The 56,176-nt window shown below is 63.9% G+C and carries 52 protein-coding genes and 1 pseudogene (1 of these 53 running past the window's edge); 26 read left to right on the top strand and 27 right to left on the bottom strand.

Features of this window, described 5'->3' with window-relative positions:
• Window positions 1-334 precede the first annotated feature (334 nt).
• Entirely contained in the window at window positions 335-871 is a 537-nt protein-coding gene (locus IVB36_RS03695) for a hypothetical protein (RefSeq protein ID WP_247390698.1), read from the bottom strand.
• Window positions 872-1,500: 629 nt separating this feature from the next.
• On the opposite strand from IVB36_RS03695, the gene IVB36_RS03690 reads away from it, so the two are divergent.
• Both IVB36_RS03690 and IVB36_RS03685 read left to right on the top strand, forming a co-directional pair.
• Window positions 1,501-1,836: a hypothetical protein gene (locus tag IVB36_RS03690; protein ID WP_018457874.1), complete on the top strand. Its 336-nt coding sequence runs from the start codon at window positions 1,501-1,503 to the stop codon at window positions 1,834-1,836.
• Window positions 1,837-2,165: 329 nt separating this feature from the next.
• Entirely contained in the window at window positions 2,166-2,330 is a 165-nt protein-coding gene (locus tag IVB36_RS03685) for a hypothetical protein (RefSeq protein ID WP_247390696.1), read from the top strand.
• 201 nt (window positions 2,331-2,531) lie between these two features.
• On the opposite strand, the gene IVB36_RS03680 is transcribed toward IVB36_RS03685, so the two are convergent.
• The gene (locus IVB36_RS03680; RefSeq protein ID WP_247390694.1) at window positions 2,532-2,780 is read right to left on the bottom strand and encodes a hypothetical protein; all 249 of its coding nucleotides are present in this window, start codon (window positions 2,778-2,780) and stop codon (window positions 2,532-2,534) included.
• A 14-nt stretch (window positions 2,781-2,794) separates the two neighbouring features.
• Window positions 2,795-2,974, bottom strand: a complete 180-nt coding sequence (locus IVB36_RS03675; RefSeq protein ID WP_085385231.1) for a hypothetical protein — start codon at window positions 2,972-2,974, stop codon at window positions 2,795-2,797.
• 517 nt (window positions 2,975-3,491) lie between these two features.
• Between IVB36_RS03675 and IVB36_RS03670 the strand changes: the two genes are divergently transcribed.
• Window positions 3,492-4,235, top strand: coding sequence for a DUF2786 domain-containing protein (locus tag IVB36_RS03670; protein WP_247390691.1), 744 nt, complete (start codon window positions 3,492-3,494; stop codon window positions 4,233-4,235).
• A 41-nt stretch (window positions 4,236-4,276) separates the two neighbouring features.
• Here the strand turns inward: IVB36_RS03670 and IVB36_RS03665 are convergent, their stop codons facing one another.
• Window positions 4,277-4,483 carry a hypothetical protein gene (locus IVB36_RS03665; protein ID WP_007591053.1) on the bottom strand — a complete coding sequence of 69 codons (207 nt, stop codon included), beginning with the start codon at window positions 4,481-4,483 and terminating at the stop codon, window positions 4,277-4,279.
• 307 nt (window positions 4,484-4,790) lie between these two features.
• Here IVB36_RS03665 and IVB36_RS03660 point away from each other — a divergent pair, with 307 nt between their 5' ends.
• The 4 genes from IVB36_RS03660 to IVB36_RS03645 all read left to right on the top strand — a co-directional run bounded on the left by IVB36_RS03660 (window position 4,791) and on the right by IVB36_RS03645 (window position 8,316).
• On the top strand, window positions 4,791-5,087 hold the full coding sequence (locus IVB36_RS03660; RefSeq protein WP_247390689.1) for a hypothetical protein: 297 nt from the start codon (window positions 4,791-4,793) through the stop codon (window positions 5,085-5,087).
• Between the two features lie 185 nt (window positions 5,088-5,272).
• A complete protein-coding gene (locus tag IVB36_RS03655; RefSeq protein ID WP_247390687.1) occupies window positions 5,273-7,300 on the top strand; it encodes a VTT domain-containing protein in 2,028 nt (675 codons plus the stop codon).
• Complete coding sequence (locus tag IVB36_RS03650) at window positions 7,300-7,995, top strand: endonuclease/exonuclease/phosphatase family protein (protein ID WP_039800285.1); 696 nt, start codon at window positions 7,300-7,302, stop codon at window positions 7,993-7,995. Before IVB36_RS03655 ends, IVB36_RS03650 begins: the two co-directional genes overlap by 1 nt.
• A 129-nt stretch (window positions 7,996-8,124) precedes the next feature.
• Entirely contained in the window at window positions 8,125-8,316 is a 192-nt protein-coding gene (locus IVB36_RS03645; protein WP_247390685.1) for a hypothetical protein, read from the top strand.
• 49 nt (window positions 8,317-8,365) lie between these two features.
• On the opposite strand, the gene IVB36_RS03640 is transcribed toward IVB36_RS03645, so the two are convergent.
• Window positions 8,366-8,590 (bottom strand): hypothetical protein, encoded by a 225-nt coding sequence (locus IVB36_RS03640; RefSeq protein WP_247390683.1) that lies wholly within the window; start codon window positions 8,588-8,590, stop codon window positions 8,366-8,368.
• Between the two features lie 236 nt (window positions 8,591-8,826).
• Between IVB36_RS03640 and IVB36_RS03635 the strand changes: the two genes are divergently transcribed.
• The 3 genes from IVB36_RS03635 (at window position 8,827) to IVB36_RS03625 (ending at window position 11,108) form a co-directional block, all read left to right on the top strand.
• Window positions 8,827-9,144, top strand: a complete 318-nt coding sequence (locus IVB36_RS03635; RefSeq protein WP_247390681.1) for a DUF1476 domain-containing protein — start codon at window positions 8,827-8,829, stop codon at window positions 9,142-9,144.
• A 41-nt stretch (window positions 9,145-9,185) separates the two neighbouring features.
• Window positions 9,186-9,500 carry a hypothetical protein gene (locus IVB36_RS03630; protein ID WP_018457862.1) on the top strand — a complete coding sequence of 105 codons (315 nt, stop codon included), beginning with the start codon at window positions 9,186-9,188 and terminating at the stop codon, window positions 9,498-9,500.
• Between the two features lie 672 nt (window positions 9,501-10,172).
• Window positions 10,173-11,108: a septal ring lytic transglycosylase RlpA family protein gene (locus IVB36_RS03625; RefSeq protein ID WP_247390679.1), complete on the top strand. Its 936-nt coding sequence runs from the start codon at window positions 10,173-10,175 to the stop codon at window positions 11,106-11,108.
• Here the strand turns inward: IVB36_RS03625 and IVB36_RS03620 are convergent.
• On the bottom strand, window positions 11,102-12,058 hold the full coding sequence (locus IVB36_RS03620) for an alpha/beta hydrolase (RefSeq protein WP_247390677.1): 957 nt from the start codon (window positions 12,056-12,058) through the stop codon (window positions 11,102-11,104). The genes IVB36_RS03625 and IVB36_RS03620 overlap by 7 nt on opposite strands.
• A 151-nt stretch (window positions 12,059-12,209) precedes the next feature.
• On the opposite strand from IVB36_RS03620, the gene IVB36_RS03615 reads away from it, so the two are divergent.
• The 9 genes from IVB36_RS03615 (at window position 12,210) to IVB36_RS03575 (ending at window position 22,028) form a co-directional block, all read left to right on the top strand.
• Complete coding sequence (locus IVB36_RS03615; protein ID WP_204511195.1) at window positions 12,210-13,472, top strand: D-alanyl-D-alanine carboxypeptidase family protein; 1,263 nt, start codon at window positions 12,210-12,212, stop codon at window positions 13,470-13,472.
• A gap of 2 nt (window positions 13,473-13,474) precedes the next feature.
• On the top strand, window positions 13,475-14,161 hold the full coding sequence (gene tmk, locus IVB36_RS03610; protein WP_247390674.1) for a dTMP kinase: 687 nt from the start codon (window positions 13,475-13,477) through the stop codon (window positions 14,159-14,161).
• Window positions 14,158-15,204: a DNA polymerase III subunit delta' gene (locus IVB36_RS03605; RefSeq protein ID WP_247390672.1), complete on the top strand. Its 1,047-nt coding sequence runs from the start codon at window positions 14,158-14,160 to the stop codon at window positions 15,202-15,204. The genes tmk and IVB36_RS03605 overlap by 4 nt, the downstream gene beginning before the upstream one ends.
• Before the next feature lie 110 nt (window positions 15,205-15,314).
• Entirely contained in the window at window positions 15,315-17,336 is a 2,022-nt protein-coding gene (metG, locus tag IVB36_RS03600) for a methionine--tRNA ligase (protein ID WP_247390669.1), read from the top strand.
• Between the two features lie 13 nt (window positions 17,337-17,349).
• Complete coding sequence (locus IVB36_RS03595) at window positions 17,350-18,126, top strand: TatD family hydrolase (RefSeq protein WP_247338006.1); 777 nt, start codon at window positions 17,350-17,352, stop codon at window positions 18,124-18,126.
• 13 nt (window positions 18,127-18,139) lie between these two features.
• Entirely contained in the window at window positions 18,140-18,937 is a 798-nt protein-coding gene (locus tag IVB36_RS03590) for an MBL fold metallo-hydrolase (RefSeq protein WP_247296751.1), read from the top strand.
• Window positions 18,938-19,102: 165 nt separating this feature from the next.
• Window positions 19,103-19,696, top strand: coding sequence for a TRAP transporter small permease (locus tag IVB36_RS03585; protein WP_018457852.1), 594 nt, complete (start codon window positions 19,103-19,105; stop codon window positions 19,694-19,696).
• A gap of 2 nt (window positions 19,697-19,698) precedes the next feature.
• On the top strand, window positions 19,699-21,012 hold the full coding sequence (locus IVB36_RS03580) for a TRAP transporter large permease subunit (protein WP_247338007.1): 1,314 nt from the start codon (window positions 19,699-19,701) through the stop codon (window positions 21,010-21,012).
• A 38-nt stretch (window positions 21,013-21,050) separates the two neighbouring features.
• Complete coding sequence (locus tag IVB36_RS03575) at window positions 21,051-22,028, top strand: TRAP transporter substrate-binding protein (RefSeq protein WP_018457850.1); 978 nt, start codon at window positions 21,051-21,053, stop codon at window positions 22,026-22,028.
• 92 nt (window positions 22,029-22,120) lie between these two features.
• On the opposite strand, the gene IVB36_RS03570 is transcribed toward IVB36_RS03575, so the two are convergent.
• From IVB36_RS03570 to IVB36_RS03560, 3 genes are read right to left on the bottom strand one after another with little or no spacing between them, the layout of a single operon-like run.
• The gene (locus tag IVB36_RS03570) at window positions 22,121-23,770 is read right to left on the bottom strand and encodes an acyl-CoA synthetase (RefSeq protein ID WP_247338009.1); all 1,650 of its coding nucleotides are present in this window, start codon (window positions 23,768-23,770) and stop codon (window positions 22,121-22,123) included.
• A gap of 23 nt (window positions 23,771-23,793) precedes the next feature.
• Window positions 23,794-25,683, bottom strand: coding sequence for a TRAP transporter large permease subunit (locus IVB36_RS03565; protein ID WP_247296759.1), 1,890 nt, complete (start codon window positions 25,681-25,683; stop codon window positions 23,794-23,796).
• 15 nt (window positions 25,684-25,698) lie between these two features.
• On the bottom strand, window positions 25,699-26,718 hold the full coding sequence (locus tag IVB36_RS03560; RefSeq protein WP_018457847.1) for a TRAP transporter substrate-binding protein: 1,020 nt from the start codon (window positions 26,716-26,718) through the stop codon (window positions 25,699-25,701).
• 456 nt (window positions 26,719-27,174) lie between these two features.
• Here IVB36_RS03560 and IVB36_RS03555 point away from each other — a divergent pair, with 456 nt between their 5' ends.
• Window positions 27,175-28,371 (top strand): Xaa-Pro peptidase family protein, encoded by a 1,197-nt coding sequence (locus tag IVB36_RS03555; protein WP_247390668.1) that lies wholly within the window; start codon window positions 27,175-27,177, stop codon window positions 28,369-28,371.
• A gap of 83 nt (window positions 28,372-28,454) precedes the next feature.
• On the opposite strand, the gene mdoH is transcribed toward IVB36_RS03555, so the two are convergent.
• From mdoH to IVB36_RS03505, 10 genes and pseudogenes are all read right to left on the bottom strand, one after another.
• Window positions 28,455-30,599: a glucans biosynthesis glucosyltransferase MdoH gene (mdoH, locus tag IVB36_RS03550; RefSeq protein ID WP_247390666.1), complete on the bottom strand. Its 2,145-nt coding sequence runs from the start codon at window positions 30,597-30,599 to the stop codon at window positions 28,455-28,457.
• A complete protein-coding gene (locus tag IVB36_RS03545) occupies window positions 30,587-32,095 on the bottom strand; it encodes a glucan biosynthesis protein G (protein WP_247371160.1) in 1,509 nt (502 codons plus the stop codon). The genes mdoH and IVB36_RS03545 overlap by 13 nt, the downstream gene beginning before the upstream one ends.
• A 234-nt stretch (window positions 32,096-32,329) precedes the next feature.
• A complete protein-coding gene (locus IVB36_RS03540; RefSeq protein WP_085349810.1) occupies window positions 32,330-33,157 on the bottom strand; it encodes a hypothetical protein in 828 nt (275 codons plus the stop codon).
• 83 nt (window positions 33,158-33,240) lie between these two features.
• Window positions 33,241-34,533, bottom strand: a complete 1,293-nt coding sequence (fsrB, locus tag IVB36_RS03535) for a siderophore utilization protein FsrB (RefSeq protein ID WP_247390664.1) — start codon at window positions 34,531-34,533, stop codon at window positions 33,241-33,243.
• A gap of 55 nt (window positions 34,534-34,588) precedes the next feature.
• On the bottom strand, window positions 34,589-36,577 hold the full coding sequence (locus IVB36_RS03530; RefSeq protein WP_247390654.1) for a TonB-dependent siderophore receptor: 1,989 nt from the start codon (window positions 36,575-36,577) through the stop codon (window positions 34,589-34,591).
• Between the two features lie 518 nt (window positions 36,578-37,095).
• Entirely contained in the window at window positions 37,096-37,761 is a 666-nt protein-coding gene (locus IVB36_RS03525) for a methionine ABC transporter permease (RefSeq protein ID WP_247390653.1), read from the bottom strand.
• Window positions 37,751-38,917 carry a methionine ABC transporter ATP-binding protein gene (locus IVB36_RS03520; protein ID WP_247390652.1) on the bottom strand — a complete coding sequence of 389 codons (1,167 nt, stop codon included), beginning with the start codon at window positions 38,915-38,917 and terminating at the stop codon, window positions 37,751-37,753. Before IVB36_RS03520 ends, IVB36_RS03525 begins: the two co-directional genes overlap by 11 nt.
• Window positions 38,918-39,145: 228 nt before the next feature.
• On the bottom strand, window positions 39,146-40,618 hold the full coding sequence (locus tag IVB36_RS03515; protein WP_247390647.1) for a DASS family sodium-coupled anion symporter: 1,473 nt from the start codon (window positions 40,616-40,618) through the stop codon (window positions 39,146-39,148).
• A gap of 112 nt (window positions 40,619-40,730) precedes the next feature.
• Window positions 40,731-41,535: pseudogene (locus IVB36_RS03510) on the bottom strand (enoyl-CoA hydratase/isomerase family protein).
• Between the two features lie 33 nt (window positions 41,536-41,568).
• Window positions 41,569-42,327 carry a hypothetical protein gene (locus IVB36_RS03505; protein ID WP_247390645.1) on the bottom strand — a complete coding sequence of 253 codons (759 nt, stop codon included), beginning with the start codon at window positions 42,325-42,327 and terminating at the stop codon, window positions 41,569-41,571.
• Window positions 42,328-42,389: 62 nt separating this feature from the next.
• Here IVB36_RS03505 and nthA point away from each other — a divergent pair, with 62 nt between their 5' ends.
• The 3 genes from nthA to IVB36_RS03490 are packed head-to-tail and all read left to right on the top strand — an operon-like array spanning window position 42,390 to window position 44,049.
• Window positions 42,390-43,013, top strand: coding sequence for a nitrile hydratase subunit alpha (gene nthA / locus IVB36_RS03500; RefSeq protein ID WP_085349816.1), 624 nt, complete (start codon window positions 42,390-42,392; stop codon window positions 43,011-43,013).
• Window positions 43,010-43,669: a nitrile hydratase subunit beta gene (gene nthB, locus IVB36_RS03495; RefSeq protein WP_018457833.1), complete on the top strand. Its 660-nt coding sequence runs from the start codon at window positions 43,010-43,012 to the stop codon at window positions 43,667-43,669. Before nthA ends, nthB begins: the two co-directional genes overlap by 4 nt.
• Window positions 43,669-44,049, top strand: a complete 381-nt coding sequence (locus tag IVB36_RS03490; RefSeq protein WP_247390643.1) for a nitrile hydratase accessory protein — start codon at window positions 43,669-43,671, stop codon at window positions 44,047-44,049. Before nthB ends, IVB36_RS03490 begins: the two co-directional genes overlap by 1 nt.
• Window positions 44,050-44,207: 158 nt before the next feature.
• Here the strand turns inward: IVB36_RS03490 and queC are convergent, their stop codons facing one another.
• Window positions 44,208-44,921 (bottom strand): 7-cyano-7-deazaguanine synthase QueC, encoded by a 714-nt coding sequence (queC, locus tag IVB36_RS03485; protein WP_247390636.1) that lies wholly within the window; start codon window positions 44,919-44,921, stop codon window positions 44,208-44,210.
• A gap of 139 nt (window positions 44,922-45,060) precedes the next feature.
• Here queC and mazG point away from each other — a divergent pair, with 139 nt between their 5' ends.
• Window positions 45,061-45,915 (top strand): nucleoside triphosphate pyrophosphohydrolase, encoded by an 855-nt coding sequence (gene mazG / locus IVB36_RS03480; protein WP_247390634.1) that lies wholly within the window; start codon window positions 45,061-45,063, stop codon window positions 45,913-45,915.
• 20 nt (window positions 45,916-45,935) lie between these two features.
• Here mazG and hflX read toward each other — a convergent pair whose 3' ends face one another.
• The 4 genes from hflX to IVB36_RS03460 form a co-directional block, all read right to left on the bottom strand.
• On the bottom strand, window positions 45,936-47,318 hold the full coding sequence (hflX, locus tag IVB36_RS03475) for a GTPase HflX (RefSeq protein WP_247390631.1): 1,383 nt from the start codon (window positions 47,316-47,318) through the stop codon (window positions 45,936-45,938).
• Between the two features lie 11 nt (window positions 47,319-47,329).
• On the bottom strand, window positions 47,330-47,578 hold the full coding sequence (gene hfq / locus IVB36_RS03470) for an RNA chaperone Hfq (RefSeq protein WP_007591126.1): 249 nt from the start codon (window positions 47,576-47,578) through the stop codon (window positions 47,330-47,332).
• A 237-nt stretch (window positions 47,579-47,815) separates the two neighbouring features.
• Window positions 47,816-49,186, bottom strand: a complete 1,371-nt coding sequence (locus IVB36_RS03465; RefSeq protein WP_007591127.1) for a sigma-54 dependent transcriptional regulator — start codon at window positions 49,184-49,186, stop codon at window positions 47,816-47,818.
• A 15-nt stretch (window positions 49,187-49,201) separates the two neighbouring features.
• Window positions 49,202-51,595: a PAS domain-containing sensor histidine kinase gene (locus IVB36_RS03460; RefSeq protein ID WP_247390628.1), complete on the bottom strand. Its 2,394-nt coding sequence runs from the start codon at window positions 51,593-51,595 to the stop codon at window positions 49,202-49,204.
• A gap of 173 nt (window positions 51,596-51,768) precedes the next feature.
• On the opposite strand from IVB36_RS03460, the gene IVB36_RS03455 reads away from it, so the two are divergent.
• Window positions 51,769-51,915: a hypothetical protein gene (locus tag IVB36_RS03455; RefSeq protein ID WP_018457826.1), complete on the top strand. Its 147-nt coding sequence runs from the start codon at window positions 51,769-51,771 to the stop codon at window positions 51,913-51,915.
• 166 nt (window positions 51,916-52,081) lie between these two features.
• Here the strand turns inward: IVB36_RS03455 and ntrC are convergent, their stop codons facing one another.
• Genes ntrC through dusB form a run of 3 tightly spaced genes read right to left on the bottom strand, consistent with a single transcriptional unit; the run spans window position 52,082 to window position 55,707 of the window.
• Window positions 52,082-53,524, bottom strand: coding sequence for a nitrogen regulation protein NR(I) (ntrC, locus tag IVB36_RS03450; RefSeq protein WP_007610301.1), 1,443 nt, complete (start codon window positions 53,522-53,524; stop codon window positions 52,082-52,084).
• A 9-nt stretch (window positions 53,525-53,533) separates the two neighbouring features.
• The gene (locus IVB36_RS03445; RefSeq protein WP_026233448.1) at window positions 53,534-54,709 is read right to left on the bottom strand and encodes a nitrogen regulation protein NR(II); all 1,176 of its coding nucleotides are present in this window, start codon (window positions 54,707-54,709) and stop codon (window positions 53,534-53,536) included.
• Window positions 54,706-55,707 carry a tRNA dihydrouridine synthase DusB gene (dusB, locus tag IVB36_RS03440; protein ID WP_247390741.1) on the bottom strand — a complete coding sequence of 334 codons (1,002 nt, stop codon included), beginning with the start codon at window positions 55,705-55,707 and terminating at the stop codon, window positions 54,706-54,708. Before dusB ends, IVB36_RS03445 begins: the two co-directional genes overlap by 4 nt.
• Before the next feature lie 282 nt (window positions 55,708-55,989).
• Between dusB and IVB36_RS03435 the strand changes: the two genes are divergently transcribed.
• Window positions 55,990-56,176: the 5' end (the start) of a bifunctional 2-C-methyl-D-erythritol 4-phosphate cytidylyltransferase/2-C-methyl-D-erythritol 2,4-cyclodiphosphate synthase gene (locus IVB36_RS03435; protein WP_247390625.1), read on the top strand. Its footprint extends 995 nt past the window's final position; the window shows 187 of its 1,182 coding nt (coding positions 1-187); its start codon is at window positions 55,990-55,992; its stop codon lies off the right edge, out of view.

Here is a 56,176-nt window from a genome sequence, read left to right as displayed (position 1 = left end):
TAACTCAAATGGCGAGCGCCGCTCGAACCCGGGCCGAAGCAACGCCTCCGGGGCCAAAGCGGGAAGCTCTTTTGAAGGCCGCGCAGCTCAGTGAGAACGCGCTGCATATTCAGCAATGGCTGAGCTCCACGAGCTTGCGAAAGCCAACGTAACGATGGGTTCGCAAAGGCCCGCCAGCGTGAACCGGCGCATACGGCCGCCAACTAAGGCAACGTACTTCTACGTGTTCCGCTTATAAATACACGCGCAAGGAACAAACGAAGATTTATTATTAGCGCAATCTGTTCTCGCCCGGAGAACAACGGGCCCGCCGTGAACCGGCGGGCCTGGAGGCTCAGGCTTCGCCCTTCGTCGGGGCAGCCATTGCGGCCAGATCCATCGCGACGGAAACTGAAATCACCGGATCGACATGGCGTAGGTGCGGCTGCCTGACGTCCTCAAAGACATAGATCATGCAAGCTTTGAGGCACAATTCGGCAAGGTCGCGGACCTTGACGTTCGCCAAGGCAAGTTGTGCGGCCTTGAAGGCGTCGCGCGCCTTCTGATGCGCATCGAAGACCGCATCATAGTTGATCTCGTCCATGTGCTTATCGTAGCGCCGGCAATACTTCTTGTGAGCGCGGTGGGCGCCCGGCTGCGGATTGGCTTTTTGCCATTCGCCGCAAGCCTTCCATACCCTTTGGAAGTCCGCAGCCGTCAGCTTCAAGGCCTCGTTCGCTTCATCGAGCTTGTAATAGGCCTCGCGCATTGCGTCGCCGCATTGGGAGCCATCGAAGGCAAGCTTTGGCACGCTGGCTGGAAGCGACGAGGCCAGCGCTTCTAGAGGCATGCTGGCTACGGAGGCTGCTGCTGCGCCGACGAATACGTTCATGATTGATCGCCCGCATGGGGCGAGATCAGCACGACACCGACGAACTCCCGGCAATGGAGCGACTGTGCCGCGACCTGGTGGAGGAGAGCAGGGTGACAGGCGAGGCCGGCGCGCTGCTTAAGATGGCCGAAAACTTCGGCCGTGAGGTTGCGAGACTAACCGTGGATAGGACCGTAGATTGTTCTCGGCGCAGGTGGAAAAGACGAGCGATTCAGCGAGGTTGAGCGGGCACCCCTTCCGCCACCTCCTAGTCCAATAGTGCCCAATCCGTCTTTCTGTTTCGAAGAAGCGCTTGATCTAAAACGGTTGGGTTCGTTGCTTGGGTTTGGTGGCAGCGCGGGCTCCAGCAGCGTGCCCACGTGGTCTGGTGCCGCTCTCGGCGCCGGAGCGGGCGGCCTCTCCATTCCCATGTTCGCAAGCGGCACCAGTTCGGCCCCGGGTGTACTCGCCATGGTGGGCGAGAAAGGTCCCGAGCTGGTCAACCTTCCGCGCGGCGCGCAGGTTTTCAAGCCGTCAAGCGCGGAGAATGCTGGAGGATCAGAGCGGCCCTGCTGTGGTCATGCAGGAGGGTGTGCTGGGAGTAGCTGCCGAACTTGTGGACTGGCCGCTCCGCCGCTACGATTTGCGGCATGGGACAGACCAAAAAGCTGATCGATTGCCACGACTGTGACCACCCGGTTTCACCGAGTGCGTCGGCCTGTCCAAATTGCGGCTCGAAGGTGCCGTTCGGTCCTCCCGTTCTTCACCGCAAAAGGCCCCCGGTCTATAACATCGAGGCGCGCAACGACCGCAACATGGTCGTCTTTGCCGTGACGCTGGGAGGCTTAGGCGCAGCTTACGGATTTGCGACAAGCGCAGGGCCGCTTAGCGCTGCGCTGCTGGTCACATCGTACGGCATGCTGGGTGTGTTGGTAGGCGTCCCGCTTGCGGCGTTGTTCAACGTCACGCGCCGGCTGTGGCGGTAGCGACCTCCGGAATCTGGGAAGTCTACGTACCAGCCCAGCGTCGCTCCCGGCGCTCTCATCCGCAATGAGCATGGGCCCTAGTAAGGAAGCGGTGCCATTTCCAAACCCGAGTGACAATCCGGGCCACCCCGAATTCCGGTAGTCTTACGGAATCCTTTTTCGGAACACGGTGTTCTACTGTGAGAACACCGGCGAGATTTAAGTACCAGTTTCTAATTTGCCCGGGATGGCCGCAGTGGGGGCTGGAACCACCCTGCGGCCTTCGCTTTAGCGAAACCCATTTCTAAGTTGAGCCGTACCGTCTCGGAGGCGAAGTCGGCGGAGAATTCGTGAGCATTCAAATCATTATAGCCGCCATGTTGGAGCGCGAGCTAGCGGCGCGCGGCGTGCAATCGTTGGGACCTTCCGATTGCATGGAGATCGTCGAGGACCTGCTTGAGCGCTTGAAAGATCTGGATCGGGAGTTAGCTGCGCGAGGCGCAACGCGGCGGTAGGCTGATGGACAGACGGCCCCGGGGTCGGAAGGGCCGGGGACTGGTTAGACCGAGGCCGCTACGCGGGAGCTTTGGCATTCTCTTGTTCACGATGCAGGTCCGCAGGAGTCGCAATCGATCGCGGATCGACATTTGCGATTGCGGTCTGGCAGGCGAGCAATCCGGTCATCGGGACGCGTCGCGCCGTGAGCACGATGAGTTTTAGATCGTCTTCCGGTGTCCAATGGTCAGTGCGTATTTGTCCGCTCCAGGCTCAAGATGCTGAGGCCAGTCAATTGCCGTGCAGAACAAGCCGCGTCGCTCGATTTCCCGTGCAAGAGCTTCCGCGCGCAGCCTCGCTGGCAATCCGACAAAACGCGCGCTGGCTAGCCTATCTGCTTGAACCTCTTGGCGAATGAACTCGTGCATCCGCAGAATGAAGTGGTCAGAGAGGCCTTCGAATTCGCTCATGCCAGCCAATCGCGTCAGTCAAAGATATAGGCAACCAGAAAGGTGGATGGCTGCCAAGCGATGAACCCAATCGCCTCCAGCGAAACAGCTGTGGCCAGGAGGGCTACAGCGCTGAAGGTGAGGGGAATGACGAGATCAAAAAAGTTGTGGGGCTCGTCTGCATCTGCAGTTTGAAATGCGGTTCTATTGGACATTCGAATATTCCTCTATTCGAGGTCATATCGAGTTCGACGCTCTCAGCCAAACGTTCGCTGGGGTTAACCTGACCGCTAAACCTTAACAGCGGGTCCAGTCCCTATGTGTCGCGGCACAAAACCGATCGACGGCCTTGATCAGTGCGTCCTTCAATCCACCACTCTGCTGCGGCTAACCTCAACAAGCGCAGGGATCAAAGCCGGCTGGCTGCAAGCTCGAAATACTGTGAACACGACGCCGCCGCCAAAGCCAAGGCGCTCACGCAACCCCGTTCGGCTTGTGGTGGTCTGCTCCCGACAGTGATTTGTCAGTTGCGGTGGAAATCGAGCGAGAGCGCGATTGTAGTGAAGCCTCGTCTCTGCATTCTATGGTCAGTGCCGCGAGGTCGTGCACCGCACGTAGAAGAAGTGAGGTCCGTTCGAAAAAAGTCGAAGATCAATACAGTTGACAAGAGACCCCTTCCGCCGGTCTATCCGACCGGGTTCTATCCGTCGGGTTTACCCGGACAGGTGATCGGTGAATCAGACATCCAATCCAGCTGCACTCGACAAGCTGAAGCTCCGCATTCAGGCGTTGCGTTCCAAGACCATCGCCAATGGCTGCACCGAGGACGAGGCGCTGTCTGCGGCCGCCAAGGTCGCCGAACTGCTGGATCGCCACGATTTGTCGCTGTCCGACGTCGAACTGCGGGCGTCGCCGTGCGAGCGGAAGGTCTACGAGACTTTTCGCAAGAAGCGAATTCCCCTGGACGACTGCATCGGGGCGATCGCTCGTTTCTGCGATTGTCGGGTCTGGCGCGAGAAGAACACGGCCGGCGAGAGCAGCTATGTGTTCTTCGGCCTCGGCGCGGACATCGAGGTCGCGCATTATCTGGCCGAATTGATCGACGGCGCCGTCCGCGCCGAGCTCGGCCGCTTCAAGACCTCGGTCGACTACAGCAGGTTCCGGCACCAGGAGCGGCATCTGGCCAATGCCTCCTTCGCGCTCGGGATGGTGGCGTCCATCGCGGACAGGCTGGTGGCGATCAAGGCCAGTCGCGATCAGATCAACGAAAGCACCGGCCGCGGGCTGGTGGTTCTCAAGACGTCGGTGGTCGATGCGGAGTTCGACAAGCTCGACCTGAAGATGCGGACCCAGCGCAGCAGCAGCCGGATGGTGTCGATGACGGCCTATGAAGCCGGCGGCGCCGCCGGCGCGTCGCTGGCCATCAATCCCGGGCTTGCAGGGTCGCAGTCAAGGACCGCTCCCAAAGGGAGCTGAGCGCGTCGGGGGAGGGCGTGCAGCGTCACCGTCATTGCAGTTCAGTCGATGGACTTCTCGAGCTTCTGGGCTGCCCGGAAGTCGTCCATATGCTGCAGGTTCGGCCCGTACGCGGCCTCCTTGGTCAGCAGGTGGTAGATCCGGGCCACGACGGTTTGCAGATGTTTCATTCGTCCGCGCGGCATCGCCCGGGCCTTGCAAAGGGCTCGGACCGCGTGCGCTCGGAAATAATCAAAAGCGTCTGACATCGCGGACTCAACGTCCCGCGAAACGATTGGTTCTTGGATTGGTCCTCGTTCGCGCGCCCCAAAGCGCCTCCAGGAACGCTGTCGAATGGGAGAACTTAGCTCGTCACGAAGCTATGGGATGGGCGAGGTATGTTCTTCTTTTTCTCGAACCGGCTGGGATGTCTCGGCTCGCTGCTGGTCTCCGGGTTGATCACTCTCGCGCTGCTTGTTCTGTTCGGGATCGTTCGGTTCTAACCGCCCGCGGGTTCAGGAACCTGGCCCTCGCTGACCCGTTGTTGGCACTCTCGTCCAGCCATGGAGGGCGCCCTTGGAAAGTACGATCATCGGAGAATTCGACACGCGCCGCGGCGCCGAGCTTGCGGTTGAGCATGTGGTGCAGGAATGCGGCGTGCCGCGAAGCGACGTCTTCGTCCAGCCCGTCGGTGGCGCGAACACGTCGGGGACACGCCCGGCCGGTCCTGACGCCAAGGCCGCGCCTGCGCCGGAGGGACACCAGAAGCTGGAAGGCCGGATCGAGGTCTCCGTGGATTTTCACGGCGATGCGCCTGAGAAGATCGCGGACGCCTTGAAAAGCGCAGGTGCGAAGACTGTCCGAACCAAGTAGCGGCAATGGGCGACTGTGGCGCCGGAATCCGCGCACGCTGAACGGCCACTCTGGTTCTGAGTCGGGGAACCCTTGCGCGGTCAGTGCGTTTCAACGCGAACGCAGATTGCGAGGTCTCCCTGCTTCAGAGCTCATCGACCCTGATCCCCGGCGACACCGTCTGGCGGCGGTGCGAGGCGCGGCGTGTGGCGGTTCTGAACGATGCTGCCGCTTATTTCGCGGCCCTGCGGCAGACCCTGCTGCAGGCGCAGGACCTCGTCTATATCGTCGGGTGGGATATCCATAGTGAGACCAGGCTGGTCGGCGAGTCCGGGCGAGCGGATGATGGCTTGCCGGAGCAACTCGGCCCATTCTTGCGCGCGCTGGTCCACCGCCGTCCCACCTTGCACATCAACATTCTCGTCTGGGACTTCGTCTCGTTCTACGCCTCCGAGAGGGAATGGAATTCCGCGGCCCAATTTACCGCCGACACAGATGGCCGCGTCCGGTTTCACCTGGATGCCACGCTTCCCTTTGGGTCGGCCCAACACCAGAAGATCGTCTGTGTCGATGGTTCACTGGCGTTCGTCGGCGGGCTCGATCTGACGATCAGGCGTTGGGACACCAGTGATCATCGCGCCGATCACGCATCGCGCTGTGATCCCCAGGGCAAGCCATACCTGCCGTTTCATGATGTTCAATGCGTGGTCGATGGGGATGCGGCGGCGCAGTTGTTTGACCTCGTGGAGCAACGCTGGCGCGCGGCGGGCCAACAGATTGATGATCGGCGCCCGCTGAAAAGCTTGCGCTGGCCGGCGATTGTGCCGGTCGAGGCTGAACATATTCCGGTGGGTATCGCCAGGACCGAGGTGGTTTGTCCGGCAGGTTCGACGCTCCGGGAGGTCGAACGCTCGCTGATTGCAGCGATGCGGTCCGCGACGAAATTCGTGTACATCGAGAACCAGTTCACCAGCGCCACCAAGATCGCGCGCGAATTGGCGGAGCAGATGCTGCGCGTGCCTTCGCTTCGGGTTCTGATCGTCACCCCAAAACTGCACTCCTCATGGCTGGAATCCCAAGCGATGCAGAACGGCCGGGGCGCTTTCATCGATTGCTTCAGTTCGGCCGGCGTCGCCGATCGCATCCGCTTCGTCTATCCGGTCTCGGGGAACGGGGATACGGAAGCGGCCGTGATGGTGCACAGCAAGCTCATGATCGTCGACGATCGGATCTTGAGGATCGGTTCGGCCAATTTGAACAATCGGTCGATGGGTGCCGATAGCGAATGTGACCTGATCTTCGAAGCCGCATCAGACGAGCATCGGGAGTTCATCGCCTCGGTCCGCCGTTGCCTGATCGCCCATTTCTGCGGTCTCGATGAACAGACCGTCGCGCAAAACGAAGATCGTCTTTTTGCGCTCCTGGACGACGTCGCAAGCGGGACGAAGGCGCTGCGGGACGTTGAATCCTCGGTCCTGACCAGCGCTCTGGCCACGATGGTTCAGCCGGTGGCGGACCCTGAGGCGCCTCTTCATCTGGAGCGGGCGGCATCGCGGATGTGGAGCACGAAGACGATCATCGGGATGGTCTCGATCGCCGTGGCGCTTTTTGGACTGGCGATGGCCTGGTCCTACACGTCGTTGAGCGATTTCGCCGACGCGGGCCGGATGTCGACGCTTCTGTCTGCCTATTCGCAGTCCGTTTGGGGTCCGCCATTCGCGATTGCAGCTTTCGTCGTCGGCGGGTTGGTCGTGTTTCCGGTTCTCGTGCTCATTGCGGCGACTGCTGCCGCACTGGGACCATGGCTAGGCTTCGTCACCGCCATGACGGGGGTCGTGCTCAGCGCCTTTATCCTGTTTGCGATCGGACGGGCACTCGGGCGCGAACGCCTCCAGCGTTTGCTCGGACGACGTACCGCGCGCATCCAGGAACGTGTTGTCGGCAAGGGCATTCTGGCTGTCGTCGTCATCCGGATGATCCCGATCGCGCCGTTCTCAGTGGTGAATGTCGTGGCTGGCGCGAGCACGCTGCCTCTGCGTGACTTCCTGGTCGGAACGCTGCTCGGCATGACGCCCGGCATTCTCGCCATGGCAGTTTTGGGGGCTCAGATCGCTGATCTCGCCAGGAACGCGTCCTGGGTCAACATGTTGCTGCTCGCACTGGCGTTCCTGGGCTGGCTCGCGATCTGCGCCGGCGCGCAATTCGTCGCGACGTGGCTCGCCGGGAGGCGCTGATGCGCTTCATGACGTGGAATGTGCATGGCACCTTCAATCTCAATCCGAAGTTCGATCTGGAAGGGATCTGTTCCATCATTCGCAAATGGGCTCCCGATGTCGTCGCGCTTCAGGAGGTGGATTCGCGATCGCGATCGGACGATCCGTTTGCGAAGCTGGCGAGCGTCGTCGGCGATCACGGTGTTCACGCCAAGTCGATCGTCACGGCCGATGGCGACTACGGCCAGACGCTCCTGAGCCGCTTTCCATTCTCCGGCCCGCCCGAGATCGTCGACGTGTCGTATCGTGAGCGGGAGCCGCGCCGAGCGATCGCCGCGGGACTGCTGACACCGGTTGGCGATGTTCGCGTGGTGGCCACGCATCTCGGCCTGAGCATCCACGAGCGCCACGCGCAGGCTCAGGCGCTGGTGAGCCTGGTGAAACCTGGAAGGACCGTCGTCCTCGGGGATTTCAACGACTGGTTCTGGATCAAATCGGTGCGGCGCGTGCTCGCGCAGGTCTGCCCAAACCGTACGCGGCTGCGAACTTTCCCGTCGCATTTGCCCCTGCTGCGGCTTGACCGGATCTATGCGACGTCCGACAGCCCGATCGGGAAGGTTTGGACCGACGAAGGCGCGAGGGCCTATTCAGACCATTTGCCTGTTATTGCAGACATCGAGATCCCTGCGGGGTCAAACGCATCGAAAGTGCGATAAAAAAAGTGCTGTCTGCAGAAGGACTTGGCTACTGTGCATGGGGTTGTTTTCGCACATTATGCAGTCGGCCCGCAGTGCCGCTCAGCGGGACCACGAGGAACTCTTTCCTCACCTCAGCATTATCTGGCCATGACGGAAGACATTTCCTACCGGCGCAAGCCCTTGACTCCCGAGCAGCGGCAGGCGCGCGATGCGACGCGCCGTGTCGAAGCCGAAAAAGCCATGCGCGATCATGAAGCTGCGCAGAAGGCGTTTTATGCCAACAAGGAACGGCTGAGGGCCGAACGGTTGGCACGTGAACGGACGGAGGCGAAGGGCTGACCGTACGCGGTCGCCCCGTCAAGGATGTCCTTGCCCGCGAGCGCCGGTCTCAGTGCCGGTCAGGGATGCGGGTCACGCTCAACGCCTGCTTCAGCGCCTGAACGGCACTTGCGAAAGGTCTGCGAGGCGATTGCGCCTCGATCGCTTCCGCTGCGACGCGACAATCGTCAGCGACCTTGAGCAACCCGCTTCGCGCGAGGTCCATGGTGGAGAGGGCTGCCTGCTCCAGGCAGACCCGTTCAAGCCGTCGAAACTCCCGCAGTTCTTTGTTCATGCGTCAGCTCTCGATGTCCCCGGCCATGCGGCGCTGAGTCTGCTTAATGAACAGTAAACATCTCTGCCTAGCCGGGTTTGGCTGGCGTAGAGCTGGTGGGTGCCTTGGGTACGCCCAGCGGGCTTGACGGCGTTTGGCTTCCGCCGGAAGCTTCCAACGACCCTGAATTGAACCACGGAGACGTTCGCTTCCAGCCAGTCCGATCCCGATCAGCGCAAACGACAATGGAGCTGACCATGACCACGTTCGACAAGCGCGAGCAGGGCTTTGAGGCCAAATTCGTCCACGACGAGGAGCTCATGTTCAAGGCCACGGCCCGGTCCAACAAGCTGCTCGGGCTCTGGGCCGCAACCCAGCTCGGCCTCAGCGGCGATGCCGCGGCCGGCTACGCGACCGCGTTGGTGACGGACCATCTGGAGAGCCAGTCGATGGATGAGATCCTCGACAAGGTGGCAGGCGATCTTGCCGCCAAAGGCGTCGCACGCGAACAGGTCGCAGCCAGGCTTCAGGAATGCTTGCACCAGGCGTTGTTGCAACTCGAAGCGGACAAGTGAAAGCAAGCCGGCCCTCGACGGCTGGGATCGGGAGGCGGGCGGTGACTTGCGGAATATCTTGCGGAGTATCTTGCAGCAGCCTCGGCAAATGGGCCGGCGCGATCGCACTCGCTGCTGCGATCCTGGTCGGCTGCAGCGGCGCTGAGGTATCGGCCACGCCGCTGACGCCATTTCGCTACGAGGCGCAGGCGCAGCGTCATTGCCCGCACGACCGGGTTGTCTGGCTCGATTTCAGCAAAGGTGTCTATTACGGCAAAGGCCAGAAGCGGTACGGCCAGGGTTTTGACGGCAGCTTCGTCTGCCTGAGCGAAGCCCGTGACAGTCTTTATCGGCGTTCGCTGCTTGGACTGCGGTAAGCGTATTGTTCGGGAAGTGCTGGGTGCTCAGGCGAAGGCCAATGCCACGAGGCTGGAGCACAGCAGGACCAGACCACCGGCGGTCAATGCCAGGAAGCCATCGGATACGAGGTCATGGTTGCGCATGGGACACCTGCCGCTCTCGTCTGCGATGCTCGATCGGATCGATTAAAAATGTCCGAACGCGCCGTCTTGAAAGGGTGATGCTTGCCGTCCGCGCGAGTGCCTCAGGCCCTCGTGCGGTAACCTTCAAACGCATGGGCCAGGAAGATCCCCGCGCTTACCAAACCCATCAGTGCCGAAACCGTCTCGATCATCGTCTCATTCCATTCCGCCCTGCACGCGAGAAAACGCGGGCGGCCTTGCACAGTCAAAAGAATTCCAGTGAGCGGCGCGACAATGGGGGTGGAGTGAGGATTTGGCGCAACAGAATGTCCAGGCGTGGCACAGAGCAGGGCACCGGCGCCCCGTAGTTCAACGGGGCGAGCGCATACCCCCTGTTTACCATCCCGGCGTGAACGCCGTGCGCTCCCCATTTCCGCCGTGTTCGGGTTGCGTTATCGTTACCACTTCCGACGCGGTGGTGGGCCGCCTCGGAGCAAAGGACCGGACAGCGCTACCCGTAGCCAAAGCGGGTTAGGTACGCCTCCGGCAAAGTGGTATTTGGGGCGAATGGGGATCCGACGGTCAGATTCGGTTTTGCGGGCCGCGCGCGCTGCTGCGATGGCCGCGACCTGCCTTGCGCTCGCCAATTGCGCCTCCTCCAACAAATTCGCCAGCCGGGTCGATCCGAAATACGGCGTGTCCTCGAGCCCCCGGGTCGTGGCTTTGGGCGATCCGGTCCCGAAGGGCGGCGGCGCCTATCGCGTCGGCAAGCCCTATGTGGTGGGTGGCCGGACCTATGTGCCCGAAGAGGACGTCAACTACCGCGCCGAGGGCATGGCGTCCTGGTACGGCGACGATTTCCACGGCCGCCTGACCGCCAATGGCGAGGTGTTCGACATGGGCTCGCTGACCGCGGCGCATCCGACCCTGCCGATGCCGTCCTATGCGCGGGTCACCAACGTCTCGAACGGCAAGTCGCTGATCGTCCGCGTCAATGACCGCGGGCCCTATCACGGCAACCGGCTCATCGACGTCTCGAACAAGGCCGCCGAACTGCTTGAATTCAAAGGCAATGGGATCGCCAAGGTCCGTGTCGAGTATGTTGGCCGGGCGCCGCTGGAAGGCTCCGACGACCGCCAGCTGATGGCCACCTTGCGCACCGGGACCCCGGCGCCATCGCCGTCGATGGTCCGGGTCGCCTCCGCGAGACCCTTCGTGCCGGACCTGCCATCGTCGAACCGCGGCGCCATGCGCGGCGAAGTTCCGACGCCGGAGGGACGGCCCTACAATCTCGGCAACACCTCCGCCGACATGGCTTCACTCAGTGCGACCTCGGAAATGTCGGCCTCGAGCCGCAACCGGGGCCGGGCGCTCCAGAACGCGCGCGCCGTGTCCTATGACGGGGACGGCCGCTATGCGACCGAGAGCGCTCCGTCCGGCGCCTACGCCTCGGACGGCGCTGCCGAGGCCCGCGGCATCCTGAGCGGCCGCGGCCTCTACTGAGCCGCGCTTTCCTTCAGGAAACTCATCAGCGCCGCATTCACCTCGTCGGGCCGCTCCTGCTGGACCCAATGGCCGGCGCCCTCGATGATCAGCTTTCGCTTCAGATTGGGCAGCACGCGCTCGAGTTCGTTGACGCGCTTGGCTCCGATCAGGCCGGTGATGACGGCGTCTTTCGAACCGGCAATGAAGAGCGACGGCTGATGGATTTGCGCGTCCTGCCAGGGCGCCGTCAGCTCCCAATTGCGATCGAGGTTGCGATACCAGTTCAGCCCGCCGCGGAAGCCGGACTTGCGGAAGGTTTCGGTGAAATAGGCAAGGTCAGTCTCGGTGAGCCAGGCCGGCAGAGGCTCCTCCGGGTTGCCGTGGCCGAGGAATCCCTTGCCCTCCAGCACGAACATGGCTGCGGAGGGATCGGCAAGGCCGCGCCCGCCGAGCACGATGCGCATGGTGCGCGCGACGTCGCGCTCGAACTCGGCTTCGGCAACGCCGGGCGCCTGGAAATACTGCCAATAGAAATTGGTGATGCCGCCCTGGCGCAGGAGATCGAGCGGCTTGCCGCGGCCGCGGAACGGCGGCGGCACGCTCAGCCCGGCGACCGCCGTGAAGATGTCGGGCCGGAACAGCGCCGCGTGCCAAGCCACCGGTGCACCCCAGTCGTGGCCGACCACCATGGCCTTGCTCTCGCCAAGCGCCTGCACGAGGCCGACGATATCGCCGACCGTGTCGAAGATCGAATAGGCCGTCGCCTCGGGCGGCGCTGAGCTCTGGCCATAGCCGCGCATGTCGGGGGCGACGACGCGAAACCCGGCCTGCGCCAGCGCCGGGATCTGGTGGCGCCAGGAGTAGGAGAGTTCCGGCCAGCCGTGGCACAGCACCACCAGCGGCCCCTGACCGGCTTCGCGGATGAACAGGTCGATCCCGTTGGCCTTGATCACGCGGGTGGATGACATCGCTTTTCCGCCTTGTTTCAGGGGTTTGGTCAGAAAATCTGAGGTGCCACGATAGGGGCGGGACGAGAATCGTGCAATCTCGGGACAAGCGGCCACCCCGTGTTGTTTGCACCGGCTCCAACTGTTAGAACGCCGCTCTCAGGGCTTGGCCATGGAATTTCATCTTTCCTCGTTTAGGCGCACCCGGTTTACCGCCGGAGCGCTGGCGCGCGGGCTGATCGCGACGGCTCTGGTGGCGGCCATTGGCTGGAGCGGGGCGCTCTACGCCGCCAACCAGAGCGTCCAGGGCGCCAAGAAAACAGATGATTCCGGCTTCGACGGCGACGCCCCGACCGCGATCCTGATCGAGGCCTCCAGCGGCAGTGTGCTGTTCGAGAAGAACGCCGACGAGCTCCGCGCGCCCTCGAGCATGATGAAGCTGATGACCGCCGAGGTCGTCTTCAACGCCATCAAGAAGGGCGACATCAAGCTGACCGACGAATACCGGATCAGCGAGAACGCCTGGCGCAAGGGCGGCGCACCCTCCGGCGGCTCGACCATGTTCGCCGCCATCAACAGCAAGGTCACGGTCGACGATCTCCTGCACGGGGCGATCATCCAGAGCGGCAACGACGCCTGCATTGCGCTGGCCGAGGCCATGGCGGGCAGCGAGCGGATTTTCGCCGCCGACTTCATGACCAAGCGAGCTCGCGAGCTTGGCCTCACGAAATCGACCTTCGGCAATTCCAACGGCCTGCCGGACCCCGCCAACAAGATGACGGTGCGCGAGCTCGGCATTCTCGCCCGGCACATCATTCTCGACTTCCCCGAATTCTACAAACTGTTCGGCGAGAAGGAATACACCTGGAACAAGATCCGCCAGCCCAACCGCAATCCGCTGCTCAATTCGATGGAAGGCGCCGACGGTCTGAAGACCGGCTACACCAAAGAAGGCGGCTACGGCATGGTCGGCTCGGCGGTGCAGAACGGCACGCGGCTGATCGTCGTCATTAACGGGCTGGAAGACCCCGACGATCGCGCGACCGAAGCCAAGAAGATGCTTGAATGGGGTTTTCGCAATTTCGAGACCCGCACCCTGATCGCGGCCGATCAGCCGGTCGGCTACGCCAAGGTGTTCGGCGGCGAGAGCCGCTCGGTCAAACTGGTCGCCAAGACGCCCGTGAAGGTGATGGTGCACAAGAACGGCAGCGACAAGCTGATCGCGCGCGTCGTCTATAACGGCCCGGTGCGCGCGCCGGTCGAGGCCGGGCAGAAGGTCGGGCTGGTCAGGGTCTGGCGCAGCGGCAACATCGCAGTGGAGACGCCGGTCTATGCCGCTGACGCGATCGGCACCGGCTCGACCGTGCGCCGCGCGATCGACGGCGCCAGCGAGCTGGTGATCGGCATGTTCCGTGCGGGCGCCGAGAAGCTCTGATCATGAGTGAAAGCGCGGTAAAGTGGCCGTCCGGACGCGGGCGTTTCGTCACCTTTGAAGGCGGCGAGGGGACGGGCAAGTCGACCCAGATCAAGAAGCTCGCCGACCGTCTCAAGGCCGCCAGGATGCGTATCCTCGTCACGCGCGAGCCGGGCGGCTCGCCGGGCGCCGAGATCATGCGCCATCTGGTGCTGTCAGGCATGGGCAAGCTGCTCGGACCCGAAGCCGAGACGCTGCTGTTCGCGGCCGCCCGCGACGATCATGTCCACACCGTGATCCAGCCAGCGCTCAACCAGGGCACGTGGGTGCTGTGCGACCGCTTCGCCGACTCGACGCGGGCCTATCAGGGCAGCCTCGGCCGCGTGCCGGCCGCGCTGATCAACGCGATGGAGCGGGTCACGATCGGCGATCTCAAGCCGGACCTCACCATCATCCTCGACCTGCCGGTCGAGATCGGCCTGCAGCGCGCGGCCGCGCGCCGCGGCAGCGGCACGCCGGACAGGTTCGAGGCCGAGAAGCTCGGTTTCCATCAGGGCCTGCGCGAAGCCTATCGCAAGATCGCGTCGGACGATCCCGCGCGCTGCGTGCTGATCGACGCCAATTCCGATCCCGACACGGTTGCCGGACGCATCTGGATCGCGATGCGTGATCGCCTGCTCCCGACGCCGGCAACGGTGGTGTCCATATGAGCCCGCGTCAGACCGAGCGCGAAACTGCCATGTCTCATCCGCGCGAGACGAGCGTTCTGTTCGGCCATCGCGAGGCCGAGACCGCGCTGCTCGCCGCCTATGGCAGCGGGCGCATCCCGCACGCCTGGCTGATCGGCGGGCCGCAAGGCATCGGCAAGGCGACGCTGGCGTATCGGATGGCGCGCTTCGTGCTCGCTCACGGCCAGCCGCTGGCGCCTTCCGTGCAGCGCGCCGAAGACCTCGCCATCAATCCCGATCACGCCGTGGCACGGCAGGTTGCTGCGAGTTCGCACGGTGGCCTGCTGACGCTGGAGCGCACCGCCAACGACCGCGGCGTAATGCGCACCGTGATCACCGTGGACGAAACGCGCGAGACGATCGGTTTCTTCGGCTCGACCGCGACAGCCGAAGGCTGGCGCGTCTGCATCGTCGACACCGTCGACGAGCTCAATCCGAATGCCGCCAACGCGCTGCTGAAAATTCTCGAGGAGCCGCCGCAGCAATCGCTGTTCCTGCTGGTGAGCCACGCGCCGGCGCGCGTGCTCGCCACGATCCAATCGCGCTGCCGCAAGCTGCGTCTCCGCGCGCTCGCAACCGACGACGTGATTGCTGCAGCCGCAACCGCTGCCGATCTCGACCCGAACGATCCGGCGTTGCGCGAGGCGGCGGAGGCGTCCGAGGGCAGCGTCGCGCGGGCGCTGACGCTGCTCGGCGGTGACGCCCTGAAGCTTCAGCAGCGCACGGCCGCGCTGCTGGCGCGACTGCCGCAGGTCGATCCGCGCGAATTGCATACGCTCGGCGAATCGCTCGGCACCAGCGACCGCGTTGCGCTTGCCGCCTTCATCGACGGCATCGATCGCTGGATCGCGGAACGCCTGCACGCCGACGAGGCCAATGCCAACCAGAACCTGCCGCGCCTTGCGCGCCTAGCTGAGGTATGGGAAAAGATCGTCCGCGCCGCGCGCGACACCGAAACCTATAATCTGGAGCGAAAGCCCTTAGTCTTCTCGGTGTTCGGCTGGCTGGCGGACGCAACGCGCTAGAGCATGATCCGGAAAAGTGTGCAGCGGTTTTTCCGATAGGATCGTGCTCAAGACAATAAACTAACGCAGGTTCGTTTCCCAATTTCGAGAAGCCGGTAAAGGAATTCGTCGTGGCAGCGCGAGCTAAGAAAATCGCTAAAGGCAAGAGCAGCAAGAAGAAGGCTGCCACCAAGGCCGTCAAGAAAGGCGCGAAGAAGGCCGTGAACGCGCGCGCGCGCAAAGCTGCCAAGAACGTCAAGAAAGCCACGAAGACCAAAAAGACGGCCGCCAAAAAAACCGGGAAGAAGAGCGCCGCGAAGACGGCAAAGAAGGCAGCGAAGAAGCAGATCGTCGCCAAGAAGACGGTGAAGACAGGAACCAAAAAGCCAACCAAGGCTTCGGCAAAAAACAAAGCCTCGGCGAAAAACAAGGCCCCGGCGAAGAAGATAGCCAAGACGGCGAGGGTGGCTGCGCCTGCCGTGACCACCACACTAGCTCCTGTCGCCACGCCGTCGAAGGCGGTGAAGGCCATTGCATCGAAGCCCAAGGCCCCGCGCGCGCCGAAGTCCGTCGCAGCGCCGCAGGCCACCACGCCTGTGGCCGTCCCCGCGCGCGACAACGTCTTCTACATCACGACTGCGATCGCCTATCCCAATGGCAGCCCGCATATCGGCCACGCCTATGAGGCAATCGCGACCGATACGTTGGCGCGCTTCGCCCGGCTCGACGGCAAGGATGTGTTCTTCCTGACCGGCACCGACGAGCACGGCCAGAAGATGGTTCAGACCGCGGCCAGCGAAAAAATGTCCGTCTCGGAGCTCGCCGCCCGCAATGCCGGCCGTTTCAAGCAAATGGACGAGCGCCTGAACGTGTCGTTCGACCGTTTCATCCGCACCACCGAGGAGCAGCATCATCGCTCCAGCCAGGAGATCTGGCGGCGCATGGAAGCGAACGGGGATATCTATGCCGACATCTATGCCGGCTGGTATTCCGTGCGCGACGAAGCCTATTACGCGGAGGACGAGACCCGCCTGAACGAGGACGGCGTGCGGCTCGGGCCGCAGGGCACGCCGGTCGAATGGGTCGAGGAGAAGAGCTACTTCTTCCGCCTGTCGGCCTATCAGGACAAGCTGCTCAAGCTGTACGAGACGCAGCCCGATTTCATTGGGCCCGACTCCCGCAAGAACGAGGTGGTGAGCTTCGTCAAGGGTGGCCTGCGCGACCTCTCGATCTCGCGCACGACGTTCGACTGGGGTGTCAAGGTGCCCGGCGACGAAGAGCACGTGATGTATGTCTGGGTCGACGCGCTCACCAACTACATCACCGGCGTCGGCTTCCCCGACGAGAGCGACAACAACTGGCGTTATTGGCCTGCCGACGTGCACATCATTGGCAAGGACATTATCCGCTTCCATGCGGTGTACTGGCCGGCTTTCCTGCTGTCGGCCAGGATCCCGCTCCCGAAGCGGGTCTATGCCCATGGCTTGCTGTTCAGCAGGGGCGAGAAGATGTCGAAGTCGGTCGGCAACGTGGTCGATCCCTTTAACCTCGCCGACCAGTACGGCGTCGACCAGATGCGCTATTTCTTTCTGCGCGAGGTGCCGTTCGGCCAGGACGGCAACTACAATCACGAGGCCATCGTCGCGCGTATCAATGCCGATCTCGCCAACGATCTCGGCAACCTCGCGCAGCGCTCGCTGTCGATGATCGCGAAGCAGCTCGGCGGCGTGCTCCCGGAGCCCGGCGAATTCAGCGACAACGACAAGGCGATCCTGTCACAGGCTGATGGCATGCTCGCGGCGTCCCGCGAAGCGATGGCGACGCAGCAAATCCATCACTGGCTCAATGCCGTGTGGGCCGTGGTCGCGGAGGCCAACCGCTATTTCGCGGGCGAAGCGCCGTGGGCGCTCGCCAAGACCGATCCTGTCAGGCAGAGGACGGTGCTCTACGTCACCGCCGAAGTCGTGCGCCAGATCGCAATCCTGGCCCAGCCGGCGATGCCGACGGCCTCGGGATTGCTGCTGAACAGCCTCGGTATCCCCGAAGCGGAGCGCAACTTCGCCGCGCTTGGTGGCGCAACGCGCATCGCGCCCGGTACGACGCTGCCCGCGCCGACGCCGGCCTTCCCCCGCTATATCGAGCCGGCAGCCTAAGGGCGCTCGCACCATGCTGGTCGACAGCCACTGCCATTTGGATTTTCCGGATTTTGCGGAGGATCTCGACGGGATCGTGTCGCGGGCGCGAGCGGCCGGCATCGGCCGCATGGTCACGATCTCGACGCGGGTGAGAAAGCTGAACCAGCTTTTGGCCATCGCCGAGCGCTATGACGACGTCTATTGCTCGGTCGGCACCCATCCGCATAACGCTGATGAAGAAGACGGCATCGCGCCGGACGAGCTGATCGCTTTGACGCAGCATCCCAAGGTCGTCGCGCTCGGCGAAGCCGGGCTCGACTATTTCTACGACAACGGCTCGCCGGAGGCGCAGGCGAGGGGCTTTCGTGCCCACATCGCCGCCGCCCGCGCCACCGGCCTGCCGCTGGTGATCCACACCCGCGAGGCTGACCAGGATTGCGGCCGTATCCTTGAAGAGGAGACGGCAAAAGGATCGTTTCGCGCGGTGTTGCATTGTTACACCGGCGGGCGCGAGCTGGCGCTGAAGGCGGTCTCGCTCGGGCTCTATATCGGCTTCACGGGCATCCTGACCTTCAAGAAGTCCGAGGCCTTGCGCGCGCTTGCGGCCGAACTGCCGTCCGACCGTATTCTGGTTGAAACAGACTCGCCCTACCTTGCGCCGGGCAAGTTCCGGGGCAAGCGCAACGAACCGGCCTATGTGGTCGAGGTCGCAAAAGTGCTCGCCGAAACACGCGGCGTGTCGTTTGACGAGATCTCGCGCCAGACAAGCGAAAACTTCTTTCGTCTGTTCTCCAGGGTGAAACCTTAGAACTGGGAGCCGCATGACGCTGACGCTGACGATCCTGGGCTGCGGCTCCTCCGCCGGCGTGCCGCGTCCGGCACTCGGCTGGGGTGCCTGCGATCCCAACAATCCCAAGAACCGCCGTCGCCGCTGTTCGCTGCTGGTCGAGCAGACATCGGGCGAGGGCACCACGCGTATCGTGATCGACACCTCGCCTGACCTGCGCGAGCAATTGCTCTCAACCAATGTCGACCACATCGATGCCGTGTTCCTGACCCACGAGCACGCCGATCAGACCCACGGCATGGACGACCTGCGTTCGGTCGTGATGCACATGCGCCGGCGGATTCCGACCTATCTCAATCAGACGACTGCGAACGACATCATGTCGCGGTTCTCCTATTGCTTCGTCTCACCGGCGGGCAGCGACTATCCGCCGATCCTGACGGCGCAGTCGATCGAGGCCGGTGACAGCCAGACCATCCAGGGGAAGGGCGGCCCGGTGACGATGACGGCGTTCCTGGTGCAGCACGGCAACATTCCCGCGCTGGGCTATCGCATCGGCGATGCCGCCTACACGCCCGATCTCAACGACATCCCACGCGAGAGCTGGAGCGCGCTGGAAAATCTGGATCTCTGGATCGTCGATGGCCTGCGCTACACCAGCCATGTCAGCCATTTCAGCATCAACGACGCGTTGTCCTGGATCGAGCGCTTCAAGCCGAAGCGCGCCGTCATCACCAACATGACGGCCGACGTCGATTATGAGGTGATCCGGCAGTCGCTGCCGGCGGGAGTGGTGCCCGCGTATGACGGGCTGCGGCTGGAGACCCGCTGAACCTGCGGGGGAAATTCCGGCGAGAGCCGGCATACTCCTTGCTTGCGCTAGCCCCATCATGTTGATCTAACGTCTGAAAGACAGGCGCTGGGCAGGGGCGATATTCATGCAGGACCGGCGCGCGACGTGCGATCGCCGGGACCTTCTGAATCGCTTCGTATGAGGATGGGGATCGCGTTGGCAGGGGACGATGTCACGAGCCGGGGGCCGGTGCGACGCGCGCTAGATCTCCTTTATCTCGGTGCGGGCTACGCCGCCGGCGCCTTCATGGTTGCGATCTTTGCAATCATGATGATCATGTCGATCGGGCGCCAGTTTGCGGTCAACATTCCCGCCGGCGATGATTTCGCCTCATGGTGCATGGCCGCGATGGCATTCCTCGGCCTCGCTCACACCTTCAAGCGCGGAGAGATGATCCGGGTCGGCCTGTTGCTGGAGCGTCTGCATGGGCGCTCCAAACAGGTGGCGGAGGTCGTGGCCCTTGGTATTGCCGCCGCTTTCATCCTCTATTTCACCCGGCATGCCGTGCAGATGACCTACGATTCCTGGCGCTTCAACGACGTGGCGCAGGGCGTCGTCGCGCTTCCGCTCTGGATTCCGCAGCTCGGGTTTTCCGGCGGACTCGTGATCCTCTCGATCGCGCTCATTGATGAAATGGTCAGTGTCATCAGCGGCAACCGGCCGAGCTACGAGAAGGGCTCGCCGGACGAGACTCCGGACGAATTCATCGAGCGGATATCGCAGGGCGGCGGAGGTTGACGATGGCCAATCTCGGCATGATCGAACTATCGTTCATTCTGCTCGGCGTCATGATCGTGCTGCTGGGAAGTGGCATCTGGATCGCGGTTTCGCTGGGGCTCGTCGGCTTCGTGGCGATGGCGCTGACCACGAGCTTGCCGCTCGGCTCCGTGCTTGCGACCACGACATGGAGCGCAAGCTCGTCATGGACGCTGGCTGCGCTGCCGTTGTTCATCTGGATGGGCGAGATCCTCTTCCGCACCAAATTATCCGAGGAAATGTTCCGGGGCCTGTCGCCCTGGGTGCAGTGGCTGCCGGGGCGTCTGACCCATGTCAACGTGATCGGTTGCGGCATCTTCGCGGCAGTGTCGGGCTCGTCGGCGGCGACCTGTGCGACCATCGGCAAGATCGCGCTGCCCGAACTGGACAAGCGTGGTTACGATAAGGGCTTGAGTCTAGGCTCGCTCGCGGGCTCCGGCACGCTCGGCCTGCTGATCCCGCCGTCGATCCCGATGGTGGTCTATGCGGTCACGGCGAATGTCTCCGTGCTTCAGGTGTTCCTCGGCGGCTTCCTGCCCGGCGTGCTCGTGATGGTGCTCTATTCCGGCTACATCATCGTCTGGTCGCTGCTGAACCCCAGCAAGATTCCGCCGCGTGACCATCCGATGTCGTTTCGGCGGAAGCTCCAGGAGTCGGCCAAGCTCGTTCCGTGCCTGCTGCTGATCCTGGCCGTCTTCCTCTCGCTCGTGCTGGGGTTTGCGACCGCGACCGAGTGTGCGGCCTGGGGTGTCAGCGGCGCTTTGCTGCTGGCGTGGTGGAGCCGCACGCTCACGCGCAAGAACTTCCTCGAGAGCATCATGAGCGCGACGCGCCTGACCTGCATGATCATGCTGATTCTGGCAGGCGCTGCCTACACGACCGCAGCGATGGCCTATACGGGCATTCCGGCGGCGCTCGCCACCTGGGTCCAGGGCCAGCAGCTGACGCCGGGCATGCTCGCGCTGTATCTGAGCATCATGTACATCATCCTGGGATGCCTGATCGACGGCATCTCGATGATCGTTCTGACCGCCGTGATCGTGCTGCCGATGGTCAAGCAGGCCGGTCTCGACCTGGTCTGGTTCGGCGTCTATCTCATCATCCACGTGGAGATGGCGCAGATCACGCCGCCGGTCGGTTTCAATCTGTTCGTGCTCCAGAACATGAGCGGGCGTGATACCTTGACCGTCGCGCGGGCGGCGTTCCCGTTCTTCGTCCTGTTGCTCGCCGCCGTGTTCATCATCACGGAATATCCGCAGATCGTGATGTTCCTGCCCAAGCTTGCTTTCCCAGACTGAGCGTACCGGTTTTGAAATTGACTGTGAGGAGAAGCCCGATGATGTCTCGTTTATTCCGCGCATCCTTGATCGCCAGCGCCGTGCTGGCTGCGACACCCGCTTTGGCTCAGACCAAATGGAATCTGCCGGCGGCATATCCGGCCGACAATCCGCACTCCGAGAATCTCGTCGCGTTCGCCAAGGACGTCGAAGCCGGCACGTCCGGCAAGCTCCAGATCACGGTTCATCCGGGCGCCTCACTGTTCAAGGCGCCCGACATCAAGCGCGCGGTGATGACCGGGCAGGCGCAGATGGGCGAAGTCTTGCTGTCGATCCACGAGAACGAGGATCCGGTATTCGGCGTCGACGTCGTGCCGTTTCTGGCGACCAGCTTCCCGGATGCCATGAAGCTGTACCAGGCGTCGAAGCCGCTGATTACGAAGAAGCTGGAGGCGCAGGGGCTCAAGCTGCTGTTCGTCGTGCCGTGGGCGCCGCAGGGCGTCTATGTCAGCAAGCCGCTTGCGACCATCGAAGACATGAAGGGCCTTAAATGGCGGGCCTACAACGTTGGGACCGCGCGCATCGGCGAACTGGTTGGCGCGCAGTCGGTCACCATTCAAGCCGCCGAGCTGCCGCAGGCACTTGCGACCGGCGTCGTGAACTCCTTCATGTCGTCAGGCGGCACGGGCTACGATGCGAAGGCATGGGAGTCGCTGAAGTACTTCTATGACGTGCAAGCCTGGATCCCGAAGGACTACACCTTCGTCAACAAGGCTGCGTTCGAGGCGCTCGACAAGCCGACCCAGGAGGCCATCCTCAAGGCCGCCGCGACCGCGGAAACCCGCGGCTGGAAGGCCTGGCAGGACAAGAGCACCTGGTACATCGATCAGCTCAAGGCCAAGGGCATGACGGTCGAGCCGCCGAGCCCGGCCCTGAAGGCTGGCTTCCAGAGGATCGGCGAACAGCTCACCGCCGACTGGCTCAAGAAGGCGGGAGCCGACGGCCAGGCCCTGGTTGACGCCTATAAGAAGATGTGAGGTCGAGGGGGCCCGGCGAATCCGACTAGTCGAAACTGCGCAACGACTTCGCGGCGACACCCAACCGCCGCGGAGGTCGAGACAAGCGGCTCTCAGCTCGAGATTGCCTTCGCCGATCCCGCTTCGTTGCGCAGCAGGAATTTCTGGATCTTTCCCGTCGACGTTTTCGGGATGGGCCCGAACACCACGGCCTTCGGCGTCTTGAAGCCGCTCATATGCGAGCGGCAGAAGGCGATGATATCGGCTTCGCTCGCGCTTGCGCCGTCCTTCAGCTCGACGAAGGCGCAGGGCACTTCGCCCCATTTCGGATCGGGCTTTGCGACCACGGCGGCAAACAGCACGGCGGGGTGCTTGTAGAGGATGTCCTCGACCTCGACGGAGGAAATGTTCTCGCCGCCGGAGATGATGATGTCCTTGGAGCGATCCTTGATGATGACGTAACCGTGCGCGTCGAGCACGCCGAGATCGCCGGTGTGAAACCAGCCGCCCTCGAAGGCTTCCTGCGTCGCCTTGTCGTTCTTGAGGTAGCCCTTCATCACGATGTTGCCGCGGAACATGACCTCGCCGATGGTCTCGCCGTCGCGCGGTACTTGCCTCATGGTCTGCGGATCGATGACGGTGACGGCTTCCTCGAGCGGGTAGGGCACGCCCTGCCGCCGCTTCAGGCTGGCGCGCTCGGCTGCGGGCAGATCATCCCAGCCAGGCTGCTCGGCGCAGACGGAAGCGGGGCCGTAGACCTCGGTCAGGCCATAGACGTGCGTCAGCTTGATGCCGATGCTCTCGGCGCCCTCGAGCACCGCGACCGGCGGCGCGGCACCGGCGATCAGGCCGACGACGCGGCGCGCGGCATCGCCCTTCGGTGCATCGGGCGCGTTGATCAGCGTGTTGTAGACGATCGGCGCGCCGCACATATGGGTGACGCCGTGCTGCTTGATCAGCTCGAAGATTTTCGTCGGCTCGACCTTGCGCAGGCAGACGTTGATGCCGGCGGCGGCTGCGATGGTCCAGGGGAAGCACCAGCCGTTGCAGTGGAACATCGGCAGCGTCCAGAGGTACACCGGATGCTGGCCGAGTTGGCCCGCGAGAATATTGCTGACGGCGTTCAGATAGGCGCCGCGGTGATGGGTGACGACCCCCTTGGGATTTCCCGTGGTGCCCGAGGTGTAGCTCAGCGCGATCGCATCCCATTCATCGCCCGGCAGGATCGCCGCGAAGTCAGGATCGCCTTGCGCGAGCGCGGCCTCGTACTCGATCTCGCCGATGCGCCCGCCGCCTTTGAAGGCGGCGTCGTCGACGTCGATCACGAACGGTTTTGGGCCACTCATCTGTGACAGCGCATCGGTGATCACGCCGGAAAATTCGGGGTCGACCAGAATGATCCTGGCGCCGCCATGGTCGAGCTGAAATGCGATCGAAGGTGCATCCAGCCGGATGTTCAGCGCATTGAGCACCGCACCCGTCATGGGGACGGCGAAATGCACCTCGTTCATCGCCGGAATGTTCGGCAGCATCGCCGCGACGGTGTCGCCGACGCCGATGCCCTTGCCGGCAAGGTACGAAGCAAAGCGCTTGCAACGCTCATGCGTCTCGCGCCAGGTGAAGCTGCGCCCCTCGTAGACCGTGCTGACGTGATCGGGATAGACCGCGGCGCTGCGTGTGAGAAAGCTCAACGGGCTCAGCGGCACGTAGTTGGCGGGCGTCTTGTCGAGGCCGATATTGTACTGGTTCTGCCGCTCGCTCATCGACACCTCCCTTACGCGCCGGCCTACAGGAATCCGATGGAGATCCACGGAAAGACGGCGACCACGATCAATCCTACCAGCAGCGCCAGCAGATAGCCCCAGATCGGCCTGATGCCTTCGGCCGGATCGACGCGTCCGATGGCGCAGGCGGCATAATAACCGACCCCGAAGGGCGGGGCGAATAGCCCGATACCCATGGCGAGAATGATGACCATGGCATAGTGCACCTCGTGGACGCCGACGGCGCGCGCAATCGGAAACAACAGCGGCCCGAACAGCACGATCGCCGGGATGCCCTCCAGCACGCTGCCGAGGATGGTGAAGGCCAGGATCGAGACGGCGATGAAGGTCGCCGCGCCGCCCGGCAATCCGGTCATGGCGGATGCCAGCGCCCGCGAGAAGCCTGATTGCGTCAGGCCCCAGGCCATGCCGGTCGCCGTGCCGATGATCAGCAGGATCGCGCCCGACAGCGCCGCGGTTTCGACCAGCATCGGAAACAGCCGCCGCCAGTCGAAGCGGCGGTAGACGAGGAGGCCGACCAGGGCGCCATAGACGATGCCGATCGTGGACACTTCGGTGGCGGTGGCGATGCCTTCGACCACGGCGTAGCGGATCACGAAGGGCAGCGCGAGCGCGGGCAGGGCGATGACGAAGGTCTTGCCGATCTCGCCGCCTGTGGCGCGGCGGACATGGCTCATGTCCTCGTGGCGATAGCGCCACCACACCAGCATGCACAGCGTTATGGCCAGCACCACGCCGGGCAACAGGCCGCCGGTGAACAGCGCGGCGATCGAGACGCCGGTGACCGATCCGATCGTGATCAGCACGAGACTCGGCGGAATGGTTTCGGTCTGCGCGCCGGTGGCCGCAAGAAGCGCGACGAGATCGCCGGGCTTGGCGCCGCGCTGTTTCATCTCCGGGAACAGCACGGGCGCGACCGCGGCCATGTCCGCGGCCTTGGCACCTGAGATGCCGGAGACCAGGTACATCGCGCCGACAAGCACGTAATGCAGCCCACCGCGGACATGGCCGAGCAGGCTGGCCAGGAACGCCACCATGGCCCGTGCCATGCCGGTCATTTCAATCAGGAGCCCCAAAAATACGAACAGCGGCACCGAGAGCAAAATGAGGTGGCTCATGCCCTCGTCCATCCGCCCGACCAGTACCATGACCGGCGTGCGCGTGGTCAGTGCCAGATAGCCGAAGATCGCGAGCCCGAAGCCGAACGCGATGGGAACGCCGGCAAAGACGCAGAAGCCGGCGACGCCGACGAAGAAGATGACGAGGTTGAGATTGCCGAGCGGCCGCAGATATGGCTGCGCCAGCCAGAACAAGCCGACGACGACGGCAACGGCGACCGCGGCCGTCAGCACCATGCGGTAATCGACTGCGCGCAGCAGCCGCAACAGCGCGAACGCCGCCATCAGGCAGATGCCGGCCGGCAATGCCGCGGCGCGCCACATATTGGAGATCTGCAGCGCCGGCGTGGTGATGAAGCTTTCCTCGTAGGCGTAGTCCCAGGACGGCCAGACGATCAGCGCCAGGAAGGCCAGCGCCGCGCAGGTCGCGACCAGATCGAGCCAGGCCCGCGTGGCCGGCCTGGTGCTGGCGACGACCGCGGTCATGCGCATGTGCTCGGAACGGCGGAACGCCACCGCCGCGCCCAGCATGGCGAGCCACAGGAACAGGATCGAGGCCAGCTCGTCCGACCAGATCAGCGGCCGGTGCAGGCCGTAGCGCGCGACCACGCCGGCAAACAGGATTGCGATCTCGGCGACGACTAGGATCGCCGCCGGAATTTCGACGAGGAGACCGAGTGCGCGCTCCGTCGAGGCCAGCAAGGAAGGCCGGCGAGGGGACCGAACAGCCGCCTCGCCCGCCACTCCGCTCACTTCGACCTCAAGATGAGCCATGACGGCCCCAACGCGTTACGACAGCTTGCCGACGGCTTTTTCCAGCAGGTCCCAGGCCTGGTCGCCATATTTGCCCTTCCACTCGGCATAGAAGCCGGCGGACCGCAGCTTGTCGCGGAATGGCGCGACCGCGGGCTGATTGAAGGTCAGGCCCTTGCCCGCGAGCTCCTGCTGGAGGTTGGCATTGAGCTTGGCGGTATCCTCACGCTCCTTGAGCGCTGCGGCATTGATGTTCTTGGCGACGATGGTGCGCACATCCTCGGGCAGGCTGCTCCACGCCTTGCGATTGGCCAGGAACCAGAAGCCGTCCCACATGTGGTTGGTCAGCGAGCAGTATTTCTGCACCTCGTAGAGCTTGGCGGTCGAGATGATCGCCAGCGGGTTCTCCTGGCCCTCGACGATCCTGGTCTGCAGCGCGGAATAGACCTCGGCGAAATTGATCGAGGCGGGCGCCGCATCGAATGCCTTGAACATTGAGGTCCATAGCGGCGACACCGGCACGCGGATCTTGAAGCCCTTGAGATCGTCCGGATGGGTGATCGGCTTGCTCGACGACGTGGTCTGGCGGAAGCCGTTGTCCCAAATCTTGTCCATGACTTCGAGCCCGGCCTTCTTGATCTCGCCGCGGACAAAGGCGCCGAGATCGCCGTCCATCGCCTTCCAGACCGTGCCGTAGTCCGGGAACGCGAAGCCGATGCCGTTGATGGACGCCGCCGGTACCAGGGTCGACAGGATCAGCCCCGACAGCGTGAAGAACTCGACGCCGCCGGACCGGATCTGGCTCAGCATGTCGGTGTCAGACCCGAGCTGGTTGTTCGGGAAGATCTGGAGGTCGAACTTGCCGCCTGTCTCGGCCTTGATCGCCGCGGCCATCTCCTTGGCGCGCACGTTCAGCGGATGCGTGTCCGGCAGGTTATTGGCGTATTTGTAGGTGAACTCGGCGCTCTGGGCGCGGGCCACATGGGGCGCACTGAGGCCGCCCAGGACCGCGGTCGCGGCGGAGGCCTTGAGAAGCGTGCGGCGGGAAAAGCTCATGGGTCTGCTTCCTCGGAAAGTTTGTTGTTGTTCTGAGATGCAAACCTATACGGACGGAAGGTCAGAAGGTCATCTGCGATCTCGCGAAGCCTCGCTTATTGCAGCCGGACATCCTCACGGCAATATCGGCTTTCGGCGGCATCGGTCCGATTCAAAAACCGAAAAACAACCCCATGCACAGTAGCCGTCAAAAGTCGGGACCACGTCCGACGGCCAGCCTGGAAAAGGACCGGGAACGAAGGTGCGATGAGAGGAATTCCAGCTAAATAACTGATCTGATTTGATATAATGATATTCCATAATATACCTTATGCGAATCGTAGATATGGCTGTGCAGGTCAGGCCAGATCATTCCGCAGCTACCCAGAACCCCTCTTTCGGATCAAACTTGTGCCAACAAATCCCCGGGCAAACCGACGCAGCGGTTGTCGCCACGGCAGCATTGGGAGGTTCGTCATGCAGGAGAACGTCGCCCGCGCAGACCGCTCGCGCGCCATTCCATTCGACGCCGCCAAGCTCGACCGCCTGATGGAGGCCGCCGGCCTCGACGTCGTGGTCGCGACCTCCAAGCACAATGTGCAGTACCTGCTGGGTGCCGAGCGCGCGATCTTTTTCGACTACATGGATGCGCTCGGCGTCAGCCGCTATCTGCCGGTGCTGGTCTATCCCAAGGGCGCACCCAACAAGGCAGTTTATGTCGGCCACCGTCTGGAAACCCATCAGCGCGCCGTGGCGCCGCCATGGGTGGCGCAGCTCCGGACCGAGTCCAACGGCTCGGTTGATGCCGTCACACGGGCTGTCAGCCTGATCCGCGATGCGGGCGTGCCCCTGAAGCGGGTCGGGGTCGAGATGGCGTTCCTGCCGATGGATGCGGGCCGGGCGCTCAGTGATGCCCTGCTCGGCGCCGAGCTCAAGGACGCGCTGCTGGTGTTGGAGCGGCTGCGGGCGGTGAAGTCGGCGGACGAGCTTGCGAAGCTCAAGACGGCGTCCGAACTGGTGATCGCCTCGATGCTGGCGGTGATCGCCGGGCACGGGCCGGGCACGACCAAGCAGCAATTGTCGGTCGCCTTGCGGCTCGCCGAAGCCAATCGCGGGCTGACCTTCGAATACTGCTTGCTCGCCTGCGGCAACAGCCACAACCGGGCGCCCTCGGCGCAGCGCTGGGAGCAAGGTGACGTGCTGTCGCTCGATTCCGGCGGCAATTATCACGGCTATATCGGCGACCTCGCGCGCATGGCCGTGCTCGGCGATCCCGATGCCGAGCTGAAGGACTGTCTGGCCGAGATCGAGGCGGTCCAGCGCGCCGCCTTCGCGGCGGTCAGGCCGGGCGCCATGGGCGGCGACATCTACGTCGCGGCCGAGCGGCAGCTCGCGAAGATCACCCAGCGCGACTGCACGGAGTTTTTGGCCCACGGCATGGGCCTCGTCAGCCACGAGGCCCCTCGCCTGACGGCCAAAGGTCCGATCCCCTACGACGACACGGATGCGCGGCTGCCGCTCGAAACTGGCATGGTGGTGTCGATCGAGACCACGATGAAGCATCCGAAGCGCGGGTTCATCAAGCTCGAGGACACGGTTGCGGTGACGGCGACGGGTTACGAGATCTTTGGCGAGGGTGGTCGCGGCTGGAATTTGGGTGGCAGTTCGCTGTAGGCTGGGACCGCGCGCACAGCAGACATCTCGCTCTCGGCCCAAGCCCAGCCGGGTCGTCAACCCCTGTCCTACACCGCCATGACCTAGACTTCCGCGGAAGCGGTAGCTCGCGGCATGCGCATGACCTGCTCGAGGGCGTGTGGGTGCTTCAGCACGGCAAGCGTCTCGCGTGCGCTGAGGCTGCTGACGACTTCCTCGAAATCGTCGCTCTGCTCAATCTTGGCCCGGCCGATCGCGAGATCTATGTCGATTTGGCCCGATTTGCGCGGCGGCGTTTCGAGGGACTGCATGTGCGGTCCCAGCAACGCGGGATTCTGTCTAAGTTCGATCAGGGCCCCGTGTGGCTCGATTCGATCCAGGCTGGCAAGCTCTCTCGCCCTCTGCAGCAGCGCCGGCACGCGATTGTCCTCCGGGGTTGCAAACAGGCGCGCCATTCGCGGTGCCGTCGAGGTGACGAGACCGATCGGAATGGCGCAAACCAGGCCGATGATCACCGGTGACATCCAGAGCAGCAGCGGAAGCGACACGGCGTAGGCGCTTGCCGCCATGGCCAGACCGCATAGGGTCGGCACCGTGAACTTGCGATAGACTTCGTCGCGCGTGATCCTGCCATCGCTTCGCCGTTGCACTTGCCAGCCCGCGTCACGGCCCAGCAGGATCTCCGCCACGGCGGTGGATTGAAAGATCATCATGGAGGGGGCGATCAAGGCGGCAAGCAGGCTCTCGGCGACCACCGCCAGCAGCACGCGAAATCCGCCGCCGAATGCCTGCCGTTCCGCACGCTTGGTGAGCAAAACGAGGTAGGCCAGCAATTTGGGCACGATGAGCAGCCCCATTGTCGCGGCAAAGACCCAGGCGGCGAGCACGGGATCCTGTGCGGGCCACGTTGGAAACAACGAGAAGCCCTTGGGAAAGTACTCCGGCTTGACGAAATAGGCCTGCAAGGAGGTCAGGATTCCGAGCAATAGAAACAGCAGCCACAGCGGCGCGGTGAGGTAGGATCCGATCCCGGTCAACAGGTGAAGCCTGGAGACCCAGTGCAGGCCTCGAGCCGGTAGAACGGCAAGATGCTGGAGATTGCCCTGACACCAGCGGCGGTCGCGCGCCGCGAAATCCAGAAGCGACGGGGGCACCTCCTCGAAACTCCCGCCGAGACCTGGAGCCATGAAAATTCCCCATCCCGCTCGTCGCATTAGTGCGGCTTCGACAAAATCGTGGCTGAGGATATGGCCGCCGAAAGGCTTCCTCCCGCGCAACTCGGGCAGGCCCGCCTCTTGCGCAAAAGCCTGCACCCGGATGATGGCGTTATGTCCCCAGTAGTTGCCCTCTGAGGCGTGCCACCAGGTGTTCCCGGCCGCGATCAGCGGGCCGTACAAACGACCCGAGAACTGCTGAAGCCGGCTAATCAGGGTTCGCGCATTGACGACGATCGGAAGCGTTTGAATCAGCGCGGCTTGCGAGTTCGATTCCATCGCGCCCGCCAGCCGCACGATGGTCTCTCCGCTCATCAGACTGTCCGCGTCGAGAATGATCATGTAGTCGTAGGCGCCACCGAACCGCCTCACCCATTCGGCGATGTTGCCGGACTTTCGGGCGGTGTTGTCGGATCGGTGACGATAGTAGAGATGGCCCGAACCGCAGTTGCGCTGCAGTTCCAGAAACGCAAGCTCCTCGGCAATCCAGATGTCCGGATCTGTCGTGTCACTGAGCAGAAACCAGTCGAACAACGGGTCCTGTCCGGTTTCGCCGACCGACTCGTACATGGCGCGGAGTCGCGCCATGAGATGGTGCTGATCCTCGTTATAGGTCGGCAACAGCATCGCCGTTCGGCCGGTGATCGTGGGCAGCGGACCCTGGCTGTCAATTGGCAGCACATCCGGTCGCCCCCGCAGGAGCACAAAAAAACCGGCGACTGAAGACACGAACGAAAACGCGATCCAGGCGAGCAGCACGAGAAACAGCCCGAACACCATGCCTTCGAGGACCGTGACGCCACCAACCTTGAGAACATCGTACATCTCAACAGCGCCCGCAGCGGTAATCGCGACCGTTCCGCCAAGAATGAACAGGCGTCGCGCTGCAACGGCAGGGGCGGTCCGCAGTCGCCCCGGATCGGCACGGTTAGTCCGGTCCAATCGGCAAGGCTGCATGGGGAGAGGCGTTTCGTCGGGAAGATACCGAATGCCAAGCTCAAGCGAGAGCGCGGGCGAGGTCGTCAGGGCGCCCATCGGTAAACCCAGACTTCAGAGATCGGCTGTTCGCCCTGCATCAAGATCGCCCTCAACTCGACCGGCGCGTCCTTCACGGCGCACTGGAAACTCAGGCGCCAGCCGCCGGTTTCCGGGTTTGGCTGTGTGACGACGTTCTTGATCTCGGATTTGTCGGCGCTGACGGCACCCCTTACCTTGTTGGGATCGACCGCCTTCAGTCCGTCGCCGACGAGTTCGAGCACGAACAATTTGCTGTCGTCGCCCCGCGCGCCAACGCCTGTGCGGGTGAACCGGGCCAGGGAATTGGGCTTCGGCGCGTCCGGACCCCAGTGCAGACGGTAGGTGTAGTTGTTTTCGCTCTTGGCCTGGAGAGCTGTTTTCGGGCGCCAGAAGGCGGCGATGTTGTCGTGAACTTCCTCCTTGGTCGGGATCTCAAAGAGGACCACACTGCCCTCTCCCCAATCTCCGATCGGTTCGACCCAGAGGCTTGGGCGACGCTCAAAGCGCGATTCGATGTCCTCGTAGGCAAAGAAGTTTCGTTCCCGCTGCATCAGGCCGAAGCCGCGAGGATTGAGATCATTGAATGTGCTGGCTTGCAGATCGCGCGGATTGTTGAGAGGACGCCAGAGTTGCTCGCCCTTTCCGTTGAACACGGCGAGCCCATCGGAGTCGTGCACGGCAGGGCGGAAATCGTCGACATCGTGTCGGTCGTTCGGACCGAAAAAGAACATGCTTGTCATGGGCGCCAGGCCGGCATGCTGCAGCTCGATCCGCGGATAGAGCGACATCTCCACGTCGAAGACCGTCGGAGCGCCCGGCCTGATCGTGAAGCGATAGCTTGCCGTAGCGCTCTTGCTGTCAAGCAGCGCATGGACCACCACAGATGTGGCACCCGGCGCGGGCTTCTCCAGCCAGAACGCCTTGAAGAAGGGAAATTCCTCCCCCTTGCTCTCGCCGGTATCGATCGACAGACCGCGCGCGGACAGGCCATAGGTCTCGCCTTTGGCAACGGCACGGAAGTAGCTGGCGCCGAGAAACGCGCAAACCTCGTCGTAATAGTCGGGGCGATTGATCGGGGCGTGAATGCGAAACCCGGCAAACCCGAGATCGGCCTCCGGTACCTGGCCGATATTGTCGCCGAATGCAAAATCGTCGCGCCGGTACCTGATCGGTACGGCTCGTCCGCCGGCGACCTCGTAAATGTCGACCCTGTTCTTATAGAAAAAGCCGCGGTGGAAAAACTGGACCTCGAAGGGCAGCTTCTCGCTGCGCCAAGCCGCGCGCTCCGGCAGAAAGCGAATTGACCGGTACTGATCGTAGGTGAGATCCTTGAGCGCGTCCGGGACCTTTTCCTCTGGTGGCGCAAAGGGCTTACTCGCCAAATTGCGGGCAAGGTCGCGGACATAAGAGGGACCAAACGGCAACTCCGCCGCCGATGCCGCAGAGACTGCGCCAGGTAGTAATGTCGCCAATGGCGTCAATGCCGAGGCTTCCAGGAATTGCCGGCGATTCAACTGTGCTACCCGTTCGGTTCCAACCGCAGTGCAACCCCCTCGTCGCGACCGAGTTCCACGGACGTCGCCGAATCCGGGCGGAGTGTGGCCGACGACCTCGTCGAGCGGGCTTGGGCGATTTCGCGCTGCTTGGCCTTGGTTGCGCCTGCAGGACAAGCTGCAATTTCCGATTGCGCATTCTTGAGCCAGGGCGGCGCGCAACGTTGTAGCCCCGAAGGTAACTGGATGATCGCTCTAGCGCACGAGCAGCAACTCCAGCTGGCTCTGCGCTTTCTTGACCGCCGTCGCATACCAGCTCTGGCTTGGTGCCTCCTTGGCGAAGCACGCCGTGTACGCGGTCATCGCGTTGTCTTCGCGGGTGATGTCGCCGCGGGGGTCTTTCTTGTCGATGGGTTTGGCCATCATCTGCTTCCAGACCTTTTCGCAGGCCGGGATCTCAGCCGTCTTCACCGCGTCGCTTGCGGCGAGAAAGAAGACCTTGTCGCCCTGGATCGCGACGACGTCGATTTCATGCGGCGGTCCCTTCAAATCGCCATTGCCGCGCACGCCCAGTACGGCGACCGCAGCGCTCGCTCCCGCGGGCTTCGTGATCGGCAGCTCGGCATATTTGGCGAAGGCGGAGTCCTGGATCGCCTGATAGTAGAAGCGGTCCGATTTGAACGCCGCGCCGATCTCCTGCGGCATGCCGTCCTCGCGGTGCTCGCGAAGCCAGTGCCTGAGCAAGCCGGTCGTGGTCGCCACCGCTTGCATCTTGTCGCCTTCGGAGGCGAAGCCGAGCCCGTCGAGATGGCCAAAGCCGGAGTCGCCCTTGAAGAGCGTGTCCGCATTCGTCTTGCCGTCGGCCGGCAGTCCCTTGATCGCGACGGGACCCACCAGGCTGCGCAGGACGCCCGTCAACTCGTTGAGCGCCGCATCGTGCTGCTTATAGGTCTCGTCGTTTTCCGCAGCTTTCGAGAACTTTGCGATGTAGCGATCGCGCAGGTCGAGATAATGCTGCTCGGGCGTGGCCGCATCGGCGGGCGTAGCAAAGACGAGCAGGCAGAGCAAGGCAAGCGATCTCATGCGATTTCCGGAAAGGCGGGGAGTGATCTCCAGTCTTTGTGCCGGTGCCGGGCCGTAAGGTTCATCCGCGCCGGACGAACGCCCTACTCCGCCGGCGTCAGTTGCTGCCGGCTTGGGCGCATCGCAGCCGTCGCCCGCACGCGGACACGGGCGCGGCGCTTGCGCCACCAGATCACGATTCCGGTGACCGAGAGCGCCGCCACCACCAGCCCCATGACCGAGATCAGAATGCGGCCGAACAGCCCGACGATGCGGCCCGAATGCAGCGGGAATTGCGCCTGTACGAAGATGTCGGCGGCGGTGCCGACCCAGGGCAGCCGTTCGCCGATCGGACGACCGTCCTCGCTGTCGTAATAGAGCTGCGCCGGGCCGACGCCGCCGGCGCCGTGATCGTCGCCGGGGTGGAAGAAGGCCGCGGCATAGACGCCGTGGGCCGGGCCGTAATTGACCGAGCCGACCGGGATGGTCCACCCTCGCCCCTTGCCGTCGACCGCCGCGCGCGCGGCGATGTCGGCGAAGCTGACCTTGGGCTCGATGGGGTCGTCGAGATCGCGATACGGCCGCTGCTCATAGGGCGTCGGCGTGTAGTTCGACACCATTTTCATCAGCGGCGAGAACACCTCGAAATAGAGGTTCAGCGAGAACGCCGTGAAGGCGATGATGAAGAGCACGCCCCAGGTCCACAGGCTGAAAGCGCGGTGGATGTCGACATTGATCCGGTAGGCGCTGCCCGACGTCTTGATGGTCCACGCCGGCGCCCAGCGCGCCCAGAAGCCGCGTTCGAGCTGGCGCGTGACCTGTGGTGCCCGCGCCGCCCGGGCGCGCCGGCGCGAGGGCAGCGTCAGGTAGAAGCCGACGAAGCAATCGATGGTCCAGATGATGGCGATCACGCCGAGCAGGCGCATGCCCCAGCGGTCGCTGCCCCAGAATTCCGGGATGTGCATGGTGTAGTGCAGCTTGTACAGGAACGAGACGAAGTTTTCGCGCGTCACCGGCCACACCGCGCCCCAATAGCGCCGGCCGAGCTCCGCGCCGGTGTTGGGATCGAGGAAGATCTGATTGTAGTCGAGCGCGTAGCGCTTGCCGGTCGCGGGATCAATCCGCGGCATGACGAAGAACCACAGCGAGTGGCCCTTCTCCGGCGTCATGAACAGGTAGACAACGCGCGCACGGGGATCACGCTGCTCGATCATCTTCGCGAGATCGATCGAGGGAATCGCCGGGCCCTTGCTGCTGACGTCGAACAGATGGCTGTTCAGGACCTCGTCGATCTCGTGATCCCAGGAGATGATCGCCCCGGTGATGCCGGAGAAGAACAGGAATCCGGCCGTGAGCAGTCCCGCCCAGCGATGCAGCTTGCCGAATATCGCTCTCATCGTCTTCTCTCATCAAGCGGGCCCGGCCGCCATCACGGCCTGTCCTCATTCGAACTCACCACCGATATGTCAGCTTGCCGATGGCCTTGCGTCCCTCCGCGTAGAAGCAGCCCGACAGGCTGTAGCAGGCGGCGACATAGCGGGTGTCGGCGAGGTTGGTGATGTTCAGCGACAGGTGCCAATTGTCCCTTGTGTAGGCGAGTAGCGCGTCCAGCACGGTCGCGGATCCGACCTTGAATGTATTGGCGTCATCGCCCCAGGTCGCGCCGACATAGCGGACGCCGCCGCCGAACTGCAGGCCCGCGAGCGGCCCGGTCTGAAGCGTATAGTCGTTCCACAGCGAGGCGCGGTTGAGCGGCACGGTGACCGGCGCCTTGCCGACATTCACCGGATCCTGCGTGACGATTGCATCGACATAGGCATAGGCCGCGCGCAGGTTCCAGCCGTCGGCGAGCGACATCGTGCCTTCGAGCTCGAGGCCGCGCGATTTCACTTGACCGGTCTGCTCGGCAATGTTGAGCGGAGGCGCAAAGGTGACGACGTTGTCGCGCGTCAGGTCGAAGGCGGCGAAGGTGAACAGCGCGTTCCATCCGAGCGGCTGGTACTTGACGCCCACCTCGTACTGCACGCCGGTCTCGGGATTGAGCAGCTGTCCGCTCGGGCCGGTCGCGAGCACCGGCAGGAACGATTCCGAGTAGCTGAAATAGGGCGCGATGCCGTTGTCGAAATTGTACATCATTGCGGCGCGGCCGGTGAAGGCCGACGCATCCTTCGCGACCGACGTATTGAAGATGCCGCTGTCGACCTGCGTCGTTACAAAATCCTGGCGGCCACCGAGCTGGAACGAGAGCCGGCCGAGCTTGATCTGGTCCTGCGCGTAGAGGCCGACCTGCGACTGCTTGACCCCGGTGTCGTCGCTCATGGCGCCCATGGTCCAGTCGTAGCTGTAGACCGGGCTGAAGACGTTGATCTCGGGCGCGGACGTCGCGACGCCAAAGGCGGTGTCGCGGAATCTGGTGTTGCGATAGTCGATTCCGACCAGCGTGGTGTGGCTGAGGAAGCCGGTGGTGAACTTGCCCTGGAGCTGGTTGTCCACCGCGAAGGAGTTGATGTAGGAGTTGCTGTAGCTACCGAAACGGGCGAGCTGTCCCGCGGCCTCGTCGGTATAGCCTCCGCCGAAAAACACCTTCTCCTCGTTGTGCTGGTAGGCGTAGCGCAAATTCTGCCGGAATGTGATGTTGTCGGTGAAATTGTGCGAGAGCTGGTAGCCGGCGGTCGCGATCTCGGTGTTGAACGCGTTGAAGCTCGGCACGCCCGCGAAGAACGAGACCGGGATGGTGCGGCCGTTGTTTGGCCACACCGTGCCCGAGGCCGGCAAGAACTGGAGGCCCCACCCTGCCCGGTCGCGCTGGTAGTTGGCGAGGATCGTGATGGTGGTGTCATCGTTCGGCTTGAACGTGACGGCGGGCGCGATGAAGACGCGGTTGTCCTTGGTGAAGTCGACCTGGGTTTCGCCGTGGCGCACCACGCCGGTCAGGCGCCACAGCACGGTGCCGTCCTTGTTGGCGGGACCGCCCATGTCGAACTGGCCCTGATAGCGGTTGAAGCTGCCGCCCGAGATCGAGACCTCGCCGAACTGCTGGGCCGTCGGCAGCTTGGTCACGTAGTTGAGGATGCCGCCGGTGCCGCTGCCGCCATACATCGCCGAGGATGGGCCCTTGAGAACCTCGAGACGCTCGGCGCCGTAGGGATCGAGGCCGTTGAAGTGCACGTAATTGCTGGAGGGAATCCGCAAACCGTCGACATAGAGGCCCGACATGGTGGTGTCGAAGCCGCGGATCTGGAGGGCGCCGAAGCGGGTATCGGAGCCGCCGTTGACGTCGCCGCTGACGCCGGCGGTGTAGCGTAGCGCCTCGCCGATCGAGACCGCGCCCTGGTTCCTGACCTGGTCGGTCGTGACGACGGAGACGGACTGCGGGGTTTCGATCAGCGGTGTATCCGTCTTGGTCGCGGTGCCGCTGCGCGTCGCAACGAAACCGCGCACCGGACCATTGGCGCGTTCTCCGGTGGCGCCGTTCGATGATGCCGACTGGGTTGGCGCAGCTTGCTGCGATGGAGAGCGACGATTGGCGCGCGCGGTGCGTGTCGCCGCTGACTGTCGCGTTGAGGCGACCGCTGCAGGCCGGGCGCGCTGAGCCGGGGCTTCGACGGTGACGGCGGGGATCTGCGTCTGCGCCTCCACCGCACCGAAGGGGACGACAAGAGCAAATGTGCTGGCCGCTCCGAGGAAGAGAGTCTGTATCTGTCGACGACGCGTGTCGGCACGGGAAGCAAGTTGGAAATCGGTCACGTTTGTCGAGGCCCCACGCACTGCCGGCTTCGCCGGTATCGTTTTTGATGCCTCGCCCTAACGCAGGCCATTTCGGAGTGCGATAGGAACTGCGTTAGAATTTCTCCAGACGCGTGCGCAACGCGTGCGACGAATGCACTCAGTCGTGTCTCGAAGTTTGGAATGCTTCCAGACCGACAAGAACCTGCTTGTTCGAAATGTCTAAAACGGCGTCAGCGATGTCGCAGCCGGCGATTGACCCGGCGCGCGAGATAATCGCCGGCGCTCTGCACGAGCTGCACCAGCGCGATCAGCACCACGACGACGGCCAGCATCATCTCCGGCATGAAGCGCTGATAGCCGTAGCGGATGCCGAGATCGCCCAGGCCTCCGCCTCCGACGGCGCCGACCATGGCGGAATAGCCGAGCAGGCTGACAACCGCGAGCGTCAGCGCCAGCAGAAGACCCGGCAGCGCTTCGGGGATCAGCACCTTGAGCACGATCTGCATCGGCGAGGCCCCGAACGAGGACGCCGTCTCGATCAGGCCGCCATCGACTTCGCGGATCGCGGCCTCGACCAGGCGCGCGATGAACGGCGCCGATGCGATCGTCAACGGTACGATCGCGGCCGTCGATCCGATCGAGGTGCCGGCCACCAACCGCGTGAACGGGATAATGGCGACGACCAGGATGATGAAAGGCGTGGACCGCGTCGCGTTGACGACGATGCCGAGCACGCGGTTGACGACGGGCGCCGCGAACAGCTCGCCTTTCCGGCTGGTCGCGAGAAAGACGCCGAGCGGCAGGCCGAAGACGGTGCCGATCAGCGCGGCGAGCCCGACCATGTACAGGCTCTCGCCGGTCGCCTGGACGATCAGGTTGATAAGTTCAGGCGACATAGCCGAGACGCTCCGCGGGGAATTGATGTTGTGAGAGCCAGGCCAGCGCGCGCGTCGTCGCGTCCTCGCCGCCGGACATGCCGAGAGGGATACCAAGCGTCAGCGAGCCCACATGCTGGCCGCCGATCTCGTCGATGCGAGCCGACAGCAGCGACACGTCGAGGCCGAGCTCGCGCGCCAGCCGCGCCACCAGCGTGTCGCCGGTCCCTGCCCCGCGCACCTGGACGCGGATCACGGCCTGTCCATCCGCAGGCAGCTCCGAAACGATACGGCTCGCCAGCGACACCGGCAGGCTGTCTCCGATCACTTCGGCCAGAAAGGATTGCGTGATCGGATGCTTTGGGTGGGTGAAGATGTCGGCGACATGGCCGCTCTCGACGACGTGGCCGGCATCGAGCACCACGACGTCTCTCGCGAGCTGGCGCACCACGGACATCTCATGGGTGATCAGTACGATGGTCACGCCCAGCTCGCGGTTGATGTTCGCGAGCAGATCGAGGATCGCCCGCGTGGTCTGCGGATCGAGCGCCGAGGTCGCCTCATCCGACAGCAGCACGCTCGGCCGCGTCGCGAGCGCACGGGCAATGCCGACGCGCTGCTTCTGGCCGCCGGAGAGTTCTGACGGGTAGCGATCGTGCTTGTCTGCGATGCCCACCAGCGCAAGCAGCTCGGCCACGCGCGCGCGGATATCGGCCTTGGCCCAGCCGGCGATCTCCAGCGGCAGCGCGATGTTGGCGGCAGCGGTGCGGGAGGACAGCAGATTGAAGTGCTGGAAGATCATGCCGATCGAGCGCTGCGCCAGCCGCAAGTCGCGGCCCGAGAGCGCCGAGATATCTCTGTTATCGACGACGACGCGGCCCGTGGTCGGCCTCTCCAGGCCGTTGATGAGCCGGACCAGGCTCGATTTGCCGGCGCCGGAGCGGCCGATGATTCCGGTGATCGAACCGCGCGGGATGGCGAAGTCGATGTTTTGCAGGGCATTGACGCCGGGCTTGCCGTGATAGGCCGGATAGGTTTTCGAGATGCCTTCGAAGCGGACCATCGCGTCGGACGCAGTCGCGGCAGGTGAGATCGCGTGAGCTGAGATCGCGTCAAACTTTTCGATCGGCTGTCCGATCGCGAGCGACGGGTGGACGTTCATGGAGGCGGCCTTCATGCACAATAGTTCCCTTGCCCCTGGGCATCCGGGAACGGTCGCATCAAGCGACGGAGAGTGAAACCGCGATGAGGACTCGGCTGGAGCGCGCTGCACCGCAGCACGCACAATCGCCCTTTCGGGTCGCTCTGGCAATGTCAGATATTTGCGGGGAGTTGGACGAAGTTTTCCAAATGTCTCCCAGCTGAAGAAAATTCATCTGCCGCCGTATGGGCCTCCCGCCCCGGCTCAGTGGACCTGCAACCAGGGCCAAAGGATCAGCAGCAGCCCCGCGAAATAGATTACCCCGAAGATCAGCCCAAAACCCCAGAACTGACCCTTGCCGATATAGCCGCTCCCGAAATACATCGGCGCCGGCCCGGTCGCGTAAGGCGAGATCACCCCCATCAGGCCGAGCGAATACATGCAGAGCATGGCGAGCGTCGTGACTGGTAGGTCGGGGATGCCGGATCCGACCGCGAGCACCACGGGCAGCACGGCGGCGGCATGCGAGGTGATGCTCGAGAAGAAATAGTGGATCCAGAAGAACAGCGCGACCAGCAGGAGCATTGCGGTCGACGGCGACAGCCCGGCGAGCGGCTTTGCGTATTCGGTCGCGAACCATTTGATGAAGCCGATCTCGTTGAGGCCCGAGGCCAGCGTCAGCAGCGAGGTGAAATAGAAGAACACCTCCCAGGCGCCCTTCTCGGCGACGATGTCGGCAAACTCGATCACGCCCGTCACCAGCATCAGCGAGATCACGATGAACACGACGGTGGTGGCGTTGACGAAATTCGAGCCCAGAAGCGGCACGCGGATGTCCGGGCTCGAGCCCGCGATCCACAGGAACATCGCGAGCAAGATCAGCGCCAGCATGATCCATTCATTGCGCGACATCGGGCCCATCTCCGCGAGCTCCTTCGATGCCCATTCGGAAATTTCCGGGCTGCTCTTCACCTCGGGGCGGCAGACCGCGTAGCTGAGCAGCGGGACCAGCACCATCAGGAGCAGGCCGAGCGGCGCAAAGCCGATGAACCACTGCGCCCAGCTGACGTCTATTCCGACGGTCTTCTTGGCGATGGCCAGCGCCGCCGCATTGGGCGCCAGCGCGGTGAAGAACAATGAGCTGGTGACGGCGGTCGACGCGAACGCGGTCCACATCACGTAGGTGCCGATCTTGCCGGCGGTCGGTCCTGGCTCGGAGCCGTAGATGCGCGGGATGTTGCTGATGATGGGATAGACGATGCCGCCGCTGCGCGCGGTGTTGGACGGTGTCGCCGGCGCCAGCAAGAAGTCCGACATCGCCACCGCATAGCCGAGACCGAGCGTGTTGGTGCCGAGCTTTTGCACCAGCACGAGCGCAATACGCCGGCCCAGGTGGCTCTTGCGGTACCCGATCGAGAACACGAAGGCGCCGACGATCAGCCAGACCGTGCTCTCGGCAAAGCCCGCCAGCATCCAGCGCAGCGACTTGGTCGGATCGGGATCGATATAACCGCCGACGCCAGCAACCGTCAGCCCGATCAGGCCGACCGCGCCCACCGGCATCGATTCCAGGATGAGCCCGGTGATGACAGCCGCGAAGATCGCAAAATAGTGCCACTGATTGGCGTTGAGCCCTGCGGGCACCGGCCACAGATAGATCAGCAGCCATACCGCGAGCGGCGCGATCAGCTTCCAGCGAAACCCTTTCGCCTCGGGTGCCTGCGTGCCAGTGGTCATGGGCCCTCCCCCTCGATCGTCATTGTCGTCTGCCGGCCCGTTGATCGGGCCTATTTTGTCCCAGCGCCGCGTATACGGATAGTCGGCGGCGCAATCAATGCCTGGCCGGCTTCTACCGCCCTCTGAACTTCAGTTTGCGTCGCGTCAGGAACGCCTCGACGCCCTCCTTATGGTCCTCGCTAAGGCTTGCCAGGGCGAACTGGTCGACGTCCATGTGGCTGGCGAGATTATCCAGCGCATGCGCCAGCCGGTTGACCGTGAGTTTCGTCATGGCAACGGAGAGCGGCGGCTGCGCTGCCACCTTGCGCGCAAGCTCCATCGCGGCATCGAACGTATGGCCGGGATCGACCACCTGCTCGACCAGGCCCCACTCATAGGCCTCATCCGCGCTGATGCGCTGATCGGCCAGGACCACCGCCTGCTTGGTGCGCGCCGGGCCGATCAGATGCAGCATGCGCGGAATGCTCTGCCAGCTCATGTTCATGCCGAGGCCGATCTCGGGCACGCGCAGATGGGCATCGCGTCCCATGACGCGGAAGTCGAGCGCGACGGCCAGCGCCACGCCGCCGCCGACGCAAAACCCCTCGATGGCGGCGATCGTGATTTGCTCCATCTCCTGCCAGGCGTGGGTCAGGCGCGGTCCGAGCTTGAGATGCCGCCGCAGCGTGCCGAGGTCCATGTCCTTGCGCGCGCGGTTCGGCATCCTTGAGGTCGAAGCCGGCGCTGAACGCAGCCGCGCTGCCTGTCAGCACCACGGCAGAGGTTGCGGCGTCATCCTCAAAACTGCGCGCGGCCGCGGTGAGCTGGCGTAAAGCCTCTGGCGATAGCGCATTGATGCCGTCGCCGCGGTCGAACCGCACCACCGCAATCCGTCCCTCCGGCCCGAGGCCCTTCTCGATCTTGACATAGTCAGGCAACGCAAACTCCCCTGGTCTTGGTCTTCCTGGCGCTCACAGATGCCCGGTGCGCCGATGTTCGGGTTCGCTTCCATGGACCGGAAACCGGATCGTGGTCCCGATGGTGATCCAGTTGGCATTTTCGCCGGTGATGTTGCGGCCGTAGATCAGATCGACGGAGAATATCTCGTTCGGTCGGTAGCGGACACCGGTCTGGAAACGCGGCTGCACGATGCTTGCGACCTCGGCGGCGCCGGCCTGCCCGTACGCCTCGATCGTCCATTGCAGCGTGTCGGTGAATTTCCAATCGAAGCCGATGCCGTAGGTCAGGTAATGGCGATCCACCGTCCGATCCCAGAGCCAGCCGCCGTTGACGTTGATGCGCATGGTCTCCGACAGGCGGAAGGTCGCGGGGATGACGGCAAAGGCGGATAGCGCCTCGCCGGTCGCCGCGTCGAACGATCCTCCGCCATAGGCCGACAATCCCCACCGGCCGATTCCGGTCGGGACGAAATTCGTCTTGGCTTTTGGCGCGATTGTCGTGCTCCAGTCGCCGCCGCTCCGGGCTCGGATGGTCTGCAGGCTCAGCTCGATCGGCCTGAAGGGATCGACGACACACGAGGGATTGGCGACCGCCGAAAAATCCGTGTTGGAAGCCGCCGACAGCCAACTTTCCACCTTGCAGGAGCCCACATCGGAAATGTCGGCGGCATCGACCGCATAGGCGCCATTCGCGGCGCGCGCATCCTGCGCCGCGAATGCGCCAAGAGCCGCGATTGCGACGGTTATTCCGGTTCTTGCAGCCCAGCCCATGGTGCGATGTTAGCAGAGTCTTCGCCTCGACAACGCCCGGATTCTGGGACTATCTTCGCCCCATGAGCGACCATCATCACCACGATCACGACCATTCCGAACTGTCGGAGACCGAGCTGCGCGTGCGCGCGCTCGAGACGATCCTGACCGAAAAAGGCTATGTCGAGCCGGCCGCGCTCGACGCCATCATCCAGGCCTATGAGACCCGGATCGGCCCCCATAACGGCGCGCGCGTTGTCGCCAAGGCCTGGAGCGATCCGGCGTTCAAGAAGGCACTGCTGGAGGACGGCTCGAAGGCGATCGGCACGCTCGGCCATGTCAGCCGCGTCGGCGACCACCTCGTCGTGGTCGAGAACACGCCGCAACGTCACAACATGGTCGTGTGCACGCTGTGCTCCTGCTACCCCTGGGAAATGCTGGGGCTGCCGCCGGTCTGGTACAAGGCCGCGCCCTATCGCTCCCGCGCGGTGAAGGACCCGCGCGGCGTGCTCGCCGATTTCGGCGTGCAAGTCGCCAAGGACGTTGAAATCCGGGTATGGGATTCGACCGCCGAAACGCGCTTTCTGGTGCTGCCGATGCGCCCCGCAGGGACCGAAGGCTGGAGCGAGGAGCAGCTCGCCGAGCTGGTCACGCGCGATTCCATGATCGGCACCGGCTTTCCCAAGGCGCCGGGGGCGCCGTCATGAACGGCGTGCACGACATGGGCGGCATGGACGGGTTCGGCAAGGTCGAGCCCGAACCGAACGAGCCGGTGTTCCACGAGGAATGGGAGTCGCGTGTTCTCGCCATGGTACGCGCGATGGGCGCGGCCGGCGCCTTCAACATCGACACCTCGCGCTTCTATCGCGAGACGATCCCGCCGCATATCTATCTCTCGAGCTCCTACTACAAGAAATGGTTTCTCGGGCTCGAGGAGATGCTGATCGAGAAGGGCTACCTCACTCGGGAGGAAGTCGCCGCCGGCCACGCGATGCAGCCGGCCAAGGCGCTCAAGCACGGCAAGTTCGATCTCGGCCAGGTCGAGCGCATCATGGTGCGCGGCAAGTTCGCCCGCCCTGCCCCGGCGCCGGCGAAATTCAAGATCGGTGACAAGGTCCGCGCGAAGAACATTCACCCGGCGACCCACACCCGCCTGCCGCGCTACGTGCGTGGTCATGTCGGAATCGTCGAGCTGAACCATGGCTGCCACGTGTTTCCGGACTCGGCGGCGATGGAGCTCGGCGAGAATCCGCAATGGCTCTACACTGTCGTGTTCGAGGGCCGCGATCTCTGGGGCGCGGACGGCGATCCGACCTCGAAAGTCTCGATCGATGCGTTCGAGCCGTATCTGGACCCGGCGTGATGAGCAGCACGGCTGCTGCTGCCGCGACGGCAGCGATCCCGAGCATTCCGCGCGACGATGACGGCCCGGTGTTCGGCGCGCCCTGGGAGGCGCACGCCTTCGCGATGGCGCTGACGCTGCACGAGCGCGGCGTGTTCACCTGGCCCGAATGGGCGGCAGCCCTGGCCTCCGAGATCAAGCGCGCGCAGGCGGCCGGCGATCCCGATACGGGCGAGACCTACTATCTCCATTGGCTCGCCACTCTGGAGGGGCTGGTCGCGCGCAAGGGCGTTGCGTCTGCGGAGACGTTGCATCGCTACCGCGACGCCTGGGACCACGCGGCGGATCGCACCCCGCACGGCAAGCTGATTGAGCTGAAGGCGGAGGATTTTGCGCCGTAGTCGCTTTGCGCGTTGCTTGGGTACACTCTAACCCCAACCAACACTGTCATTCCCCGCGAAGGCGGGGAATCCAGTACGCCGCGGCCTGTCGATTATCGCTACCTTCTCGGAGTACTGGATCGCCCGCTTTCGCGGGTAATGACACCGAGTCTATGGTATCACCGTCCCGCCACGTACTCCCGCCACCCCTTCGCCCGCAGGCTGCACGCCGGGCATTCTCCGCAGCCGTATCCCCAATCATGCTGCGCGCCGCGTTCGCCGAGGTAGCAGGTGTGCGACTGCTCGCGGATGAGGTCGACCAGCCCGTCGCCGCCGAGGTCCTGGGCGAGCTTCCACGTCGCGGCCTTGTCGATCCACATCAGCGGGGTATGCAGCTCGAACTTGCGGGCCATGCCGAGCGACAGCGCGGCCTGCATCGCGCGGATGGTGTCGTCGCGGCAATCGGGATAACCGGAATAGTCGGTCTCGCACATGCCGCCGACGATGTGACTGATGCCGCGCCGGTAGGCCAGCGCCGCGGCAAAAGTCAAGAACACCAGATTGCGGCCGGGCACGAACGTGTTCGGCAGGCCGTCGGCGCCCATCGCAATCGCGACGTCGCGCGTCAGCGCCGTCTCGGACACGGCCGCCAGCGTCGGGATCGACAGCGTGTGGCTCTCCCCGAGCCTGGAAGCCCAGTCCGTGCGCAGGCCCCTGATGCCGTCGAACAGCCGGTCGCGGCAGGCCAGCTCGATGGCGTGGCGCTGGCCGTAATCGAAGCCCAGCGTCTCCACGCGCGCAAAGCGATTCAGCGCCCAGGCGAGGCAGGTGGTGGAATCCTGGCCGCCGGAGAACAGCACCAGCGCGGTTTCGGATGAAGATGCGTCAGTCATGGCCCGCGCTTTAGCACTGCGCACGCGGCTCGCCAATCTGGCCCGCCAACCGGTGGAAATCACCCTGTTCCGCCGCGCTGCGCTGGGAACGGGGGCTCGCTTTTGGCATAAGGCATGGGAGCCAGGAGACTGCCCCGCAATGACCCCTTCCCGCGACATTTCCCGCCTGATCGAAATTATGGCGGCGCTGCGCACGCCGGTGACCGGCTGCCCCTGGGACCTCGAGCAGAATTTTGCGACCATCGCGCCCTATACGATCGAGGAAGCCTATGAGGTGGTCGACGCCATCAGCCGCGGCGATCTCGACGACCTCTGCGAGGAGCTCGGCGACCTCCTGCTGCAGGTGGTGTTCCATGCTCAGATGGCCGAGGAGCAGAACGCCTTTGCCTTCGGCGATGTCGTCGAGGCCATCACCCGCAAGATGATCCGCCGCCATCCGCACGTCTTCGCCGACAAGGACGGCGATCTCGCCTCCTCCCACGTCAAGGAAGTCTGGGACCGCATCAAGGCCGAAGAGAAAGCCGAGCGCGCCGCGCGCCGGCCACCCCAGGAAGCGCCGTCCCACAAATCGCTGCTGTCAGGCGTGAAGGCCGGCCAGCCCGCCCTGACGCGCGCCATGGAGCTGCAGCGCAAGGCCTCCACTGTCGGCTTCGACTGGAACGATCCACGCGCGGTGCTGGCAAAAATCCGCGAAGAAGCCGACGAGATCGAGGCCGCACTCGATCGCAACGACAGCGAGGGGTTGGCGGAAGAGACCGGCGACCTGATGTTCGCGGTGGTCAACCTCGCCCGCCATGTCGATGCCGATCCGGAAGCCGCGCTGCGGGCGACCAACACGAAGTTCGAGCGGCGGTTTGCCTATATCGAACGGGCGCTGGAGGCGCAGGGGCGGACCCTCGAGCAGGCGTCGCTGGCGGAGATGGACGCGTTGTGGAATGAGGCGAAGAGTGCGAAGCAGTCGTCACCAGAGGAGCGCAAGCAAGCCGGCCGCTAACTCGGCCGGGACGACACTAACTACGCGGACAGTCGCGGCACGGCATCGAACCGGTTCACCACGATGTCCCGCTTGGTCTCGTCCACCCGCACCGTCATGTCGAAGCGGCCGTCGTGCAGCTCTTTCGCCAGCACTTCGGAATTCCGATGCAGCCAGCTGATGCCGGCGCCGTCGGAGGCATCGATGGAGAGGTCGAGCGTGATGCGTTTGGCGGCCAAGCGCTCCTCGATCGCGGCGAGCAGCGCGTCGACCCCCTCGCCCGACACGGCCGACACCAGCATCGCCGGATGATCCTCCGGCCTGCGCGCGGCGATGTTCAAAAGCTCTTCGCGCTGTTCGGGACCATAGCGGTCGATCTTGTTCCAGACCTCGATGATGCGGCCTGAATCATCGGGGTTGATGCCGAGCTGGCGCAGCACGGCGTCGACGTCGCTCTGCTGCGCCTCGGCGTCGTCGTGCGAGATGTCGCGCACATGCAGGATGACGTCGGCCTCCAGCACCTCCTCCAGCGTGGCGCGGAAGGCGGCGACGAGCTGCGTCGGCAGATTGGAGATGAAACCGACGGTGTCCGACAGCATCGCCTTGCCGCCATGCGGCAGGGTGAGCGCGCGGAGGGTCGGATCCAGCGTGGCGAACAGCATGTCGGCGGCCTGCACGTCGGCGCGGGTCAGGCGGTTGAACAGCGTCGACTTGCCGGCATTGGTGTAGCCGACCAGCGCCACGACGCGGTACGGCACGCGCTGGCGGCCTGCGCGATGCAGGCGGCGTGTGGCCTGCACCTTCTTCAGTTCGCCCTCGAGCTTGGAGATGCGCTCCTGGATCAGGCGGCGGTCGGCTTCGATCTGCGTCTCGCCGGGACCGCCCATGAATCCAAAGCCGCCGCGCTGGCGCTCGAGATGGGTCCATGAGCGCACCAGGCGCGAACGTTGATAGTTGAGATGCGCGAGCTCGACCTGGAGCGAGCCTTCCTTGGTCTTGGCGCGGCGGCCGAAGATTTCCAGGATGAGACCGGTGCGGTCGAGCACCTTTGCCTGCAACTCCTTCTCGAGGTTGCGCTGCTGGATCGGCGCAAGCGCGCAATCCATCACCACGAGTTCGACGTCGAGGCTCTTGGCGAGCGCGGCGATCTCCTCGACCTTACCCTTGCCGATATAGGTCGCAGGGCGGATCTGGCTGATCGGCGCGATGATGGCGTCGGCAACGACGAGATCGATCGCGCGCGCGAGGCCGGCGGCTTCGTCGAGCCGGGCTTCCGCGTCACGCACGACATGAGCTTCCGATTGCGCGTCGGCACTGCCTGCGCGCACCCGCAAATAGGGACCGATGACAAGCACCCGCCCCGTCTGCCTACCCCCTGCCGACCGCGGACGGTCGGCATCCCCGTCGAAATTCCGGGGTTCCAATCAGATCACTCTCAAGCCGGCTGATCCTCGCCGCCTTCGAACAGCTGGATCGGAGCGCCCGGCATGATGGTCGAGATCGCATGCTTGTAGACGAGCTGCGAGTGACCGTCGCGCCGAAGCAGCAAACAGAAATTGTCGAACCAGGTCACGATGCCCTGGAGCTTCACTCCGTTGACCAGAAAGATCGTCAGTGGCGTTTTGGTTTTGCGAACGTGATTAAGGAAGGTGTCCTGCAGGTTTTGTGCGCGGTCTGCCGCCATTGTTTTTTTCTCGCTTTGAGTTTCTTTTTATTGCGCCGGTTGCGGCCCTCTTTTGAAACTCGGGGTCCTCGTCCGGTTGCCGTCCCTCATGAGATCCCCCTCGGGGGGACAGCGGTTCAATTAGAGGACAGGTAGGCTTATTAGGCAAGCCGCTTCACGCGGCAGCCCATGCCGTATTGCCCCGAAAAACTACGGAAATCGATGATTTTCCTCGCCTATTCCAACGACGTCGCAGCGTTAGCCGACGCCGAGCGCCTTCAACTTCCGGTGCAGCGCCGAGCGTTCCATGCCAACAAACTCGGCCGTGCGAGAAATATTTCCTGAAAAACGGCTGATCTGTGCAATCAAATAGTCGCGCTCGAACACTTCGCGCGCTTCGCGCAGCGGCAGGCCCATGATGTGCTCGCCATTGTTGCTGGTCGGCATCGCGGGCACCATGGAGCCGACATCCTGCGGCAGCATGTCGGCAGTGATGATGACTTCCGGCCCGCCAGCGGCGAGAATCATGACTCTCTCAACGTTGTTGCGGAGCTGGCGCACATTGCCCGGCCAGACATGCGACTGCAGTACCGCCATCGCGTCCTGGCCGATCTGCCGCTTGGGCAGGCCGCTGCCCGCGGAGATCTGCTCCATGAAATAGTCGATCAATTCCGGAATGTCTTCACGCCGCTCCGACAATGCGGGCACGCGGATCGGCACCACCGAGAGCCGGTGATAGAGGTCCTCGCGGAAATGACCGGCCGCGATTTCCTCTTCGAGGTTGCGCGCGGTGGAGGAGATGATGCGGACGTCGACCTGCACCTTGCCGTTGCCGCCGACGCGCTGGAACGACTGCTCGACCAGCACGCGCAAGATCTTGTTCTGGGTCTCGCGCGGCATGTCCGCGATCTCGTCGATGAACAGCGTGCCGCCATGAGCCTCTTCGAGTGCGCCGGGCTTGCGCGCGTGCTCGCCGTTGGACTGCTCGATGCCGAACAGCTCGTGCTCCATCCGCTCGGGCGTGATCGCAGCGGCGTTGATGACGACGAAGGGGCCGTCGGCGCGGCCCGAGGCCGTGTGCAACGTGCGGGCGGTCAGTTCCTTGCCGGCGCCCGCGGGGCCGACGATCAGGATGCGGCTGTTGGCCTTGGCCGCACGCTCGATGGTCTGGCGCAGCTGGTTCATGCTGGGCGAGCGGCCGACCAGCGAGCTTGCGCTCGGCGCGAGCTGCTTCAGCTCCTTGACCTCGCGCTTGAGCCGCGAGTTCTCCAGTGCACGGTTGGCGACCAGGATCAGCCGGTCGGTCTTGAACGGCTTCTCGATGAAGTCGTAGGCGCCACGCTTGATCGCGGCGACCGCAGTCTCGATGTTGCCGTGGCCGGAGATCATCACGACCGGCAGATCGGGGTTGTCCTTCTTGACCTGCTCCAAGAGCTGCAAGCCGTCGAGCTTGGAGCCCTGCAGCCAGATGTCGAGGAACACCAGATGCGGCCTGCGGTTGGCGATCTCGGCGAGCGCCGTATCGCTGTCGCGCGCGGTCCGGGTCACGAAACCCTCGTCTTCGAGGATGCCCGCAACGAGATCCCGAATATCGGCCTCATCATCGACAATCAGAATTTCACTTGCCATGGATCGCCTGTTTTCTCAGCTGCCTGTTGAGGCTTTGATCTTCGTTGAATCATTGGTCTTTTCAGCCGGCTTTTTGGTTTCGACGGCCGCCTCTTTTGTTTCCGGATCCTTGAGGGATTGCGTGGCCGTTTCGCCGCTTTCCGGCTTGGTCGTTGCCGCGGCTGCCGGTTCGGCCCCCTCGCTTTTCGCGGGAGCGCCGGCGATCGCAAAACGCATCCGCATCCAGGCGCCGCGCTGGCCCTCGCGGAAGTCCGAGGCATCCTTCAGCTCGATGCGCCCGCCATGGTCTTCCAGCACGCGACCGACGATCGCGAGCCCAAGGCCGGTGCCTTTGGCGCGTGTCGTCACATAGGGCTCGAGCAGGCGCGAGCGCGCCACCTTGGGCAGGCCGATGCCGTTGTCGACGACGTCGATCAGCACGTCCTCGCCCTCGCGCGAGACCACGACGTCGATCCGGCCTTTGCCGAGCTCCTCCAGGGGGACCTGCTCGATCGCCTCGGTGGCGTTCTTGACGATGTTGGTGACGGCCTGCGAGATCAGCCGCCGGTCGAACTGAGCGCGCAGCGGGTCTTCCTTGAACTCGGCCTCGATATCGATCTCGGGGTGGGCGACCTTCATCAGGAACACCGCCTGCCGCACTGTGTCGGCGACGTCCTCACCCTCCATGACCGGCTTAGGCATCCGCGCAAAGCGCGAGAACTCGTCGACCATGCGGCGGATGTCGTCGACCTGACGCACGATGGTGTCGGTGCACTGTTCGAAGATCTGCTTGTCCTTGCCCTCCGTGATGTCCTTGCCGAATTTGCGGCGAATGCGTTCGGCGGAGAGCTGGATCGGGGTCAGCGGATTCTTGATCTCATGCGCGATGCGGCGCGCGACGTCGCCCCAGGCCGAGGTGCGTTGCGCCGAGACCAGTTCGGTGATGTCGTCGAGCGTGATGATGTAGCTGTCGTGCGGCTGGCTGGTCTTCTCGGCGCTGACGCGGACCGACAGATTGCGTTCCTGCCCGTCGCGCGTGATCGTGATCTGCCCCTGCACCAGGCGCTGGGTCCCTTCCCGCGCCGTCTTCATCATCTCTTCGAGCTCGGGCAGCACGTCGGAGAGCGGATGGCCGAGCGTCTCGGCTTCGGAGTGACCGATCAGCTTTTCGGCGGAACGGTTGAGAATGCCGACGCTGCCTGAGGTATCCACGCCGATGATGCCGGCGCTGGCGGACGACAGCACCGCCTCGATGAAGCGGCGGCGGCTGTCGATGAGCTCGCTGGCGTTGACGAGCTCGTCGCGCTGGCTACGCAACTCCTCCGTCATCTTGTTGAAGGTCTCACCCAGCTGGGCGAGGTCGCCTTCCGACTGGTGCACCGGCACTTTCACATGGAGATCGCCCGTCGAGACCGTCTGGGCCGCGTTCATCAGCCGCCGGATCGGCGAGACCAGCGAGTTGGCGAAGTTGAGGCCGATCAGCACCGAGGCCATCAGGATGGTCAGCGCGATCACAGCGAACATCAGCGCGAACGCGACCTGGATGCCGAGCCGGCGCGACTCGATCTGGGCGTATTCGGCGACGCTGACCTCGGTCTGCTTGAGCTGGTTGACGACATTCGGATCGAGCGGCCGTGCGACGTAGAGGAATGTGTCACTGAAGGCGCGCAAGCGGACCACCGCGGCGACGAAGCTCGCATCGGGCAGCACCGCGATCTCGGGTTCGGATTCGTTGACGTTGCTGAGGAAGTCCGGTGCCGGCGGCGAATAGGCCAGCCGCATGCCGGTGTCGGCGGATTCGAGAATGTTGGTGTTCTTGTCGATGATCATCGCGCCCGGCAAATTGCGCGAGGCGGCGCTGGACGTCAGCAATTCGCGAAACGAGCGGCGATCCTGGTCGTAGAGCGGCCGCGCGTGGGCGATGTCGTTGGCCATGCCGAGAATGTCGCCCCGGATCAGCTGCGCATGGTCCTGCATGTAAGCCCGCGCGATCGTCAGTGAATTCTGGATCACCTCCTTGGTCGGGCCGGAGAACAGGCGGTCGAGGCCGCGCTCGATGGTGACGTTGGCGACGACGGCGACCAGCACCGCCGGCAGCACCGCCACGATCGAGAACAGGCTGACGATCTGGACATGGAGGCGCGCCGCCGCCCTGCCCCGCCGTCGCGCCAGGATCACCTGCCAGAGCTCGCGGATGATGATGCCGACCAGCAGCAGGATGGTGGCTGCGTTGCTCAGATAGAACGAACGGACAACTTGCGGCGTCAGTTCGATGCTGGTGAGGCCGGTCAGGACCAGGAAGGTGAGCAAGGCCGACAGCAGCGCCAGCGCCACGGCGAACGGCGCCAGCCAGCGTCGCGCCGACCAACGCCGGGGCTCTTCTGCTGGGGCCGTGTCAAAGGATGCGGCCGAGGTGTCTGCGCTGGTCATTCCGGCAATGGGTGCTGAAACGGGGGGCCGCGGCGGGCGGCTACTGATGTATTCGTACCACATTGTTGCCGAATTGCGACAATTCCGCGGCGTCACCGCCGCGACCGACCCGCGCATCCACAGCGACATGCCGGAGGGCGGGAACGGATTCCAGCCCCGGCGGCTTGACCAGCATGCACAGGTTCTTTCTCGCAATGATGGTATCGGCCGTGCTGCTGCTGATCGTGGCGGCGGACCTGCTGGTCAATGGTCTCGGGGTGCAGGAGCCCAATGCGAACGTCGCCAGCGCAATACAGGTCTCAGGCCGGTTTGTCAGATAGGTGTGAGGCCGCGTCCCGCGGCTGAAATCACCTTTTGAATGTTCCTGCGGAACATTTCAGTCCGATCGGGACTTCTGCTCACCGCGTCAGCCACGACGGCCAACGCGATCGGACAGGCTCAGCTCCGCTTGGTAGGGGGAGCTGAGCCACCGGCCGTTGCGGGGGGCTAGCCGCCGCTCCGATACACCTGGATATCGAGATCCCGGATCTTCTTCCGCAGCGTGTTGCGGTTGAGGCCGAGCAGATCGGCGGCGCGGATCTGGTTGCCGCGGGTGGCCGCGAGCGCGGCCGTGAGCAGTGGCACCTCGATCTCCTTCAAGATGCGGTGATAGAGGCCCGGCGGCGGCACGCCGTTCGGGAAGCCCTGGAAGTGCGAAGAGAGATACGCCTCCACGGCGCCGCCGAGATTGTCGACGCCATGCTGGACGGCGGCACCCGGGCTGACCGTGGGTGGCGCCAGTTCGCCGTCGATGACGGAGCCGGTGATCACGTCCTGCGGATAGAGCGCGGCGAGGCGACGGGCGAGGTTCTCGAGCTCGCGCACATTGCCCGGCCAGCGGTGCTGCTTCATCCGCTCCAGCGCCAGCGTGTCGAGCTTCTTCGGCGGCAGGCCGTCCTTCTCCGCCAGCGCGAAGAAATGACGGATGAGATCGGGCAGATCCTCGATGCGCTCGCGCAACGGCGGCAGGCGCAACGGCACGACGTTGAGGCGGAAGAACAGATCCTCGCGGAACAGGCCTTGCTGGATCAGGACGCGCAGATCCTTGTTGGAGGCCGCGACGATGCGCACGTCGGTCTTGATCGGGGTGCGACCGCCGACCGTGGTGTATTCGCCCTGCTGAAGCACGCGCAGCAGACGGGTCTGCGCCTCCATCGGCATGTCGCCGATCTCGTCCAGGAACAGCGTGCCGCCCTCGGCCTGCTCGAACCGGCCGGAGGCGCGGGTGTTGGCGCCGGTGAAGGCGCCGCGCTCATGGCCGAACAGCTCCGACTCGATCAGGTCGCGCGGGATCGCCGCCATGTTGACCGCGACGAACGGGCCATTGCGGCGCTTGCCGTAATCGTGCAACGCGCGCGCCACCAGCTCCTTGCCGGTACCGGACTCGCCCGTGATCATCACGGTGAGGTCGGTCTGCATCAGGCGCGCCAGCACGCGATAGATTTCCTGCATCGCCGGCGAGCGGCCGACCAGCGGGATCGCCTCCATCTCGGCGTCCTCGTTCGGCGTCGAGACCCGCTCCTTCGGCTCGGCCAGCGCGCGGCCGACGATGGCGATCAGCTCCTTCAGATCGAAGGGCTTCGGCAGATATTCATAGGCGCCGCGCTCGGAGGCCCGGATCGCCGTCATGAAGGTGTTTTGCGCGCTCATGACGATAACAGGCAAATTCGGCCGCATCTTCTTGATCCGCGGCAACAGGTCGAACGCGTTCTCGTCGGGCATCACCACGTCGGTGATGACGAGATCGCCCTCCCCCTGGCTGACCCAGCGCCACAGCGTCGCGGCATTGCCGGTCAGCCGCACTTCGTAGCCGGCGCGCGATAGTGCCTGATTGAGAACCGTGCGGATGGCGGTGTCGTCATCAGCAACGAGAATGCTACCTGCGGGCATCGTTAATCCTCATTTCGCCCCCTGTGACGCAGACGACGACTTCCCGGCAGAGCCGTCGTGACTGCTTTGATCGGCATGTTTCACCGATGTGGAATACATCGGCATCAGCACGCGGAAGGTTGTCTTGCGCGGCTGAGATTCGCATTCGATGATGCCCCCGTGATCCCCGATAATCTTTGCGACCAGCGCGAGGCCCAGACCCGAGCCGGTCTGTTTGGTGGTGACGAAGGGATCGAACAGGTTTGGCAGAAGATCGTCCGGCACGCCTGGTCCGTTGTCCTTCACGCAGAATTCGAGCGGCAGGGATACACGGGATTTTTGACCGGGGACTGACAGGCGGACGCCGGGGCGAAACGCGGTGGTGAGCTGGATTTCACCGTCGGGAACGTCGATCAGCGCTTCGGCGGCGTTCTTCACCAGGTTGAGGAACACCTGGATGAGCTGGTCCTGGTTCGCCAGCACCGGGGGCAGCGAGGGATCGTAGTCCTCGACGAAGCGGATGTTGCGGGCAAAGCCGGACTGCGCCAGCCGTTTGACGTGATCGAGCACCGAATGGATGTTGACGGGGCCGCGCACCACGGGGCGCTCGTCGCCGAACACCTCCATGCGGTCGACCAGCGTCACGATGCGGTCGGCCTCGTCGCAGATCAGCCGCGTCAGCATGCGGTCTTCCGAGGAGGCCTGCTGCTCCAGGAGCTGCGCCGCGCCGCGGATGCCCGAGAGCGGGTTCTTGATCTCGTGCGCCAGCATCGCGGCGAGCGCGATCACCGAGCGCGCGGCGCTGCGATGGGTGAGCTGGCGGTCCATCTTGTCGGCGATGGAGCGCTCCTGGAGCATCACCACGATATGGCCGGGCCGTTCCGTGACGGGGGCAACGTGCAGATCGACCTGGCGGTCCCCGCCCATGCGCGGCGTGCCCAGATCGACCTTGTACTCGTTGACAGGTGCATTCGACGAACGCACCTGGTCGATCAGCGCCAGCAAGGGGCTGCCAAACGGCACCAGCTCTTTCAGCGACTGCCGCTTCAAGAACTGCGTCGAGATATCGAAGAAGGCTTCGGTTGCGATGTTGGCGGCGACGATTTTGCCGTCCGGCCCGATCATCAGCACGGGATTGGGAAGTGCGTCCAGGATGGCATCGCTGTCGGACGGAAACGGCCGACGATGTTCAGCAACTGAGCTCATGCAGCGGCGCTCCATGCGAAGTCGTCGAAGGCATCTTGCAGTGACCGGTGAACGAGGTGCGGATCCTCCGAGGTGAGGATTTTCTGGCGCCAGGATTTCAGCTTCTCGGCCGGCGCACGGCTCACATCGGCCGCGACGTCGAGCGCCCAGCCCAGATGTTTTCGCGCGTGCCGCAGCCCGATGCGCAGGCCGTAGAGCGCGCAGACGCCTTCATAAAGCGTGCGCACATAATGCAGCTGCGTCTCGAGCGGCGGCGTGGCTTCCACCGCCCCACCCTTGAGGCGGCGGCCGATCTGGCCGGGCAGCCAGGGCTGGCCCTGCGCGCCGCGGCCGATCATCACGGCATCGGCGCCGGAGGCCTTTAACGCCGCGAGGGCCTTCTCGTAAGTGGTGATGTCGCCATTGACGACGAGCGGAATGGAGATGGCCTCGCGTACGGCGCGGATCGCATCCCAATCGGCCTCGCCCTTGTAGAACTGGCAGCGGGTGCGGCCGTGCACGGTGACGAGCTTGATGCCTGATGCCTGTGCGCGCCGCGCCAGTTCCGGTGCGTTGCGGGTGCGGTCGTCCCAGCCGAGCCGCATCTTCAACGTCACTGGCACCTTCACCGCCGCGATCGTCGCTTCGATCAGGCTGACGGCGTGGTCGAGGTCGCGCATCAAGGCGGAACCGGACTGGCCGCCGGTGACGTGACGAGCCGGACAGCCCATGTTGATGTCGATGATATCGGCGCCTTCGGCTTCAGCGATCCGGGCGCCCTCCGCCATCCAATGCGTCTCGCACCCGGCGAGCTGGACCACGTGGGGACCGATCCCCGTGGCTTCGCAGCGCAACCGGGACATATGATGGCCATTGGCGAGTTCGTCGCTGGCCGTCATTTCGGACACGACCAGACCGGCCCCCAACTGCGCGGCGAGCCGGCGGAGGGGCGAGTCAGTCACCCCCGACATCGGCGCCAGGAAGACCGGGGTGGCGACATCAATATCGCCTATCTTCAATGGCTTAGAGCCTGATACTACCGAGCCGGTCACAGGGGTCTCGTTGCGTTGGCAGCGCCTCATCGCGCCTGCCATGACCTATCTTGCGCACAATTCTTGTGCAGTCAAGCGTCATGCCTACAGTTTAGACAGTTCTGCAAATCTTTCAAGGTGCAGTGCAGCAAAATGCTGTTTCCCACAATCCGGGGAAACCCCCTTTTATTGCGGGCCTGCCGTGCTAGAGGCATGCGGCAATCACCCCACCCCCGACTTTCTTCATCCCCAAATGAGTATTTGAGTCCTATGGCGAAATCACAGCGCACCGCAGTCGTCCTCGTCGCGGCCGGACGCGGCCTGCGCGCAGGCGCCGGTGGCCCCAAGCAATATCGCGAGATCGGCGGCGTGCCGGTGATCTATCGCGCCATGGAGGCCTTCAGCCGTCATGCGGACGTGTTCGCAGTTCAGTCAGTCGTGAACCCGGACGATAGCG

Origin of the sequence: Bradyrhizobium sp. 35 (assembly GCF_023073215.1) — a bacterium.
GTDB classification, from domain to species: domain Bacteria; phylum Pseudomonadota; class Alphaproteobacteria; order Rhizobiales; family Xanthobacteraceae; genus Bradyrhizobium; species Bradyrhizobium canariense_D.
This window is presented reverse-complemented; position numbering and strand designations above follow the sequence as displayed.

What these genes read in the sequence shown, in the direction of transcription:
- IVB36_RS03695 (WP_247390698.1), bottom strand. Translation starts at nt 871, where the DNA reads ATGAACGTATTCGTCGGCGCAGCAGCAGCCTCCGTAGCCAGCATGCCT.
- IVB36_RS03690 (WP_018457874.1), top strand. Translation starts at nt 1,501, where the DNA reads ATGGGACAGACCAAAAAGCTGATCGATTGCCACGACTGTGACCACCCG.
- IVB36_RS03680 (WP_247390694.1), bottom strand. Translation starts at nt 2,780, where the DNA reads ATGAGCGAATTCGAAGGCCTCTCTGACCACTTCATTCTGCGGATGCAC.
- IVB36_RS03675 (WP_085385231.1), bottom strand. Translation starts at nt 2,974, where the DNA reads ATGTCCAATAGAACCGCATTTCAAACTGCAGATGCAGACGAGCCCCAC.
- IVB36_RS03665 (WP_007591053.1), bottom strand. Translation starts at nt 4,483, where the DNA reads ATGTCAGACGCTTTTGATTATTTCCGAGCGCACGCGGTCCGAGCCCTT.
- IVB36_RS03650 (WP_039800285.1), top strand. Translation starts at nt 7,300, where the DNA reads ATGCGCTTCATGACGTGGAATGTGCATGGCACCTTCAATCTCAATCCG.
- IVB36_RS03645 (WP_247390685.1), top strand. Translation starts at nt 8,125, where the DNA reads ATGACGGAAGACATTTCCTACCGGCGCAAGCCCTTGACTCCCGAGCAG.
- IVB36_RS03640 (WP_247390683.1), bottom strand. Translation starts at nt 8,590, where the DNA reads ATGAACAAAGAACTGCGGGAGTTTCGACGGCTTGAACGGGTCTGCCTG.
- IVB36_RS03635 (WP_247390681.1), top strand. Translation starts at nt 8,827, where the DNA reads ATGACCACGTTCGACAAGCGCGAGCAGGGCTTTGAGGCCAAATTCGTC.
- IVB36_RS03625 (WP_247390679.1), top strand. Translation starts at nt 10,173, where the DNA reads ATGGGGATCCGACGGTCAGATTCGGTTTTGCGGGCCGCGCGCGCTGCT.
- IVB36_RS03620 (WP_247390677.1), bottom strand. Translation starts at nt 12,058, where the DNA reads ATGTCATCCACCCGCGTGATCAAGGCCAACGGGATCGACCTGTTCATC.
- IVB36_RS03615 (WP_204511195.1), top strand. Translation starts at nt 12,210, where the DNA reads ATGGAATTTCATCTTTCCTCGTTTAGGCGCACCCGGTTTACCGCCGGA.
- tmk (WP_247390674.1), top strand. Translation starts at nt 13,475, where the DNA reads ATGAGTGAAAGCGCGGTAAAGTGGCCGTCCGGACGCGGGCGTTTCGTC.
- IVB36_RS03605 (WP_247390672.1), top strand. Translation starts at nt 14,158, where the DNA reads ATGAGCCCGCGTCAGACCGAGCGCGAAACTGCCATGTCTCATCCGCGC.
- IVB36_RS03595 (WP_247338006.1), top strand. Translation starts at nt 17,350, where the DNA reads ATGCTGGTCGACAGCCACTGCCATTTGGATTTTCCGGATTTTGCGGAG.
- IVB36_RS03590 (WP_247296751.1), top strand. Translation starts at nt 18,140, where the DNA reads ATGACGCTGACGCTGACGATCCTGGGCTGCGGCTCCTCCGCCGGCGTG.
- IVB36_RS03585 (WP_018457852.1), top strand. Translation starts at nt 19,103, where the DNA reads ATGGGGATCGCGTTGGCAGGGGACGATGTCACGAGCCGGGGGCCGGTG.
- IVB36_RS03580 (WP_247338007.1), top strand. Translation starts at nt 19,699, where the DNA reads ATGGCCAATCTCGGCATGATCGAACTATCGTTCATTCTGCTCGGCGTC.
- IVB36_RS03575 (WP_018457850.1), top strand. Translation starts at nt 21,051, where the DNA reads ATGATGTCTCGTTTATTCCGCGCATCCTTGATCGCCAGCGCCGTGCTG.
- IVB36_RS03570 (WP_247338009.1), bottom strand. Translation starts at nt 23,770, where the DNA reads ATGAGCGAGCGGCAGAACCAGTACAATATCGGCCTCGACAAGACGCCC.
- IVB36_RS03565 (WP_247296759.1), bottom strand. Translation starts at nt 25,683, where the DNA reads ATGGCTCATCTTGAGGTCGAAGTGAGCGGAGTGGCGGGCGAGGCGGCT.
- IVB36_RS03560 (WP_018457847.1), bottom strand. Translation starts at nt 26,718, where the DNA reads ATGAGCTTTTCCCGCCGCACGCTTCTCAAGGCCTCCGCCGCGACCGCG.
- IVB36_RS03555 (WP_247390668.1), top strand. Translation starts at nt 27,175, where the DNA reads ATGCAGGAGAACGTCGCCCGCGCAGACCGCTCGCGCGCCATTCCATTC.
- mdoH (WP_247390666.1), bottom strand. Translation starts at nt 30,599, where the DNA reads ATGGGCGCCCTGACGACCTCGCCCGCGCTCTCGCTTGAGCTTGGCATT.
- IVB36_RS03540 (WP_085349810.1), bottom strand. Translation starts at nt 33,157, where the DNA reads ATGAGATCGCTTGCCTTGCTCTGCCTGCTCGTCTTTGCTACGCCCGCC.
- fsrB (WP_247390664.1), bottom strand. Translation starts at nt 34,533, where the DNA reads ATGAGAGCGATATTCGGCAAGCTGCATCGCTGGGCGGGACTGCTCACG.
- IVB36_RS03525 (WP_247390653.1), bottom strand. Translation starts at nt 37,761, where the DNA reads ATGTCGCCTGAACTTATCAACCTGATCGTCCAGGCGACCGGCGAGAGC.
- IVB36_RS03520 (WP_247390652.1), bottom strand. Translation starts at nt 38,917, where the DNA reads ATGAAGGCCGCCTCCATGAACGTCCACCCGTCGCTCGCGATCGGACAG.
- IVB36_RS03515 (WP_247390647.1), bottom strand. Translation starts at nt 40,618, where the DNA reads ATGACCACTGGCACGCAGGCACCCGAGGCGAAAGGGTTTCGCTGGAAG.
- IVB36_RS03505 (WP_247390645.1), bottom strand. Translation starts at nt 42,327, where the DNA reads ATGGGCTGGGCTGCAAGAACCGGAATAACCGTCGCAATCGCGGCTCTT.
- nthA (WP_085349816.1), top strand. Translation starts at nt 42,390, where the DNA reads ATGAGCGACCATCATCACCACGATCACGACCATTCCGAACTGTCGGAG.
- nthB (WP_018457833.1), top strand. Translation starts at nt 43,010, where the DNA reads ATGAACGGCGTGCACGACATGGGCGGCATGGACGGGTTCGGCAAGGTC.
- IVB36_RS03490 (WP_247390643.1), top strand. Translation starts at nt 43,669, where the DNA reads ATGAGCAGCACGGCTGCTGCTGCCGCGACGGCAGCGATCCCGAGCATT.
- queC (WP_247390636.1), bottom strand. Translation starts at nt 44,921, where the DNA reads ATGACTGACGCATCTTCATCCGAAACCGCGCTGGTGCTGTTCTCCGGC.
- mazG (WP_247390634.1), top strand. Translation starts at nt 45,061, where the DNA reads ATGACCCCTTCCCGCGACATTTCCCGCCTGATCGAAATTATGGCGGCG.
- hfq (WP_007591126.1), bottom strand. Translation starts at nt 47,578, where the DNA reads ATGGCGGCAGACCGCGCACAAAACCTGCAGGACACCTTCCTTAATCAC.
- IVB36_RS03465 (WP_007591127.1), bottom strand. Translation starts at nt 49,186, where the DNA reads ATGGCAAGTGAAATTCTGATTGTCGATGATGAGGCCGATATTCGGGAT.
- IVB36_RS03460 (WP_247390628.1), bottom strand. Translation starts at nt 51,595, where the DNA reads ATGACCAGCGCAGACACCTCGGCCGCATCCTTTGACACGGCCCCAGCA.
- IVB36_RS03455 (WP_018457826.1), top strand. Translation starts at nt 51,769, where the DNA reads ATGCACAGGTTCTTTCTCGCAATGATGGTATCGGCCGTGCTGCTGCTG.
- ntrC (WP_007610301.1), bottom strand. Translation starts at nt 53,524, where the DNA reads ATGCCCGCAGGTAGCATTCTCGTTGCTGATGACGACACCGCCATCCGC.
- IVB36_RS03445 (WP_026233448.1), bottom strand. Translation starts at nt 54,709, where the DNA reads ATGAGCTCAGTTGCTGAACATCGTCGGCCGTTTCCGTCCGACAGCGAT.